Origin of the sequence: Rheinheimera soli, assembly GCF_021290985.1 — a bacterium.
Lineage (GTDB): Bacteria > Pseudomonadota > Gammaproteobacteria > Enterobacterales > Alteromonadaceae > Pararheinheimera > Pararheinheimera soli.
The window spans coordinates 1-50,212 of the sequence record NZ_JAJOYU010000033.1; the positions used below are offsets into that span (position 1 = coordinate 1).

Genomic DNA, 50,212 nt, shown 5'->3' on the forward strand with positions numbered 1-50,212 from the left:
GGGTTCGGTACAGCCAAGAATTGCAAGCTGGCCCGAAGGTAGCCTAAGCGGAACTTCGATGAAGTAATTATCTATTTGGGTAAGAGGCAGTTCTAATTCAAATATTTTTACGCTGACACTGACTTCTTGAGGTTTCTGGGTGTGAATGACAACAATACCGTCAGCAGCCCGATAACGATTTTCTATGTCTTCATCTGTGATAGTTTCAGGAATTGGCGGGCAAAGCTCTAGGTCAATGAAATAGAACTGACAGTAGTCGGCGAAGATTTTCATGGTCACCATAGTTCTTCCTTGAGTGTCTAACATTTATATATTGTGCCGGCACGCTTTCTATGGTTTTACCAGATAACCGACCTGCATTAATCCATTGATAAAAAACATGAATTCTAAATAACTACCGCGCAATCCGGCCAAAAGCGTACCGGCACAGTATTACTTTTTTCTTGCCTGTTATTTTTAAGATGGACCACTTTAAGTTTCTAAATTAGAGTCTTTTTCTTTCTTCAGCAACAAATAAATGTGCCTGTGTATTTTGTCAAAACGTGCCTGTTTTTTGATAAAGTAAATAACACTGTGTATTCGTCCATATGTGCAGCGAAAGTCGGCAGTTGACACGCCACCAACATTAAGATTCACGTTTTTTAAGATTGACATGCGGGTCGGGCAAGCTCGACCCCTACAGTGTTTTTTTATTTCAGTTGGCTTCATCTGCTCCTTGCACTATTTCGCAATCCAAGCCCCGGCCCAATCAGGCGAAGCCCTTTCACAATTTATTTATCCGCCTAACGTTTTTTCACACAAAAGCCTGTTGCGCCGAATTGCCTTGGTATCAACCACAAATTCATGTTTCTATAAAAGCATCGGCTAACAGACCAAAGCTTGGTGGTGCAAACCGCCGGCAATATTATCAGGAGTTTTTATGCGCAAGGGGCAAGTTGCTGTTTTTTATCTCGTCTTTTTTATCGCTTCACTTTTTAGCCAGCAGGTGTTGGCACTCAATGAGGTGAAATTACATAAAGATGTTGAGTGGGCTAAGGTGAAGGGTTTTTCGCTGACGACTGATGTCTACAGCCCGCAAAAAGCGGCTAAGCCTTTGCCTGTGCTGGTGATTTTTCATGGTGGCGGCTGGCTGGTGAATAACAAAAGCATAATGAACGATATGGCACTTTATATGGCAAGCAAGGCTGATCTTGTGGTGGTGAATATGAACTACCGGCTGCTTGGCGATAATAACAACAGCACCAGGGTCAACGAGATAGTCGAAGATGCACTGGGTGCGGTGCTTTGGGTTAAAGATCATATTAAAGAGTTCGGCGGCGACCCGGCTAAAATTGCTGTGACTGGCGACAGTGCTGGTGGGCATTTGGCGTCCATGGTGATGTTGGCAGGTCGCTCTTTGGATTCAAAAGGTTTTACACCACAAAAACAGAAGTTTACTCCAAGTTATCTGCCAAAAGGTAAAACGGCCGAGCAAGTCGCAGCTGCTGATGGTGCCAAAGTGCAGGCTGTGATCTTAAGTTACACCGCTTTTGATTTACTCGAAAGCGCAAAAGGCGGCTTTGAGACAGCGCAAAACCCGTTCTGGAAATGGAGTAACGCCAGTCCACGTGGCTTGTTTGGCGCAGGCATCAGCTATGATAGCCATGAACAGTATTACAAAGCTGTATCGCCGCTTTATCTGTTGCCACAAGATGGTTACAAACTGCCGCCTCAGTTTGTACTGCTCGGCAGTGAAGATGGCCTGACCACACCTGAAGTTGCAAGTGGTTATGTCAACTTACTCAAAACGGCAGGACAGCAGGTGGAATTTAAAATTTATCAAGGCAAAGGCCACGGCTTTCTTGATAGCGGTTGTAACGACTACACCAAGGGCTGCTTTAAAGATTTGGCCACACCTACTTTAGATGACATGATTAAGTTTTTGAATTCAGTGTTTAAATAGACCGGTATTCTACTAAGCAAAGGTGGCACCGCACTGTGCCACCTGCAACTTAATCCACCTTACTGCAGCTGCTTGACTATTTGCTGCGGGTTTGAAAAGTCACTGATTTCAGCTACTTTTTTGCCATCTTTTAGTTTCAGCAGCACAGGAATAGTTCGAACGTTAAAGTGCTGAAATAACACTCCGTAACTATCAATCTGAAAAGGGACTTTCATCTGATACAGAGCATTAAATTCAGCCAAGGCTTTGTCGTCTGTCCACAAATGATTCACCACCCCACTCCAGTTTTTTTGCGGTAACAAAGCGGCCAGTTGGTTTAAGCCAGCTTGGGCATCCTTACATTGTTTTGCCATTTCAGGTCTGGACTCAGCCAGATACCAGTCGCACCAGGTGGCGGTAAAAAACACCAGTTGCTCACCACTCTGATACTTAGCTAACAGCTTTTGTTGAGCTGCATCACTCAACTTTGAGGTTGCCGTTTCGGCAGGTAACTGCTGACCTTGCGCCAGCCGACTGATAAAACCATCCAATACAGAGTCCGACTCATGGGAGCTGTACAGCTTTTCGCCTTTAGGGTTTAACAGCACAGAATAAGGTGTGCCCACTAAACCCATAGCCAAAGCCAACTGCCCCTGCTGATCCAGATAAATTGGCATAGTGAGTCCAAAGCGCTGCTGTACCTTGCTGATCTCCTGACGTTTTTCGTTGATATTAATATTCACGGCTACAAAGTTCACTTTATCGCCATAGTCTTGATAGAGCTTTTCAAAATGCGGCATTTGCTCCATACAAGGCTGACACCAGCTGGCCCAAAACTTGATATATATGGGTTTGTTTTGGTCGAGACTGGCTAATGCAAAAGGCTGAAGGGTTTTAAATTGTTGCAACTGCACTGTTTTATAGTCAGGTGACATCTTAGAGTCAGGTGATTGCGCCCAACCGGAAAAGGCCAGGCACACCAACACAGGCAGCATAAAACGGACTAACTTAGGCATCAGAACTCTCCTTGAAAAAACTTTGCACAGTCTGACACTCGCTGCAGCTTTTGCCTTGTATATTTGCGACAACTTTTTCTGCTTGCTAAGGACAACTTCAACTCAGCGCATGCATTAGCAGTTGCAACTCAAAAAATAAAAACAGAGCTTGCTTTCTGTTGCCGATACTTGCTTTTATAGAGCAACAATGAAACCGATTACAGCAAACTGAATCAAAAAATAATGCCAGCAGAGCATTGAACAGACAGCAGGAGTAACAACTTGATTTTATCTATAAAAAATAACGCATTAGCAGCATTTACTCTTATTTTTGCTATGAGCCTGCCCGCCTTCGCCGCCGACAATCAACTTACGGCACAGGAAAAAGCAGACGGCTGGCAGTTGTTGTTTAATGGCAAAGACCTATCCCAGTGGCGTACTTTTAAACATCCCACAGTGAACGAGAAGTGGCAAATTGAAGATAGTGCTATAGCTCTGACTGCAGGTGGTGGCGGCGACTTAATCAGTAAAAAAAGTTACAAAAACTTTGAACTGACACTCGACTGGAAAATTTCGGAAGTGGGCAACAGCGGCATTCTTATTCTGGCTGATGAAAAAGGCAAATACATATACTCCCACGCGCCAGAAATTCAAATTCTGGATAACGAGCGCCACCCGGACAACAAGCTCGACACCCACCTCTCCGGATCTTTGTACGACATGATTGCCTCCCCTGTGGCTTCTCACAAAAAAGCAGGTGAATGGAACAGCGCTAAAATCCGTCTGGAGAATTCTGCTTTAACTGTCTGGCAAAATGATGTGCTAACGGTAAAAGTGACCATAGGCAGCGATGAATGGAACAGCCTGATTGCCAACAGCAAGTTTGCCAACTGGCCTGGTTTTGCCAAAGCCAAAGCAGGCCATATAGGTTTGCAGGATCATGGTGATAAGGTCTGGTTCAAAAATATCAAAATTAAAGAGCTGAACTGATGAAAGATTTTGACTTTGAAGTACTGGTGGTTGGGTCCGGCGCTGGTGGTTCCATGGCGGCTTATGAGCTGACAAAAGCAGGCCATAAAGTGCTGATGCTCGAAGCTGGGCGGGATTACAACCCAAAAACTGAGACCCCTATGTTTAAACGCAATGGTGAAGCCCCCTTGATGGGCGCGGGCAATAAAGATAAAGACTTTGGTTTTTACGACGCCACAGTAGACGGCGGCTGGCAAGTACCAGACGAGCCTTATACAGCAGCAGAAAACTCTGAATTTTTGTGGTGGCGCTCCCGTATGTTAGGTGGCCGCACCAATCACTGGGGCCGCTATTCTTTACGCTTTAGTGAACATGATTTTAAAGGAAAAAGCCGTGATGGTTTAGGGGCAGACTGGCCTTTTGACTACGACGACATTGCGCCCTGGTACGATAAAACCGAAGCTTTAGTCGGCGTCTGTGGCACCAATACCGGGCTGGATGATATGCCGCCTTCATCCGATGGCATATTACAACCGCCGCCTAAGCCACGTATTACTGAGCTTTTAATAGCTGCCGCTGCGAATAAGTTAGGCATTCCTTCAGCGCCTATGCACCGCGCCGTATTAACCCGGCCTTTAGATAGCAGAGCCGCTTGTTTTTATGCCACTCCTTGTGGTCATGGTTGCTCTATTGGTGCCGCTTTTCAAACCACTACTTCGCTTATTCCTATGGCCAGAGCTACAGGCAATTTGCAGGTGATCACTGATGCGATGGTGAAGTCAGTCGATACTGACGAAAATGGCAAAGTGACAGGTGTCAGTTATGTCGATAAAAAAACCGCTACTGTGCACCAACTCAAAGCCAAAGTAGTGATATTGGCCGCCAGTGCCTGCGAATCAGCCCGCTTGTTGTTAAATTCCAAATCAACACGTTTTCCAAATGGTCTGGCCAATTCCTCAGGACAGGTCGGTAAAAACCTGATGGATTCCACTGGTGCCAATATCGGCGCTATGGTGCCAGCCCTGCAAGGTCGCCCGGCGTATAACGAAGATGGTCATACCGCCAATCATTTATTTATTCCATGGTGGGGCCATAAAGCGCAGGAACGTAAAGAGCTGGATTTCCCCCGGGGTTATCACTTTGAAATTGGTGCCCGCTTCCGTGAACCAGGAGCTGGTATAGAAGGTAATGTGCAAGGCTATGGCCTTGAATTAAAACGTCAGGTGAAACACAACTACGGTGCTTATGTAGGTTTTGCCCTGCGTGGAGAAATGGTGCCTAACGAGTTTTGTTATATGGATATAGATCCTGAAGTGAAAGACAAATGGGGTATTCCTGTTGCACGTTTTCACTGGAAATGGTCAGAGCATGAACTGAAACAAGTAGAACATGGCCTGAAAACCGCTCAAGCTATTTTTGCCGAAATGGGTGTTACCTTGAGTGAATTGCCAACTCCAGAGCAGGCCATTTTAAAAGGTGGCGAAATTATTCATGAAGTGGGCACCACCCGCATGGGCGCATCACCAAAAGACTCAGTCACCAACCAATGGGGCCAAAGCTGGGACTGTCCTAACCTCTTTGTGATGGATGGTGGTGTCTTTGCGTCTAACCCCCACAAAAACTGCACCCTGACCATTATGACGCTGGCCATGCGCAACTCATCCTGGTTGTCAGCTCAGTTAAAACAAGGAGCGATCTGATGGCCAAAGATCAAAACAACACAGTGGATCAGCAAGAGATGCAGTACAAATCCGGCATAACAAGACGCGATTCGTTAAAACTGATGATGGCCTTAGCAGCCAGCGCTTTGTTACCTGCAGCTTTAACAGGCTGCGACAGTGCGCCAGTCAGTAAAACGGATGTGGGAGCAGGCGTAGCAAAAGCCAGTACTGAACATTGGCCTGATCTGAAATTATCTCCAATCACTGCAACAGGTTATGGCAAAGATCCAAACTTAATTCTGCCGCCAGAATCGCCCTGGCCTTTAACTTTAACTCAGGCGCAACTGAGCTTAGTGGCTGTACTGTCGGATATTCTGGTACCGCGGGAAGGCAGTGTGCCAAGTGCCTCTGAAGTGCATGTGCCAGCTGTGGTGGATGAATGGGTCAGCGCCCCTTACGAGCGTCAGCAAGAAGACAGAGTGACTATTTTGTCGGCTCTGGCCTGGATAGACGATGAAGCTCAGATGCGTTTTGACAATACCTTTGTTGCTCTGGATAAAACCCAGAGAAAAGCCATTATGGACGATATTGCTTATGACATAGCAGAAACTCCGGCCCAGTTTAAGCGCATAGCCACAGCCTTTGGCCGCTTTCGCGCTTTAGTTCTGGCTGCGTTTTTCTGCACGCCTGAGGGGACAAAAGATATAGGCTATCTCGGCAATGTGCCTATAGGCGGCGATTATCCTGGCCCCACAAAAGAAGCATACGAGCACTTAGATAAGGTACTGGCGGATTTAGGCTTAACTGAATACGCCTATCCAATTCAGGCATGATGGAGCAGCTTGTTGCCATAATTATCGTAGGGGCTGTTGCCCCTGCCCTTTTAAACGCACCGCGGTGCATTTCCAATCACGCCGCGGTATCATTCGACGGGCGGGTACAAGACCCGCCCCTACGGTTTTAACCGTTCTAACTGGCCTATAGGGCGGATCAGGTTCTTGTAATTCCACTGAGCATAAGATCTGCGCTAATTCACTTTCATTGGAGCTGGCAAAGCACCGATAGACTGCAGTACGTCCCGCACCATGGCTTCTCTTTTATAAAGATCAGCCATTCGATCCGGCGTGTCTATATTCAGCGCAAAAAACACCGGCCCTGTTGGCCATTCAACATAGCCCACCCACCAGCCAAAACGCCCTTCCCAGCCGGTTTTTGCCCTTAAGATCCAGTCTTTACCTGCTTCGTTCACCAGCATGTCTTTCACCAACAACTGATGTTCTTTAGCAAAAGGCAATTGATTCAGATACAGTTTTTGTAAAAACGCTATTTGTTCTTCTGCAGAAATAGCCAGCTTGCCATCTACCCAGTAGGAGCCTTTGTCTGTTGAAGGGTCGGCATTGCCATAACCTATTTTTTGCAGATACTCACCTGCGCGCTTTTCCCCAATTTGTTTGGCGAATATCTCATAGACCCAAAGCGCTGAAGTTCGCATCGCTGAGCGTAAGTTCTGATCCTGATTATGGCCTGAGAAACTACGTTCCACTCCATCCCAGCGAAAGATCTGGAATTCATCTTTTAAAACGCCGGCATCCAGCGCCATTAAGCTATGAGGAATTTTAAAAGTAGAAGCCGGAGACATGCGCTGTTTGGCGCGCTCTGGATTAAATACCAGCAGTTTGGCAGGTTTTGCCCGCTCATCCGAAATCACCAGCGTGCCTTTGGCGTTAAACTTAGTGAAGGTCGCTTGCCAGTCAGCAGTTTTTGTTGGCTCTGCTGCACCACAAAGTTGGGCGCAAGCCATTAAAACCAGAGTAGAAACAATTTTTAGAACAGACACTTTAATTCCTTAAGCACTTCATCATTGAACACAAAGTTAAAGCCGTAACGAGCCACGAAAACCTCTGACGCCATAATAGGACTGAGCGCCGTTGTGGTAGATAAATACGCGGCCATATCGGTAGTCGCCAAAGATAGCGCCATCCAAAGCGCGAATTTCCGTTGGTGTTGCTAACCAGCTGGAGGTTTTACTATCGAAAGGGCCAAACTGCTGCAGATAGCGGTAATCATCTTCGGTCAACAACTGAATCCCCATGGCAGCAGCCATATCGATAACGCTGCTGACAGGTTTATGTTCTTTTCTGGCATCCAGAGCTTCGCGATCAAAACACAAGCTTCTGCGCCCTTTTGGGCTTTCTGTTGCGCAATCAAAAAAAATAAACTCGCCGCTTTGTTCATCAAGCCCTACTACATCGGGCTCGCCGCCTGTCGCTTCCATTTGGGCAAGGGATTTGAGTTTGACCGGATCAGCTTCCAGCCTGGCCTGAACCTTGGCCCAATCAAGCCCGGCATGACGATTTTTGTGTTTTTCAAAGCGTGTTTTTAGCAGCTGGATCAGCGCAGAGTGATCAAAGCTATCCGAATCATCTGACTCTGTTGTCATTTTACAAACCCAGTACGGTTTCTAATTTTTTCGTATCAATATGTTTATGCAAACCAGTAAGCGCCTTTGCAACATTAGGGTCAGCAAATAATTCTTTACCTGCAACTTGGCCAAATGCATTAAAGCCCTGCTCTACCGCCGCAGCACCTTCGTACTGAATGGCTTTTTTTGCTGGTGTCACGCAGGTTTCTGTCATCAGACGTACAAACATTTCAGCTGCGGCTTTATTCACAGTATCACGCTGTGCTTCAGTGATATTCGACATGGACGCTACATCGGGATGCAACGCCATCGAAGTAAACATCCATCTCACCAGCAACGTTTTATCATTTTCTGTTGAGGATTCCACCAGACAACGAGATAAGTCGTCGGAATAAACTCCAGCCTGAGAACTGACTGAAAAGCCAAGCAAAACCACTGATATCCATTTTTTCAAATTAATCTGCATTTGATTCTCCATTTTAATGAGTTTTGTCTGCCACTATGGCTATGCACTTTTAATGTTTCAGACTTTCAGCACCAAGTGCCTCAACTAATTCCGCTTCCCTAAACTATTGCTTATGCAAAGTAAAAATCGTAATACCCTGAGTTGCTGCAGCTTTTGTGGATAAAATTTTATAGTAGCCAAGCGATATGCCGTCTTTTTCAAAGGCATAACTTAAGGTGTGTGGTTTTGTCACAAAAACACGGTCCGATACGGTTTGTGACAGCCCAATATCCATTAATTCTTCATACATACGAAAGTAATGTGGTTGAACGGCTATTGCGTCAATCAGTAAAAATTCCATCTTTTGCCCTGTATTCATCCTTTTTGTATGAACTCCAAACTAAGGGGAAAATCACTTCAGTTCAAGCCCTTTTCTAAACTCTACAGTTCAAAAAAGTAAAAAAGGCAGCGGTTAAAAAACAGCTGCCTTTGTTTCAGATCCGATTAAAAATGCGGATTTTTACTTTAAATCAAAGCGGTCAGCGTTCATTACTTTGTTCCATGCGGCAACAAAGTCACGGACAAACTTCTGCTTGTTATCATGTTGAGCATAGACTTCAGCCAAAGCACGCAACTGAGAGTTAGAGCCAAATACCAGATCAACCCTGGTTGCTGTCCATTTTGCAGCGCCAGTTTTGCGATCTTTGCCTTCAAACAACTCAGCTTCCGGTGACACCGGAGTCCAGACGGTATTCATATCCAGCAGATTGACAAAAAAGTCGGTGCTTAAGGTATCTGCCTGTTTGGTAAATACACCATGTTGAGTTTTATCCGCATTGATATTTAACACTCTAAGGCCACCGATCAGAGCTGTCATTTGCGGCGCAGTTAAAGTTAACAGCTGGGCTTTATCCAGCAATAACTCTTCAGCTTTTACAGAGAATCTGTTTTTTTGATAGTTGCGGAAACCATCAGCTGCAGGCTCCATCACAGCAAAAGACTCAGTATCTGTTTGCTCTTGTGTCGCATCAGTGCGGCCTGGAGCAAAAGGTACGTCGATAACTACACCGGCATTTTTAGCGGCTTGTTCTATAGCTGCAGCACCTGCAAGTACAATTAAATCCGCCAGTGACACCTTACGGCTTTCTGACTGGTTATTAAAAGAAGCCTGAACTTGCTCAAGCACAGCCAATACTTTGCTTAATTGAGCAGGCTGATTTACAGCCCAGTCCTTTTGTGGAGCTAAACGAATACGGGCACCATTTGCGCCACCTCGTTTATCTGAACCACGGAAAGTTGAAGCTGAAGCCCATGCGACTGACACCAGTTCTGAAATAGATAAACCAGAAGCCAGGATCTGGCCTTTTAACGCAGCTGTATCTTGTGCGTTAATCAGCTCGTTTGTCACTGCAGGTACAGGGTCTTGCCAAATCAACTGTTCAGACGGCACTTCAGGGCCTAAATAACGCGCCAAAGGCCCCATATCGCGGTGAGTCAGCTTAAACCAGGCCCGGGCGAACACATCAGCAAATTCTTGCGGACTCTGATGGAAACGACGTGAAATCGCTTCATATGCCGGGTCCATTTTCAACGCCAGATCGGCAGTCGTCATCATAGGAGCATGACGAATGGCTGGATCATGGGCATCAGGCACTGCAGTCGCTGCGGACTCGTCCGTTGGGATCCACTGATGAGCACCAGCCGGGCTTTTCACTAATTTCCAGTCATAACCAAATAAAGTGTCGAAATAGCTGTTATCCCATTGGGTTGGCGTTGGAGTCCAGGCACCTTCGATACCACTGGTAATGGTGTGTACACCTTTGCCTGTACCAAAAGCGTTTTTCCAGCCGAGACCCATTTCTTCCATAGCTGCAGCTTCAGGCTCAGCACCTACTAAAGAAGCATCACCAGCGCCATGGCATTTACCAAAAGTATGACCACCAGCCACTAACGCTACTGTTTCTTCATCATTCATGGCCATGCGGGCAAAAGTTTCACGAATATCACGGCCTGAAGCCACTGGATCCGGGTTGCCATTCGGGCCTTCAGGATTGACATAAATAAGCCCCATTTGCACCGCGGCTAAAGGGTTTTCCAATTCACGATCACCCTCATAACGTTTATCGCCCAGCCATTCGGTTTCCACACCCCAGTAAATATCTTCTTCCGGAGCCCAGATATCTTCACGGCCACCGGCAAAACCAAAGGTTTTAAAGCCCATAGATTCCAGTGCACAGTTACCAGCCAAGATCATCAAATCGGCCCATGACAACTGATTACCGTACTTTTGTTTGATTGGCCATAACAAGCGGCGGGCTTTATCCAGGTTACCGTTATCCGGCCAGCTGTTTAAAGGTGCAAAACGTTGTGAACCAGAAGATGCGCCGCCCCGGCCATCTGATGTGCGGTAAGTACCAGCGCTGTGCCAGGCCATACGAATAAACAACGGACCATAATGACCATAGTCGGCAGGCCACCAGTCCTGTGAGTCAGTCATCAGAGCATATAAATCTTGTTTTACTGCAGCCAGATCCAGTTTTTTAAAAGCCTGTGCGTAGTTAAACGGCTGATCCATAGGGTCAGATAAGGAAGAATGTTGATGTAAAATACTTAAATTCAGTTGGTTAGGCCACCAGTCGCGGTTAGAAGTACCGCCAGCTGCTGACTTGGTTAAAGCACCGTGCATCACAGGACATTTGCCTGCGCTGTTTTCGTTGTTTCCCATCTTTTTCTCCAATTGTTGCTGGTATACATGGAATAAATCCATCAAAAGGTGATAACACTGCAATTGGAACCTGCACATCCACGCGGGTTATCGATAACGACCAGATTGTTTTAATCCAAAACACCGGTCCAGACTAGTACTGAAAATGAGCGATATCAGACGAACTCTGTCACTATTTAGTTTTATGCTTCAACACCAGTCTACCTGTTCTAGACCAGAGGCCAAATGAAAAAATTCAATGTCTTCAATCACATTTTCAGATATGACGCTATATGAGCTCCAAACAGAGACCTCATAAAAATAGCCTAAGAGTTACAGATGACAACTAAATGAAGGCAGAAATGGCAGGCAGATCGTGCATAAAAAAAGCCAGCAGCGTGTTTTTGTGCAGGCAAAAAAACATCAGGAATGTTTTTCACTCACATCGTCCATGATGTTCGCCTTCGGCAGCTAAAGCTGTGCAAAACGGCTATCCTGCCGTTTTGTTAACATTGGAGCGACGATGGACCGCGAGCGCCATGGATGGCTGCGAATACAAAAATATCGGGAATATTTTTGAACGGCGTTGTTTGCCGGCCCTTTAGGGTGAGCGCCATGGATGGCTGCGAATAAAAAAAACGCGCTTAGCAGCAATCTAAGCGCGTTAAAGGGGTTACGTTTTTTACAACCACAAGCTCAGCAAAACCTGTGGCAAGTCTTCAGCACCATTATTTGGTGTATACAGCGCCACTCAAACTTAAAGCGCGGCCAATCTGAGTTAAAAACTGATTGATGCGACGCACCAGCAGCAGAGAAGATACGCTGCGCTCTGTCGTGCTAACGTTCGATTTTTCTACTGTGGTATTGATACTGTTCATAGCCAACCTCGTTAAGTTTGAGAAAGTGTTTTTCTGAAAACCTGGTTATTATGCTGTAAATTTAATCAAGCGACGAACGAGATAAATTAGGTTTTGACATTAGATTTTTTAATGAAAATTAATTTAAGTTCGTTACCTTTATTCAGCTACCTTTCATAGTTTCTATTCATAGCCACACATCAAACTTGTTAAAAATGCTGAAAAACCAGCTAATTATGCACATTCATTGATTTCACCCCAATAAAAAAGGCATAACCAGTTTATAGTTATGCCCTTTTTAAACAGCTTCATAAATTAGCTGTTCTAATAAAAAACAAAGGTACAGCTGAGTGAAGACTTCAAAGCTCTGCTGCTAAATTAAGCAGCCATATCAGCTGCAACTTCGGTCACCTCTTCAAGCACAACGGCGGCTTCGCTGTTTTGTGCAGCACCTTGCTCTTTTGTCTTGTCTTTTACTTGCTCTTTGTCAGCCGCCTGAGTTTTATTGTGTTTGGTTTTCTGATTTAAGGTTTGGATCACCAGCTCTTTTTGCTGAGCCAAATACAGCGCCAGATCTTCGCGTTGTTGTTCATCAGGGATCAATTCACTTTGACCCAGCATTAAAAACAGTTCGTCAGCAATATCCAGCATCCGGTCATAGGCGTCTGCTTCAGGCTTTGAACTAAAAGTCATTTTTTCTACTCCAGCGCGCTCAACAATGTATTTAATAATAACGGCCATAAATCCTCCTGCTTTTGATACTGAACATTTATACAGTAACCACTGTTTATTTGTCCAGTGGTATTTGTAAAAAATACGCATCGCCTCTTTTCTGCTTTTGCCGTAGCATAAAGTCATCATCTCAGAAGGATTTTGTATGCAGCATCTGTGGGCCGAACGCCGCCTTGCCGAACATAGTCAAAGACCAAACGATCACCGTACGCCATGGCAGAGAGATAGAGCCAGAATTCTGCACTCGGCTGCTTTTCGCCGCTTGCAGGCTAAAACTCAGATCATGGGCATAGGCCAGAATGACTTCTACCGAACACGCCTGACTCACTCTTTAGAGGCTGCACAAATAGGCACGGCCTTAGTCGCCCAACTCAATTACCAGCAAGACGATCCGGCACTACGGGCTTTGTTAGCGCAAGACAGCTTGATGGAAGCCTTGTGTCTGGCGCACGATTTAGGCCATCCGCCCTTTGGTCATGGTGGAGAAAAAGCTCTCAATGCCTGTATGCAACACTTTGGCGGTTTTGAGGGCAACGGTCAGACCTTGCGAATTGTCGGAAAACTGGAACCCTACACTGCCAGTGGTGGCATGAATTTAAGCCGTCGCACTTTATTGGGTTTACTCAAATATCCGATAGTACAGCCTGCGCTCGGTCAATTTGAACAGGGGCTCACCGTCAAACCCTGCAAAGCTATTTATGCCGCCGACAGTGACTTACTCGACTGGATCTTAAACCCGTTATCAGCAGCAGATCGCAGCGCTTTTCAAGCTACTGAAACTCTGACTAAAGCACCTTTTTTAAAGTCTGTGTATAAATCGCTGGACGCTTCGATTATGGAGCTGGCTGACGATATCGCCTACGGTGTGCACGACCTGGAAGATGCAATAGTCACAGGCACTGTCACTATTGAACACTGGCGTCTTTTAGCTGAACCGGAAATGGCGAAGTTGCCCACAGAGATCGCCAGCGCTTTAAAACATATCAGCCTGAAATTATTTATGCCCGAACATCATATTCGTAAAGACGCCATAGGTGCTTTAGTGAATTTATTGATCACCAGCATTGAGTTGTATCAGCCGCTGCCTGACAGCCAGGATCCGTTAATCCGCTACAATGCCAGGCTACCGGAGCCACAACAGCAATTGCTGCAACTGTTAAAAAGTTTTGTCTATGAAGCCGTGATTTTGTCGCCCGATGTGCAACGGGGTGAATACAAAGGTCAGCAAATTGTGCGTTCATTGTTTGAAGCTTTCAGTTCAGAAGCAGAACGTTTATTACCGGCTAATACAAAAAACCGCTGGCTTATGGCGGATAGCGAACAGAGCAAAATGCGGGTTATTTGCGATTATGTGTCAGGTATGACAGATGAATATGCACTGCGTATGCATCAGCAATTATTCGCCGCATCTTTATAAGTTTTAGTGCAAGGAACGATTTGAGTGACAGTGTCGACATTAAGAGTACTGGCGGGGGCCACGGCCTTTGAGCATTTGCAGCAACATGGCCTGCGCCAGCAGGATATAAATCTGGTGCTTGGAGCCAGCGGCGGCCCCAAATGGTTTTGTTTATTTGGTTTGGATCAGTATCTGTTTGGTGAGTTTTTTAAAGATAGAAGCACGCCTTTATCTTTAGTGGGCAGCTCAGCTGGTGCCTGGCGTTTTGCTTGTGTCACGCAGCAAAACCCTGCAGCGGCCTCTGAACGTTTTGCCAAAGCCTACAGCAGTTTGTGTTTTCCACCTAAAGCCAGCATTGACCAGATTACCTCAACTTCAGCAGCTGTGTTGGATCAGGTATTTCCTACCGATGACTGCATTCTGCAAGTGTTAAATAACCCTGTGCTGCAACTGAATTTTATAGCGGCCCGTGAAGTGAAAGTGAGAACGTCTGAACGCAAAGCGGCGCAACTTCGGCGTTTATTGTTAGCCGCCGGAGCGAATTTGCTTAAACCCGCATTGTTGCAACGCTTCTATCAAAGAGTGGTGATGCAAAACCACTCTGATACCCGCTTGCTGCAACAGGTACCTCACGAAGCTTATCCGCTGACGCCTGATAATTTTAAAGCCAGTTTATTGGCTTCAGGTTCTATTCCCATGGTGATGCACCCGGTGAAAGATCCGGCTGGTTTACCTGCAGGTTTGTATATGGACGGAGGCTTGTTGGATTACCATCTTTCCTTGCCTTATCAACAGGATGGATTAATTTTATATCCACACTTTTATCCGTACCTGATCCCCGGCTGGTTTGATAAATCCTTGCCGTGGCGCCGGGCTAAAGCGGCGCAGATGGATAAGATGATCCTGCTCTGTCCATCAGAGTCCTGGGTGAAATCTCTGCCTTACGGCAAAATTCCGGATCGCAAAGATTTTGATAAGTTAACAGATGCACAGCGGCTGGATTATTGGGCGACAGTGCTGGAACGTTCAAAAGAGCTCGCCGACGATTTACGCAGCGGCCACTACAAAGTAGAACAGCTTATTTAAGCTGTTCTACTGAAGCTGAGTGTTATAGCGAGTAGTCGTTGACCAGCTGCATAGCTTCTTTAGCTGGAGCAAAACCCTCGACGCTGATTTGTTGCGGCAATCCTTTGTAGTGTTCAAACCATAACTTCAGCAGCTGATCGGCGCCAGGATAAACAGCCCTCAGACTTTCAATGGAATTGATCTGCTGATAATCAGCGCCAAGCGGCACAGCCAGCAATTTATCATCGCCCTGGCCCTGGTCCTTCATCCGCATCAGGCCTATTAAACGCACCTGAACCACTGAGCCTTGGTTAATAGCAGGCCCAAGCACCGGCACATCCAAAGGATCACCATCGCCGCCTTTAGCTACAGGGTATAAAGTGGCGGGAATAATGCCGTAATTGGCAGGATATGGCAGGTAATTTACTTTGCGTGGTTTGCCGTCTTTCAGTTCCCACTCCAGCTTCAGTGGCTGGCTTTTGGATTGTTGCCACTTCGCCACCTGACCCGCTGGAATTTCAATCAAAGCCTGTACCTGACCTGCTGCATCTATTGCGTTAGGTAACTGCTGCAAACCCGTATCCAGCAGAAGTTCTGATTCAAACCTCTGCGAGCCACAGGATACAGCCATCCCTCTCATTTGCAGTGATAAGCCAAGACGACCTAGCTTATCCGCTGCACATAATAGCTGATCCAGCCGCTGATAATCCGCTTTGCCTGTCCAGCCCAGTTCTGCTGCGGTAAAGCCATTACTGATAGCGGTTGTGGCCTTTAAACCCAACATATGGGCATGAATACGTTCAAGCCACTGCACTAGTGCTGCTGCGGATCTGTACCCGGTAAAAGCCAGTTCTGGTTGCTGACGCAAATAGTCTGCCCAATAGAACTCGACAAAAGGCAAAGCTGGTTTTGGTTTTTTCCAGACACCAGCTTGCAGAAAATAAGCAGCACCACGATAAGGATCGTTGTGTAATGCCGCCCTACCCAGCTGCTGTGGCCATTGTTCTGCCGACAGCGCTTCGCCATTGGCATCTTTGGGCCAGGATAAACCTTGTGACACTAACACAGCTAAGAAGTCCTGCTTATTACCTGACTTCTGTTGCTGCGGTTGATTAAATACTTCGGTCACCAGCACTGAAACTTTCAGCTCTTTGCCCACATAATCGTACAAAGCAGAAAACCCATGATGACCATCGGTCAGATACAGCTGATTATCTGGCCCCAGCACGACCGTATTCATCTCTGATTTTTTCTGTTTTTTGCCTTTTTCTTTACCAAGGCACTGAAAAGAATCAGCTCGCAGTAAAGAGGACTCTGCGCTGAATTCTACTTTTTTACCCCAGCCACTCATTTCACAGAAATCTTCCAGCAACTTTTTGCTGTTAGTGCGGTAGCTGGCTAATTTGTAATTCACCTGATCATGAGAAATTACTGCTTGGGTAGGTCGTAAATCAGCCAACCTGACTTCCAGCACATCCCCGGCTTGAATGGGTGCAGCCTTTAATTGAAAAGCGCAACACAACACCAGCATAAATTTTACACAATGACGTAACACAGCCTGTCCTTTTAATAATCAACAACATCAGTTTGCGTTTTCAAAAGCCGACACTACAAGAGCAGTGCTGTTGCTGTCATCAAAAAAACACACTGTCACGAAAAGTTCATACTGAATTGATAGTCTCGCCGCGACTAAAAAAACTTAGGGAATCAGCATGTTAACAAAACGTTTCAAAAAGAATTCGATAAAAGTAGCGATGTTTGGACTGGGTTTACCTTTGGCTGCTTACGTGCAAGCTGCTCAGACAGTAGAAGGTGTAGTACAAAAATCCGACTCTGGTGTAGTACTGGCAGGCGCAGCAGTGAAAGTAAAAGAAACAGGCCAGCAGGTATTTACTGACGCATCGGGCCGCTTCGTATTACGTAACCTGACTGCAGATCAGGTGACACTGGAAATTAATTATATTGGCTTGCCTGTCGTCACTCAGACAGTACAGACGAGCAACAACCAAAACCTGACTATTCAACTGGATGATTTAGAACGACTGACTGTTGTGGGTCAGCGTCAGGCACAAAATAAAGCACTGAACCTGTATCGCGCTTCTGACAGTATCACTAATTTTATCGCGTCAGACGATATGGGCCAGTTTGTGGATCAGAACGTTGCTGAATCCTTACAACGTTTAGCCGGTACTTCGATCAGTCGCGATCAGGGCGAAGGCCGTTTTGTCAGTATCCGTGGTATTGCCGCTGGCTTAAGCAACGTGACAGTGAACGGTATGCGTATTGGTACTCCTGAAGGAAGTTCACGCGCCGTGCCATTGGACGTTATTCCTACAGGTTCAATTGAAGGTATTTCTGTTACCAAAGCTCCTACCCCTGATATGGCGGGTGATGCCATTGGTGGTGCTGTGGATGTGAAATCAGCGTCAGCCTTTGATCGGGATGGTGCCCAGCTGCGTTACCGGGCTGAAGGTTCTTACAATGAACTCAGTGGTGACACCAGTCCAAAATTCAGCGTGAATGCCAGCGATGTATTCAGCTTAAGTGGCGACAAAAAAGACTTTGGTGTGTCTTTTGGTCTGAACTACTTAGACCGCAAGCTGGAATCCGACAACCAGGAAGCAGCTTATGACATGGTTGATTTTGGTGACGATGAAGCTTTTGCTTTGCTGGAACTGCAGCATCGTAAGTATTTCGTCAACCGCGAACGTATCGGTAGCAATCTGAATCTGGAATACAGACCAGATAACAATAACAAATATTTCCTCAATACTGTGTTCAGTCGTTTCAGCGATGCCGAAACCCGTCAACGTAGTATTTATGTGTTTGAAGAAGGCACTTTAACGGACTTTGACGGCGAGCAGGCAACAGTGTCTGAACTGGCACCTGATGCAGTGCGCAAACGTATTCGCTTCCGTACCAAAGAGCAAGACACCCTTGCAGTAAGCTTAGGTGGCGACCATATTCAGGACAGCTTTAACCTGGATTATTACGCAGGTCTTTCCATTACGAAAGAACGTGTATTAGACGAAAACGAAGGCCGTTTTGAATTTGATGGGGATGAGCTGGAAGCCACCTATACTATAGGCCGTGGTGTACCTCGTTTTAATATTTTACGTAATGGCGTGGCAGATACGACCCATCTGGACAATGCCAACTATGTGCTGGACCGCGCTGTACTGGAACCTATTCAGGTAGACGACAACGAATACAATCTGGGTGCGAACCTGGAATTGCCTTATTTTGCCGGCAACAACAATTTCACCTTAAAAACTGGTGTGGATTTACGCTGGAAAGACAAAGACACCAATTCAGATATCACAGAACTCCGATCTGTACCTGACGCACTGCTGTCTGAATTTACCGGCCCTACCACGAAATTTGGCTTAGGTAATCTGGGTCAGGGTGTCAGTTCTTCACGTTATGTCCAGTTTTTTAATCAAAACAGAGCGGACTTCAATGCCCGTCCACAAGATCAGGTGGCCAATCAGTTGACAGAGCTGGGTGAAGACTTCGTGGCTGATGAAAATGTGCAAGCTGCTTATCTGATGGGTACTTACGACGGTGACAACTGGCGCTTGATTGCAGGTGCCAGGGTTGAACGCACAGATTATTCTGCCACAGGTAACCAGTTGGAACTGGATGAAGAAGGTGATCTGACTATTTCTCAGCGCACTGTTTCCTCTGATTACACCAATGTGTTGCCAGGCCTGCATTTCCATTATGAGCTGGCTGAGGATCTGATGTTACGCGCCGCCTGGACTAATACCATAGCCAGACCAAGCTTTAACGACATTTCACCACGCGCCTCTATTGATGTGGAAGAAAATGAAGTAAGTCTGGGTAATCCTGAGCTGGATCCATACGAAGCGATGAACTACGACCTGATGCTGGATTGGTATTATGGCGAAGGTAGCTTGTTATCTGCTGGTATCTTCTATAAAGACATCGACAATTTTATTGTTGAGCAAACCCGCAACGACATGCCTGAGTTTGCCGGTTTTGATGTCACCATGCCAATCAATGCGTTAGGTGCTTCGGTAAAAGGCCTGGAGTTTAATGTGCAGCATAGCTTCAGCAATGAAATGCTGCGTGGCTTTTTGGTTGGCGCAAACATGACGTTGTTAGACACGGAACTGGCAGTGCCAGACCGTGCGGGTGAGTCATTCAGCCTGCCTGAGTCGGCAGAAAAAGCCGGTAACCTGTTTCTGGGTTATGAAAACGATGTGTTCAGCGCCAGAGCCAGCTTGTCTTACCGTGATAAGTTCTTAAGTGAAGTGGGCGATAGTGCTATGTACGATATTTATGTCGCAGAGCATACCCAGGTCGATGTTACGGCATCTTACAAACTGAGCAAAAACCTTGAGCTGGTGACAGAGCTGGTGAATCTGACTGATGAACCACTGGAACTTTATCAGGGCAACAAAAACTACAACTTCCAGTATGAAGAATACGGCATGACTGTAGCTTTTGGTGTCAAAGGCAAGTTCTGATGCAAAGGTCAGAGTTTTGGCTCTGACCTGAGTACTTTCGTCATATAACAGGCTATTTCAGGTAAATAAGTATCTAGAATAGCCTGTTGTTCTTTGGTTATATCCATTACTTTGACAAAACCTTGTTTAGCCCAATAGCCTTCAGCTCCCTGCACTGCCACTAACGCCAAAGCTTCTAACACCATTTTTTCAGCTTCAGCTGTCGCATGTTTTAATAACTTAGGCGCTAACGACTGGCCACGAAAATCAGCAGAAATCGCCATATCATGCAGATAAAGGCAATTGGCATCTTGATACAAAGGAAAAGCTGCGGCTAAAGGCGTAATGCTGCCAAGCACAGAGGGATAAGCCAGCAGATACCCAGCCATTTGCCCGCCAATAAAATAACCCCAGCAGGTTTGAGAACAAGCCACGATACGGGCAGCCATTACAGCTGCAGATTCAACCAGCTCTTCGCTATAGCACTCTTGCTGTACCAGCATCAACTGAGGCACATCCACAGCAGATAAAGTAAAAACAGACATAATAAAGACTTCCAAAAACAAAGCCACCTGCTCAGTCAGAGACAAGTGGCTTAATGAAACCCAAACTAAAAAGCTTTTTTGGACTTTTTAGTTCAGGCTTTTTAACATCGCTTGATCCAAACCATCGGCAGTTAACAACTTCACAATGGCCTTGCAGTGATCCAAGGTAAAGTCACCTTCGCTGATTTGCAGATTTAATGCTTCACGACGTTTTTGCACTACGTCAGACAAAATTTTATTGTCGGCGTCAGCACCTTTTAACTTTTGTTCTAACTTAGTCAGCCATGGATACAGCTGTTTTTCAGCGTCATAAGCCTGCTGACGAACTTCAGGATGATAATCCTGACAGGCGTTAATGTTTAACAAATAAAAATTTAAGTAACCGGCAACGGTCAGATACTGGTAGTCCACTGTTTGAGCTTTTACTGCAGAACTTAAACATAAAGCGGCGAACAGGCTGTAACCTAACTTCTTCATCTAAGACTCCCCAAAAAAATCGTAAATTCGATAACCAATCTACAGAGAATAACCTGCCTTTTCAACATAGCAGGTTATTTATAGCGTAATAATCAGTTGCAAACTTAAGATCAAGATTTCAACCTATCATTTTTACCATTTAAGCCAGGTTAAAAAGTGTCTGCTGGCACCCGCACCCAGCCTTCCATTAATACTCGTGCACTTCGGCTCATGATAGCTTTGGTTACTTTCCACTCCCCTGCCACCAAAGCAGCCTCAGCACCCACTCTTAAAGTGCCGGACGGATGACCAAAACGTACTGCTTTACGTTTTACACCACCAGCCGCCTGATTGACTAAAGTGCCGGGAATAGCAGCAGCAGTACCAATGGCCACAGCAGCAGTGCCCATCATGGCATGATGCAATTTGCCCATAGACAAAGCGCGCACCACTAAATCCATATCTGCTGTAGTCACGGCTTTACCACTGGACGAAACATAATCGACAGCTGGCGCGACAAAAGCCACCTTAGGCGTATGCTGACGGGTTTTAGCTTCGTCTATATGCGATATTAAACCCATTTTGACTGCACCATAAGCCCGGATAGTCTCAAACATCGCCAAAGCTTTAGCATCGCCATTAATGACATCCTGCAGCTCTGTGCCTGTGTAACCAATCTCTTTGGCGTTGATAAAAATAGTCGGAATACCGGCATTAATCAGTGTGGCTTTTAAAGTACCTACTCCCGGCACCTCCAAATCATCCACTAAGTTACCCGTTGGGAACATAGAACCACCGCCCTCGCCGTCTTCATCAGCGGCAGGGTCGATAAATTCCAGTTGCACTTCAGCAGCAGGAAAAGTCACCCCATCCAGTTCAAAATCACCGCTTTCCTGCACTTCGCCGTTGATCATCGGCACATGGGCAATAATGGTTTTACCAATGTTAGCCTGCCAAATCCGTACTGTGGCTTTGCCGTTTGCTGGAATACGGCTTGCGTCAACTAAACCAGCGCTGATGGCAAAAGAACCTACAGCTGCAGATAAATTGCCGCAATTACCGCTCCAATCAACAAAAGCTTTATCTATTGATACCTGGCCAAACAAGTAGTCAACATCGTGATCGCTTTTGCTGCTTTTGGCTAAAATCACAGTTTTGCTGGTACTGGACGTAGTGCCACCCATGCCATCAATTTGCTTGCCGTACGGATCCGGGCTGCCAATAACACGAAGCAGCAACGCATCACGCGCTGCTCCTGCTGTTTGGGCTGCTTCTGGTAAATCCTGCAAACGGAAAAACACGCCTTTGCTGGTACCACCACGCATATAAGTGGCGGGAATTTTAATCTGAGGTAAATAGCTCATTTTGTTAATCCCTGCCCTTAGACTTTAGCTTCAAGGAAGTCTTTGGCAAAACGCTGTAACACGCCACCGGCTTCATAAATAGAGACTTCCTCGGCCGTGTCCAAACGACAAGTAACAGGCACGTGCAACACTTCACCGTTTCTACGGGTAATCACTAAAGTTAAGCTAGTGCGAGGTGTACGTTCACCTAATACGTCGTAACTCTCTGTGCCATCCAAAGCTAAAGTTTTACGGTTCACACCTGCTTTAAACTCCAGCGGTAATACGCCCATACCCACCAGGTTAGTACGGTGAATACGCTCAAAACCTTCAGCCACTATGGCTTCAACACCAGCTAAACGTACGCCTTTCGCAGCCCAGTCACGGGATGAACCCTGACCATAATCAGCACCAGCAATAATGATTAAAGGCTGCTTACGTTCCATATAAGTTTCAATGGCTTCCCACATGCGGGTCACCACACCTTCAGGCTCAATACGGGTCAAGGATCCTTGTTTGATTTTGCCATCCACCACAGCCATTTCGTTAATCAGCTTAGGGTTGGCAAAAGTAGCGCGCTGTGCTGTTAAATGGTCACCGCGGTGAGTAGCGTAGGAGTTAAAATCTTCTTCCGGCAGCCCCATCTTATGCAGGTATTCACCGGCAGCACTGTCCATCATAATGGCGTTGGATGGCGATAAATGGTCTGTGGTGATGTTATCCCCAAGCACAGCCAACGCCCTCATACCTTTCATTGTGCGCTCACCAGCCAGCGCGCCTTCCCAATAAGGTGGGCGACGGATATAAGTGGTTTGTGGACGCCAGTCATACAGCGGACTTATTTTTTCGCCGTAATCCACAGAGAGTGCAAACATAGGCTCGTAGACTTTGCGGAACTGCTCAGGTTTAACGCTGCTTGCAACCACTGCATCAATTTCAGCATCGCTTGGCCAGATGTCTTTTAAGCGGATTTCGTTGCCGTTTTGATCCAGTCCCAGCACGTCTTTTTCAATATCAAAACGGATAGTACCAGCTATGGCGTACGCCACCACCAACGCTGGAGAGGCTAAAAACGCCTGCTTGGCATAAGGGTGAATACGGCCATCAAAGTTGCGGTTACCGGACAATACAGCCGTAGCGTATAAATCACGTTCTATCAGCTCTTTTTGGATCACTGGATCTAAAGCGCCGCTCATACCGTTACAGGTAGTACAGGCAAAACCAACAATACCAAAACCTAAGCTTTCTAAATCGTCGAGTAAGTTGGCTTCTTTTAAATACAGCTCGACTGTTTTAGAACCAGGTGCTAAGGAGCTTTTTACCCATGGCTTACGGCTTAAACCTTTAGCTTTAGCGTTGCGAGCCAATAAACCTGCAGCTATCACGTTACGTGGGTTACTGGTGTTGGTGCAGCTGGTAATAGCGGCGATAATAACAGCACCATCCGGCATTAAACCCGGCTCGTTTTCTACCACACCACTAATGCCTTTGGCGGCTAAATCGCTGGTTGATACCCGGGCATGAGGATTGGAAGGTCCGGCAATAGTTCGTCCGACACTGGATAAATCAAACCGAAGTACTCGCTCGTACTCTGCAGTTTTTAAACTGTCAGACCATAAACCTGCAGTTTTAGCATAGGTTTCTACCAGCTTGACTTGCGCTGGCTCGCGGCCTGTCAGGGTTAAATAATCCAGAGTTTGCTGATCGATGGAGAACATAGCTGCAGTAGCACCATATTCTGGCGTCATATTGGAGATAGTAGCTCTATCGCCTAAACTCAGGCTGCTTGCGCCTTCACCAAAAAACTCCAGATACGCAGAGATGACTTTTTCTTTGCGTAAAAACTCAGTCAAGGCCAGGACGATGTCGGTTGCCATAATGCCTGGCTGAGCTTTGCCGGTCAGCTCCACGCCAATAATATCCGGCAGACGCATCCAGGAAGCTCGGCCTAACATCACGCTTTCCGCTTCTAAACCACCTACCCCAATAGCAATAACACCCAGCGCATCCACATGAGGCGTATGGCTGTCGGTACCCACTAAAGTATCAGGGAAAGCCACGCCATCTATAGCGTGAATAACAGGTGACATCCGCTCTAAATTGATCTGGTGCATAATGCCGTTGCCTGGTGGAATGACATCGACATTTTTAAAGGCTTTTTTGGTCCAGTTAATAAAGTGGAATCTGTCGTCGTTGCGCCTGTCTTCAATAGCGCGGTTTTTCTCAAACGCATCTTTTTCAAAACCACCATGCTCGACAGCCAAAGAGTGATCGACAATCAGCTGAGTTGGCACTACAGGGTTTACTTTGGCCGGATCGCCGCCTTGCAGCGCAATAGCATCACGCAGGCCCGCTAAATCCACTAAAGCGGTTTGACCTAAAATATCGTGACAGACTACACGAGCCGGAAACCATGGAAAGTCCAAATCTTGCTTGCGGTAAATCAGCTGTTTTAATGAGTCAGTTAAAGTCGCAGGATCGCAGCGGCGCACTAAGTTTTCAGCATGAACACGAGAGGTATAAGGCAATTTGGCATAAGAGCCCGGTTCAATCTCGTTGCATGCAGCTGCTGCATCAAAATAATCCAGGCTGGTGCCTGGTAAGTGTTTACGGTAATTAGAATTCATGGCCATTCGCCTGTAGGTAATAAGTCAGATCCAACAAAAGCCCACTAAGGGCTTTTGTTGTTTGGGTGTTTTTATAATCAGCGCTTCGTTATAGGCGTTACTGTACGAGGTTCCACACCTGTATATTCAGCACTTGGGCGAATAATACGGTTGTCCGCACGTTGTTCCATTACATGCGCGGCCCAACCTGTTAAACGTGAACAGACAAAAATAGGCGTAAACAGCTTGGTTGGAATACCCATGTAGTTGTAAGCCGAAGCGTGGAAAAAGTCTGCGTTACAGAACAGTTTTTTCTCGCGCCACATTACCGCTTCACAACGCACAGAAATGTCGTACAAGGACGTATTGCCATTGGCTTTACCCAGCTTTTCTGACCATTCTTTGATCACCGCATTACGTGGGTCAGACTCCGCATAAATGGCATGGCCAAAACCCATGATTTTTTCTTTACGTTCCAGCATGCCCATTAACTTGGTTTCGGCATCATCCGGATTGTTCATCTTTTCAATCAGTTCCATCGCCGCTTCATTCGCACCACCATGCAGAGGGCCACGTAATGAACCAATAGCGCCTGTGATACACGAGTGCATATCACTTAAAGTGGAAGCACAAACACGGGCTGTGAAGGTAGACGCATTAAACTCATGCTCTGCGTATAAAATCAGCGAGGAATTCATCACATCAGTGTGCAGTTGAGTTGGCTTTTCACCATGCAAAGTCCAGAGGAACTGCTCGGCAATAGAGTCTGCTGCAGTTTCCACCTCAATGCGCTGGCCTTTATGGCTGAAGTTATACCAGTAGTTAATTAAGCCAGGGAAAATCGCCAATAAACGGTCGGTCGCATCCTGTTGCTGAGCGAAGCTTTCTTCTGTTTCTAAGTTGCCCAACATAGAGCAACCCGTGCGCATTACATCCATAGGATGAGCCGAAGCAGGAATACGTTCCAGCACTTCTTTTAATGCCTGTGGCAAGTTACGCATAGCCTTTAAGCGTTTTTTGTACGCAGCCAGTTCAGCTTCGTTGGGTAACTCGCCTTTTAAAATCAGGTGCGCTACTTCTTCAAATTCACAGTGTGCGGCTAAGTCTTTGACGTCGTAACCACGGTAGGTCAGGCCTGAACCTGTTTTGCCTACTGTGGATAAAGCGGTTTTACCTGCGATTTGGCCACGTAAGCCTGCGCCTGATAATTCTTTTGCGTTCGCCATCTTGTCTCTCCGTTTTTAATTTGTTCTGTTGATTTATTGAATGCTGTAGTTATTGTTTTTATTTTTTAGCCGCAAACTTCTTATTTAGTGCTTTTGCCTGCGGCAAATAAGGAATCCAGTTTTTGCTCATAACTGTGATAGTTCAGGAAGTCGTAAAGTTCAGCGCGGGTTTGCATGCTGTCTACTACGGCTTTTTGATCGCCATTGGCCAGAATAGATTCATACACATTCAGTGCAGCTTTGTTCATAGCGCGAAAGGCACTCAACGGATACAACACCATATCGACACCTACACCAGCCAACTCGGCTTTGTTAAACAGCGGCGTTTGGCCAAACTCAGTGATATTGGCCAGGACTGGTACTTTCAGCACCTTAGTAAAGGCCTGATATTGCTCCAGCGTATACACAGCTTCAGCAAAAATGGCATCAGCACCTGCAGCTTCACACGCCAAAGCGCGCTCTATGGCAGCTTCTAAACCTTGTTGTTGCAACGCATCAGTGCGCGCCATAATAAAAAAGTTCTCGTCTGTTCTGGCATCGACTGACGCCTTGACGCGATCAACCATTTCTTCCAGCGATACGATTTCTTTGTTGGGTCTGTGACCACAACGTTTTTGCGCCACCTGATCTTCAATATGAAAACCTGCAGCACCGGCATTGGTCATTTCTTTCACAGTACGGGCAATATTAAAAGCACCACCCCAGCCTGTATCGGCATCGACCAGCAATGGCAGTTCAGTAGCACCAGTAATACGGCGGATATCTTCACAGACATCGTTTAACGAGGTCATGCCTAAATCCGGTAAACCAAAAGAGGCATTAGCCACACCAGCACCTGATAAATACAAGGCTTTATGACCCACACGTTCAGCCATCATGGCGGTGTAGGCGTTAATAGTGCCCACCAGCTGTAACGGATGATTGTCTTTAATTGCCTGACGAAGCAGAGCGCCAGCGCTTTTTACATTAGCCATGTGAAGTCCCCTGTTGAAGTAACTGTTGTTCAATATTACGTTTGGATGCGGCGATATGACGGCGCATCAGTAAGTCGGCAAGTTCGCCATCACGGTTGGCAATGGCATTAATAATAGCTTTGTGTTCGTCAAAAGCCCGTGATACCCGAGGGCCATTCATGCCAAGCTGCACCCGATACATCCGCACCAGAAAATACAGCTCGTCACTTAAGATATTAATCAGATAAGGATTTTTACTGCCTAAGATGACGCGGTAATGAAAATCGACATCGCCCGCTTCCTGGTAATAACTTTCACCTTCGCGCACACGTTGTGTCGACAAATGCTGATCAAGTAGCGCCCGCACTTCGGCAATTTCCTGCTCTGTCATATGCTCTGCCGCCAAACGACAAGCCAGGCCTTCCAGCTCTTCGCGCAGCTGATACAAAGAACGTAGGCCTTCAATCGACAACTTGACCACTCGGGCACCAGCGTTAGGTGTGCGTTCTATTAAATGGCAACGCTCTAAGCGCGCCAAAGCTTCGCGTAAAGGCGCACGGCTTAAATCATAACGCCGCGCCAGTTCAGGCTCACTGATTTTGGTACCAGCAGGAATTTCACCTTCCACTATGGCGGTGCGAATTTGCACCAGCACCCGGTCGGCCGCAGTAATAGCTTCTTTAAATTCGGTAGCAAGCATCAGATTGTCGACAATAATAAGAAAGTGGTAACGTTTTACCGCTTTAAACTGCTTTGGTCAAGGATGAAGGATTAGTTATGTCGACATAAAGACTAAAGTACTAGAGGAAGTTGTATTGAATTATGCACAGGGAAATAGCAGGGCCAGCTTAAAAGCCCGGCCTTTATCACAAACTCCAGAGTTGTTTGAAAGCAACAGCCTGACGACGCGAGATCTCCAGCTGTAAACCGCTTTTGAGTGTTAACTCAAAGCCACCGCTGATCGATGCTTCAATAGTCTGAATATACTGTGTATTTACAATCCAGCTGCGGCTTGCGCGGAAAAAGCTTTGTTTGGGCAACTTTTGCTCCAATGTCGCCAGATTACGATAAATCAGCGGCTGGCCAGCAGAGAAATACACTTTGGTGTAATTACCCTGAGCTTCAAAGGCATAAACATCGGATAAAGTAATGAAATAACAGCGTTCTCCATCTTTTAAAAACACCTGACTCTGTAAAGTCATTTCCGACTGATGCCCACCAACTGGCACTTTAGCCAAAGCCGATTGCAGCCGTGCTGCAGTCACAGGTTTGAGCAGATAATCTTTGGCATGATAATCAAAAGACTTCAGCGCATAACAATCAAATGCTGTGACAAAAATCACATGGGGTTTACGCGGTAACTCGTCCAACTGCTCCAACAAACTAAAGCCATCACCGCCGGGCATATCGATATCTAGTAACAGTAAGTCCGGATCGGTCTGCTCAATCAAGGCTTTGGCTTGTTCTACATTTTCAGCTTGCCCGGCCAACTCAATGCCCTGACACTGATTGAGCTGATTGATGAGTTCAAGCCTTGCCAGTCTGCTGTCATCTATCACCAGTACTTTCATTTTACAGTCTCCAACGGCAGACGAATTTCGGCGACCACTTTGTCTTGCTGTTGCTCCAGCCACAAGCTGGCTGCTCCCATATACAAGAGTTGCAAACGCTGTCGAATATTTTTTAGTCCAACTCCGGTGCTATTCTGTGTTGTGGATTGCAGCAAACCCGGATTGCTGATCTGTATGCTGATTTCGCCATGCTGAACCAGAGCACGGATCCGGATCTCGCCACCCTGAGTCAATCTGCTGATGCCATGCTTAATAGCGTTCTCGACACAAAGTTGTATCAACAGCTTAGGGATCAAAGCGTTGTTACAATCCTCATCAATCTGCTCAACATACTGCAACCTGTGTTCAAATTGAATAGAACATAAAGCAATATAAGCATGCACTATCTCCAGTTCCTGATGAAGGGCAACTTTGATGCCCTGTTCACTGTTCAGATTGTATCGCAGCATATCCGACAAAGTGGCCAGCATAGTTCTAGCGCGTTCAGGGTCCTCCAAAATTAAAGCTCGTATATTATTGATGGCATTAAACAAAAAATGAGGATTTAACTGATTGATCAAGGCATCCAACTGAGTCGCATGCAATAAAGCCGTTGTCTGCCGTAATTGCCGGACTTTAATCATCGAAAAATACAAAGCGGACCAAAGTAACATCACCATCAGCATGTTAAAAAAGTTACCCTGCCCTATAGACTTGATCACAAACCAGCGCTGGTCCGGCGGAATGGGATAACCATAGCCAAGCGCTGATAACAGAAACACCACAATGAGTAGCATTAGGGTTGCAAAAGCAGCAATGACAACAGCACCAGCAATCAAAGTCACAGTTTGCTTAGTTAAACTGCTCTGAGCCAGTTGGTTGCGAAAGAACAGCCTGAGTCCATGTGAACCTAAGCCCGTAGCACCTATCAGCACTGCAGCATAAAGCAGTTCTGTTTCTACAAAAACTGGCCTGTTGCTTATGATCAATGCCATCAGCACATACAACAAAGTCCAGCCTACCCATTGCCCCCAGCTATACAAGTTGATCATTTTGAAGTTTTTTCCTGCACTTTTTCGTTTTGGGAAAATTGTTGGGCCAGCTCAAAGCCCTGACGGTTCAAAGGCGCTGACAGATTGCTCAGGATCACTATTCCAGTTTTCGATTGGGGATCAAATACAACAACAGAACTAAAGCCTGCGGTTTGACCTGAGTGCCAAAGCCAGTTTTTATCTGACATCCATCCCGGTGTCATCTTTGGCTCGCCGTCAACATCAAGAGGAGTCAGCCATTGCCTGATCAGTGCATCTGTCTGTTGCAACCTGAAGATGGAGCTTAACATTTGCGCCATATCTTCTACCGAAGCCACCACAGCACCAGCCCCAGCTAAAGCATCAAAATGCCAGTGTGCCATTTTCTGTCCATTCAGTGCATAACCATTGGCACGATTTTTATTGGTATATCCAGGCACCTGAAGTTCGGCAGAGTTCATGGCTAGAGGCCGTAAAACCCTTTGTCGCATAATATCTGCCAAGGGTTGCTGTAAAGAAAGCTCCAGCAAGAATCCCAGCAGCCCATAGCCATAATTAGAATAACTAAAATCCGCATCACCCAGCGGGGTTTGTTGCAAAGACTGTAATAAATCATCTCTTTTATAAGTTGCATAAGGCGCTGTCAGATCATGCAACGGCATATTAGCTGGCAAACGCGGCAATCCACTCCTGTGAGTTAACAAGGCTGCCAGACTATACTTATGCGACGGTTTTAGTGCCACCAGAGCGGGAATGCTCTGATCTAAAGCCCATTGCCCATTCTGCAGCATGCTAAGACTGGCCAGTGCGATCAGCGGTTTCGTCACTGAACCTATCTCAAACAGAGTGTCTTTTCTGACTGCAACTTTATGATCGATATCAGCAAAACCGTGCAGACGATACTCAACCTGTTGATCCCTGACCAGAGCAATGGCCACAGCATTCTGACCAAATTCAGTTTCAAGCCAGGGCGATAACTGCTGCAGATTTATAACCTGATGGGGTCTAGCTAGTTTTTTTTAAAATCCAGTGGCATCGCCATGCCCTGAACAAAGGTACCCTGCCATCGATCTTTTGCCCACACAGCACTGTAAGCGGCATTGATCAAAGACGAGCTAAAACGCAGCTGTGTATCAGATAACGTGAATTCATTCACTGGTATACCAAAACTCTCCTGCTTTGGGCTATCCACTGTAACGTGGTAGCCACCCGCTACTACCGCCACATTGAGCACCAGTGGCAATACTGAATTTTTACTGATCTGTAAATCGCCAAACCATTGCTGCTCATGCTCAAGTCGCTGCATGTCCTGTTCAGACAAACGAGTAAGGATCACCTCATGCTGACGCTGCTGAGTAAAAGTCCCTGTAAGTTTTTCTCCATCAAAGGTTCCTGAAAACGACGCTTTTAATGCAGTGTCGCTAAAGCTCAGATGGTTACCATCAAGTTTAAACTGGCTGGGGATCATCTCTTTCGGATTTTGGTTTGGACTCAGCATAAACAGCTGATACCCCTGCTCGTCATTGGTAATACGTAAACCAAGTACTATCCGGTACTGAGGAGCAAGTTCCAAAACCCCTCGCCAATGGCCGGTAACATCCTGAGCTGACACTTTAAAACAGCACAAAAATGCGACGAAGATAAGAATATAGTTTTTCATAGTTTCCTCCTTTGATATGACAGTCAGCATCTTAAAACGCCGCAGTTATTCCGTATGTTTTTTATGATAAACGGTGCTTTGACAACTCAAACGGCTTTTTGCCAACATCAATTAATTTTTAATGCCGGATTGCCGTCACTTCGGCCTATTCACGTGGTCGATGGTCATCGACAAACTTAAGGTTAACTCGCCCATTATATCCGCAGTCAAATCTGAAACAGACTTTTGGAACCTTGGATAGCACCGGTAGATACAAATCAAGAAGCCACCAGCATACAAAGCTGCACTCGATAAAAGTTTATCGGACATTTTTGTCCTCGATTTTCTGACACAGCTGTGATTGAATATCTGCGTCGAAGCAAAATGGAGTGTTGTAATCAACCCGTATGAGTTTACTAATTGCGTTTGTGGTGTTATCAATTTCGGTATCTTTTATCTGTTCTATTCTTGAGGCAGCTCTGCTCTCGATCACCCCCAGTTATATTGCCCAGCAAAAACTGACTCAGCCCAAGCTTTATGAAAAACTGAAAGCTCTTAAAGAAAAGATTGACCAACCTCTTGCTGCGATCCTGACATTAAACACAGTAGCTCATACAGTGGGTGCCACAGGTGTTGGTGCTCAGGTGACTGTAGTTTTTGGCGACGGTTATTTAGGTATTGCCTCAGCTATCATGACCTTGCTTATATTAGTCTTGTCAGAAATATTACCTAAAACTATTGGTGCCCGCTATTGGCCAAGTTTGGCTCCGGTGTTACCTACCCTGCTCAACGGCATGATTTTTATTCTGAAACCTTTTATCTGGATGTCAGATCAGGTTATGAAGCTGTTTGGCGGTGGACACCATGATCACGATTTACGTCAGGAAATCAAAGCACTGACTATATTAGGCCGCGAGCTGAACAAACTCGATGAAGATGAACAACGGGTTATCGCTAATATTCTTGATTTACACGACATTAAAGTACGCGAGATTATGACACCACGCACTGTCTGTGAATCCGCCAAGCCTGATGAAGCTTTATCATCTTTACTCGATCGTGTGAAAAAACATCGTTTCTCGCGTTATCCTGTGCTGGATAATGATGAAGCCCCTCTGGGTATAGTGTTTCGTTACGACATGCTGGAATTCAACGAAGAACAAACCGCAGCAGACATTATGAAACCTGTGAAAGTGATTTCGGATATGCTGAATGTGGAACAGCTGATGTCACAGTTGATCCGGGAGCGTCAGCATATGGCATTAGTATATGACGAATATGGTAGTTGGATGGGCCTGGTGACCATGGAAGACGTGATTGAATCCATTATTGGTCAGCCTATTATGGATGAAACAGACGATATTCCAAACATGCGCCGTTTTGCCAAGCGCCGCTGGGAACATAAACAAAACAGTTAAGCGATGATAAAAGCCAGCAAGGATAAATCCTGCACTATTCAAACCGGCGCTCTTCATAAGTTAACAGCGCCGGGTTTTTAATTATCCTGACAGACACAAACTACAAATAAAACCTTGTTGTATTTCCAGCCTCGCCACTCTGACTACACAGCAACTATCCCCGAATCAACCTCGTGCCTTTGCAGTTTTTATTAGATTAAATTTTTCTAACATTAACAGTTTGTGAAAACTTTGGCATCTATAGCTATTTTGTGACAGCGGCCTTAATTCTTCAGCAAAAGCTTATGCTGCCTGAGCTGGAGTGGATAAGTTGGGGATAACCTAGGTATAAGATCAGGATAAGTTTTGACTTCTGTTTCCGATTGAATGACTTAAAAGCAAACAGACATGCAGGAAAATTTCAGAAGCCTTGTCTACACTGAAAACCTGTAAGTTAACCTGTTTTGTCCTCTTTGGTTCCGTATAGCGCACGGCTCATTTAGATGAGCCATTCCCCTAAGCCCAGAATGAATCCCTTGATTCTGGGCTACTTTTCCCTCTGAGTAAGCTGTGTTAGTTAATTAAAATGCTCTTTTAACCGATTGAAACAGCTGATAAAAATTTTCAGTTGTTTGTTCTGCCAGCTGTTCAATGCTGACATTACGCTGCTCTGCAATACAAGCTGCAACAGCGCTGACATAAGCAGGCTGATTGGTTTTTCCACGATAAGGCACTGGGGCTAAATAAGGCGAGTCGGTTTCGATCAGCAGTCGACCCGCTGGTATTTGTCGGGCCACAGCACGCAGCTCATCTGCGTTACGAAAGGTAACGATACCGGACAAAGAAATATAAAAACCTAAATCCAGCGCAGCTTTGGCTGTGTCCCAGTCTTCAGTAAAACAATGCAAAACACCGCCACAGTCGGCAGCTCCGCCGGAACGCAATAAATTCAAGGTATCAGCCCGGGCATCGCGGGTATGCACTATTAAAGGTTTTTTCAGTTCACGGCCTACCGCTATATGAGCGGCAAAAGCCTCTTGCTGAATCGCTTTGCTGTCCGGGCTGTAAAAGTAATCCAGGCCCGTCTCCCCCACAGCCACTACCGCAGGATCAGCGCAATAACGGCGCAGTAATTCGATATCGATTTGATCTTCCTGATGCAGTGGGTGTTCACCACAAGACACAGACACTTGTGGATAAGCGGCTACCAGCTGCTTCATCGCAGGAAACTCTTTCAGGCTGACCGAGACACAGAGCATATGTTCTACTTTGGCAGTGGCGGCTTGTTGTAAAACGTCCGGTAACGTCAGGGCTAATTTGTCCCATTCCAGACGATCGAGGTGACAATGTGAATCAACAAACAAAAGAGTTCTCCAAAAAAATAGTTAAAACAACCACTTAACTCTAAAGGCTGTAGGTAGGCTCAGTAGAATCGAGCATACCACCCAATAATTTTTCAATTTTATCCTGCAGCTGAAATTTATCGTCGATAAAAGCCACACCAATGCCAGCCGGAGTAGAGCTTTGCGCTCCTTGTGGTGTCAGCCATGCAACTTTGCCGGACACACGCACAGGCTCCAGCGCGTCGGGTAAGGTGACCACTAAAGACAAAGAATGCCCCATACGATAAGGCCGCGCAGTACGCACAAACAAACCACCGTTTTTCAGAAATGGCATATAGCAGCGATACAGCTCTTTAAGTTCAGTAAAATCCAGTTGGATTTCGTCCACAGTAAGCTCCTGTTACAACAAGGCCGAGCGGAGTTGCACTAACAAGGCCGACAAATTCAGCGCTGCATTTTGCCCTGTAATTAACTGACGATCACGGCCCCATTGTTGTAAAGACAACAATAGCTGGTGGTGTTTCAGCTGCATATCAGCGCCTTTAGTCCATAACTCCTGTCGTACAAACCAGAATAAGGTTGAAGGCAATTGTTCAGTGTCAGGTAAATGAGCCAGCAGCTCATACATATCTAACTGAGCGGACACGAACTTCTTCAGCATAACCAATTGTGCAGAAATTGCTGCTGCTTCGTCGTTTTCTAATAATTTCAACGCTAATAAAGGTGCGCCGCCGACGTATTGTAGTAAAAAGTCCGGTACAGGTCTGCTGCTATGTTCCTGTAACCAATGCTCTATCTGTTCACCATACACAGGCGCTAAAGCCCAGCTTTGGCAACGGCTTAAAATAGTAGGCAATAGCTGCGCCGGATGGGCACTTTGCAAAATCAGAAAGCTGTTTTGTGGCGGCTCTTCCAGAGTCTTTAATAAAGCATTGGCTGCGGCTTCAGTCATCAATTCAGCCTGTGGGATCAGTGCCAGCTTGACGCCGCCTTGCTGCGACGCTCCCTGCATAAACTGACCCAAAGCACGTATAGGGTCAACGCCAATACTGCTGCTGCCTTCAGTTGGTAACTGCCACAGATCCGGGTGATGACCAGAGGCCATTAGCTGACAGCTCTTGCATAAACCACAAGGCAGTTGCTGTTGCGGGCTTTTACATAACAAATAAGCAGCCAGACGTTTAGACAGCGCCAATTTGCCAATGCCAACAGGGCCTGTCAGTAATAACGCATGATGTAACTGCCCTGCTTCTGCCAATTCGGTCAGTTTGTATTGGTATGAGTCCAGCCACGGAAAATCAGACATCTGTGCCAAGATCCGCCTTTGCATCACGGCTTAAAGACCCGCTTTGATAGGCCTGTTGCAGTGCATTCAGGATTTGTTGCTGCACCTGTTCCATAGACTGACTGGCATCAATAGTCACTATATTGGCTTCAGTGGCTGCAATTTGTTGATATTTAGCACGAGTGCGCTGGAAAAATGCCAGTTGCTCCAGCTCAATCCGATCCAGTTCGCCCCGAGCCTGAGCACGTTGTAAGCCGATGGCAGGATCTATATCCAGATACAGCGTTAAATCCGGCGTTAAATTACCTAAGACCACCTGGCGAATACTGTTAATCAGATTTTCATCCAGTTGACGACCACCGCCCTGATAGGCACGCGAGGATAACAATCTCTCAAAATTCATTTTTGTAAGCTCTATCTATATAGATCTCAAACATATATAAAGTAAACCTTAGTTAACAAAGTAAGAAAGATGAATAAATGAATAGAAAACAACCTCTTCCAACTCATTCTTTAAAGTGTACCACTGATATCAGCCATGCGGAACTAAGCAATGGTTTAGGGAATGTATTATGAAGTTCGGCAGCTACCTCCAAGTCAAGTCTGTTTATTCCAACGAGGGATTTGAAGTCAAATGCCGGTATTTGGACATGGAGGAGTTTGATCCTACTAATTCGCTTTGTCAGACATTACATTATTGTTTTTGCAGTTACGGATCAAACCGAAGTTATTCTTCAACTTGCAATGCACGTGCGGCAATTGAAGAGTTTCTTAAGTTTAGAGAATGGTTTAACAATAGAAATCCTGAAGCACTTCAGCTTCATGCATTGTCAGATATCTTTGTTGAGCCATTGCGTACGTATTTAGATTACCGTCAAAAGCGCAAATTACCGCTTAAGCCAATACGTTCTCTTAAAAATATGTTGTCAGTGATGTCTGAGTTTGACGCGGCGTTTCCGAATATCCTGTTTCCAAAGCTACCTAAAGAGCAAACCTTCCCGAATCCGCCGCTGGAAGATCAGGCTATTGATAAATTGGATGCAGCACTTAAGTCGCACGTAGAAAAACTCTACCACAAGGTTGAATACCGTAAAGAGGTGCATGAAGCTCAGCCTTATAATTATGAGGAAATACTTGAGATTTGTTATCCATCGGGTACGAAGAAAAATGTGTACGAATGGTACAGGCATAGCCTCAATAACTATAGCACTCCAAAGGTTATTCAAGTTGGGGGCGTATTAAAAAAATTAAGGAACCTTGATCCTGATTTTCAACGCTGTCTTGAAGCGACAGAACCTAAGAAGGAGTTTATTAAGCTGTACGAGCAAGAGTCCCCTGCTTATCTAGCGGATAAAGAATACAACCCATATGAATTTGAAGGAATCCGCCGCTGGCTGCCAGACTATACGAGGTTATTGAAAACATTTCTCGTCCATGATTACCCATTCGCGGTGCCGTTTAAGGAAGCAATCGCAATTAATACAGCTACGACTTATTCGATGAAATATTGTAAAGACGTTATTTCAGTTATTTTTCATCGTTTTGTTCGTACACGTTATATACCCAAACGATTACAGAATACTGGTATTCCTATTATTAGCTTGGATGAGTTACTTAATCTCTATTATCCCAATCAAGAAGATATGGCAGTGTTAATGCTTATGATTCAGTTTCAGGCGGGATGGAATAAAGAGACAGTTATTGCTGTAGACAGAGATGACTTTGAGCACGGGTTAAGTGGCATTATCGATGATAGTCAACGCTTAATTACATCTGAGAAAAAACGTGGCCAGAATACTCATCTTCCTTATTATAAGTCCAAAACGATGCTGGCGGTGTCAAATACTAAGGATAAGCACTCTATTTATAACCTCATAAAGTTAGCAGATGATCTCTCATCTCCTTTATCGTCACTTGAACCAGATGAATTAACTGCATATCAGATTGGCCATAACAGATTATTTTCCTGCACTACTGACTTAGCTGACTGGAGTAAAAAATCACGTTTTAGCTCAATGTCTAATACAAAAACCTCAACACGAGGAGTCAGAGATTTTCTCAGGAATAATGAAATTAGCGACAAAGGTGAGCGTTTAACGCGATCAGGTGAAATCGTCAATAGGATGCGCCCGACTTGGATGTACATTAAACGCAAAACTGACCCACTTTCGTTAGTTCAATTGGCAGCTGGTCACTCATCAATTGAGACAACGGATATCCATTACGATAGTTCGGAGCAATCCACTCGGTCACGAAAGGAACGCTTAACCAAAGAGCTTCATGTGCTAATGGATAAACTCAGAAGTCGAAAATTTTCTGGGTTAATGCCTGCACAATACACGAAGGAAGAAGATAGTACGATTGCCGTATTTAGCATTCCTGGTCACAACCGAGAATTGTGGGCCTGCCGCAATCAACGTTTACCGACTTGGCGAAATTATGAGAACTTTATCCGTGCGGGTGAGAAATGTTTTTTTCTTAATAAGTGCCTTAATTGTAGCCAGATCCAATTATTCAATGACTCACTGCCCTACTTACTAGAGCGATTGGACTATCTGAACAAGTGTTCTCAGGATATGCCGCTGATTGAGTTTACGCAGTTGTTTTGCAGTGAATATGAAACGCTTAAGTGGATAATCGACAATTGGGAGGATGGGGATGAAGTTAAGGCAGCACGACGTTTTCAGCGTCGTAACAGCCCTCTGTTACCAAAAGATCTCGCATCACTGAATCCTTTGATGAAGCTTCTAAGCGAAGTAACACAGGATAATAGCTTCTTGGAGGCGTCAAATGACTAGTAAATTAGTAGATAGAAACACAAAAAACTCTGATGTCTATGAGGCACTAAAAGCTAATAAAGTTCAAGACACGGCGGATATCCTTCCACCCAATCACGATAGCAATCCTGCGGCGGATGCCGGTGGAGATCACTATTCTGCGGATTTTGAAGTTAGCGCTATCTTTTACTCTGAATATGCTGAAATTAGCCCTATATTTTATTCTGAATATCTTGAAGAATTCGAGTACGACTTATCTGAGGAGTTAGAGTCTTTATCTGAAGAGTTAGAAGATATCTCGTCAAGCAAGCTCGTTTTAAAAAGCTCACTGATGGATAAACTGTCATTATATCCCGATGGAGCCTTCCCTATCTCAGACTATTCAACATTTAAAGACGACCAATGGGTATTTTACGATAAAGCACAAGTTATTGATGCGAAAGGGTTCAACTTTAAAGACAGTGATTCGGATTTAATGTTGTTTAAAAAGGTTATCATGTATCACTACATCCCTACCTTTCATCCATTCGGAACAATTAAAAGTTTTGCAACGACGTTTAGCTACATCAACGGTTTAACAAACATAGAGCGTTTTATCTTTAAAGCCAATCACATGAGTGATTTGTTAAAAGGGATCCCGAATATCACAGCTCGGATGCTCAATGACAGCCTTGATGAGGCTAAGTCTGCTGAACATAGCAGTTCTTACAAAAGTCTGTATTCGGCATTGGCCTTTTGGAGTGTGTTATCTGAGAATGGATTAATTCCAGAGGCATTCCGCTTAAACGTGAAAATGTCGAAAGTGCTCACTAAAGAGCGCCGTCAAGACGTAGTAAGGCATGCCCTTAGAAATACCATACCATACACGCCATTTCTACAAAGTGAATTAGAGGGGTTAATCAACTACGCATTATTTTGGACCGATAGCGCCATTCCCGTTATAGAGAAGGCCATTATATTTTGTAGAGATAATGGTATTCATTCGGGCGCTAGAAAGGTGCATAGCCCAGGCAATAAAAATGAAGAATTAGAGCAAATATTTTCGACGAGAGTCGAAGGGAAAGAAATAATCGGCTACTCGGCGACGATAAAGACGGACCAAAAAGATAAGAAGAAAAGCAATAATTATTATACCTTCGATAAATTAGCAGTTGCTATTGATAATGTACGCAATGCGATCTTTATATTTGTAGCATTGATAACAGGTATGAGGCGTCGAGAATTGGCCCAGTTAGCCTTTGACGACTTTCATCGGTTAAAAAATGGGGAGTGTTACGTCGATGTAACCCGTTTTAAGGTTTCTGATGACCCAAATTATAGTGGCGAAGCTGCAACACTGCCAATCCCTGAATATCTTTATGAGCTTATATTCCAGTATCATTCGATGCGTGAATACATGGGGAAACTTGAAAACGAGCATTTGTTTATCTCATGTAAGAGTCGCGTGAAAAAAAAGAACCAAGACTCGTCAATCCTCCATATCATAGTCCGTGAGATTTCAGATGCAACCAAAATTGACGGACTTCATACCCATCGTTTTCGAAAATCAATAGCTGAGATCTTAATTGGCCAAGATGAGACAAATATTGACTTAATAAGGGAATTACTCGGCCACAAAAGTTTTGTGATGACGCTTCGATACATCGCTCGCAACCCATATTTAGTGCGGGCTGTGGCAAGGATAATGGAGCATCATCATGCGCATGAGTTTGAGCAGATAATTAACGCAATCAACTCAGGGCATTTCAGTGGTCACGCGTTTGAGCGAATTGCAGCACAGATTAAAAAGCGCCCGGCCGAGTTTAAAGGAGCAAGGCTGAAGCTAACGATCCGTGAATACGTGCTGGCATTGTTAGAAGCTGGCGAGCCGGTATTTTTGCATAGGACGCCAATGGGAACCTATTGCCTATCTATTCCTATGCTTGGTGGTGATGATTATACACCTTGTGTTCAAAATGCAGTTAATGTAACTGGTAGGGTTATACCTGAGCCATCGAACTGTCAGTATGACAAGTGCCATAAGGCCGGAATCACTTTGAAAGCGAAGCAGGCAATAGAGGAAAACATCATCTTCTTCAGTGGTTTAATTGAGCAAAAGGACGTTGCTCTTCCTACTCATTCGTTACGTGAGCTTAAGCGCCGTTTGAAGCGAGAGAGACAACATCTGCAAAATCTTGAAAAGTATCGAAGTCCCTTGGTCGAAAGCGGAATCGACAATGAAAGTAATATTAGAGGGACTGCGTCATGAACGAAACAGAAAAGAAACTCATTAAATTGATTGCTGAATTGACGTTGGAAAAGGACGGTGAAAAACTTCTTCAGCAAGAGGTTTTGGAGAGATTCGGCATGAGCCGAATGAACTTCAACAAACGCTATAGTCACCTGAATGGATATATTAAGGGCACACAGGATATTTTTGCGCTAGCTGGGGCTATATCAACCAAAGAGGATGCGTTTACCGAGGAGCTTGCCAAAAAGTATAAAGCCAAGTGTGAAGAGTTTGCAAAGTTAGCGGCTGAGTTTGATGCAAATCTAGAGGCAAAGATTAAGCTGCACATAACGTCGTTGATGATAAACGACAAGATCTTACATGATGCGAATGACATCAGAAGCGATCTTGAAAAGCAGGCCATAAGTCTGGATGAGTTAAAGCGTAAACTTGATGAAAAAGAGCTTGAGGTTACGAGGCTGAAATCTGCGGCATATAAAGTCAGAGATGAGGTGAAATCGGTGCCACATTCATATTCTGAAATTGAACCAAATATGACTCCTGTATTTGAGAATTTCAGGAGGACTGGTGACTTAGATGTACTTGATGATGAGAAAGAGTCTGCTATTGAGAAACTGGCAAATAAAGCTCGACAGTTTTTAAGTGCAAATGATGTGCGCGTTGTGCTTTATATAGACTGCTACTTGTGTCGCTTTAAGCGGTTCTTGTCCCATCATTTTCAGCCATTGGCTGACTCACTGGTTATTCGTCTACCGCTATATTCCAGAGAGGAAATTAATGCGTTTGTAGAGCAGCTGTGTACAAAACGCCCTATTGATGTATATGTGCCTATTTGTGAGTCGGAGGTTACTAAAAAAGCACTACGACAGTTTTTTATGAAACATGTTCCAGTGCCGGAATTAGAGATAGCAGATAGGAGTTTAGTGATCCCCTCTTATCGAGAGGGATTCGACACTATTACCGTGTTTCGAGTGGGAATTGAGTGATGACGTTTAGTATTAGAACAACAGTCGTTGATTATCGAGACCCAGACTCTGGACGAAAACGTGAGCATTATTTGCTTATTGCGGACACTGCAAAACAATCGGTACTTCTAAGTCATGCAAATCTTTATCTTGCTGAAACAACTAGTTCATCGTTGGAAACGTCTCGGCGTTACGCAAACGTTATTGCACAGTTTTACAACTTTATCGCGTTGCAACCGAAGTTCACAAAATATGGTGTACATCAGTTTCATGTTGTTGCAGACAATCGTGATATAAGACGTTGGCAGGTAGATAGACAGATCCGACGTGAAAGCGCACAAAAAGTTAGCCCGACCAGTGAAACCATCTACAACGATGCAAAACAGTTGTTGCTGTTTTTCGGCTGGATGAGAAACAACGGATATATCACGAATGTAAGAGTTGGATATAAAACATGGCAGGCTAATTTTAAAAATACACGCTTGTTGTCATATATCACTTTGAAGGCAAAGCGTGTTGTCGATGGCGCTAATGTTGAAGTACTCGATAAAAAACATCGTCAGAAAAAGCTTCGCTCATTAATTAACGACATTGAAATTAATTTACTGATCACTAGTTATCCTGATCCTGTGTACGGCGTAATGTTCAAGCTTTGCCTCGCAACCGCAATGCGCCCGATGGATTTGTGTAAGTTTCCATATGCGGGGGCTGGTCTCAACAAGCACATTATGCCGTACTCAGAAATGGGTAGTCCCAGCGGGGTTATAAATTACACCGTAATAGACAGCAAGGGCAATAAGGATAGAGAAATTCAAATTAGTGCAGCAGATTTAAGTGCACTTGAAATCGAATATACCACTTCGCTTTACCCACAACGGAAAAAGCTATACGAAAAGCGTTATAAGAAGAAGTGCCCCCCTAGTATTCTTTTTCTAAACAAAGTCGGCGAGCCTGTTACGCCGACAATGATTGCCAATAGGACCCTCTATGCAGCAATGAAAGCTCACGCCGTCGATCCATCATTTAGACAAGGTATAGATTTTTACCAAGCCAGACACTGGTGGCCGACGCAGTTTCTATTGAAACTTTATGGTGATGAAATCCTCACAAATAGAGTAGATGCGCTGCACGCCGCAGCGGGACAAGTATTAATCAATCAGATGGGTCACAGTAATATTAGTACGACCTTTAAGTATTACGTCGATACCGCTCGAATCATTGCTATGGCCTATAGTGGCCGGGTTACCGAAGTAATTACAGAAAGTGAATCAATTGTTGATTTCATCAAACGGGTGAAGAAGGACAAAGTCGACGTGTAGCAGCGCACTAAATTTGCGGGGGGATTAGCGTGCCACCAATGTTAAGGTGATATGTTCTAGGAAAAAATGAAGTTTTCAGCAATAGCACATATCTGACTGTTTGGCCTATAGGTTCCAATCTGACCTGACAGATACCAGTTTTGTGCTGGTATCTGTCAGATATTTCATCAGGATTGATGATCATCTTTTTTATCACTTGCCACTGAGCCTCGGCCTTTTAAGTTGATTGTCATATTCCCCTCAATGGAATCACCGACTAGATAATAGACACCTGACATATCTAGCCAACTCGTTGTCGTTGAAGAATCTAAAATTTGCTTTTCACCTAATACTGTCCAAATAATTTGCATTCCATTATTTTCGAGTAACTTTTGCAATGCCTTTTTATTTATTAATAATTCTGATTTATCTTCACCAAAAATATGAGGATCAAAACAAAATAATTGGCCATGTTCATCTAACCAACAACCTGGCATTTCAGTCGAACTGCATAACACACTGTTAAACATTTCTGCTCTCGGTGCTAAGAACGAGATCCCTACATTTTCATCTTCCCATCTATGCACTTCAACAGTTGGCAACACTTCTGCTATTATTTCTCTGTTATACCAATTGACTCGATCATTCTTGATAGGCTGCCAGCGTGAACTACCTGCCTCGGAAAGCTTACTTTTATACGCGGGAGACCAGTAATGCTCTTTGCAGAAAACTGAGTAACTGTCTTCACTTTCTGGCATCCATCGTCCCATAAAGTCCTGCTTTATAAGCCAATTTTTTAAAGTTTCATATTCTTCGACTTTAACTAAATAGCTGCGAATTTGATACCAGATGTTCTTTCTTTGATTATGATTCAATTCAATACCCAATTGGTCTTTCTGTTGCCATGAGTAGTCCGCCTCTAACGACAGAAAATCATGATTAACAATAATATCTTTTGGATCTGGTAGATTTTTTTCGGATGTAAGCCAGAAGCTGTCTTCTACATACCAATCATCATAGTTAATTTTATTAACAGGGAATGGTAGCTTCGTGATTTTTTTCATTAAGGGAATATATGTAGGGTCAATATTTCTTAAACCATTTTGCCAAGGCCCCTGATAGTAACCTAATTCATTCCCTTCTCTGTCTTGTATTGCGTAATTGTCCGCGAGTCGTGCTACAACCTCATATAATGCCAGCCACTGATATTTTTTTCCTATACGCTCGACATTATTTTTAAATCGATCCCCGCCAGTTGCATGACGATCAAAATGACCGTGGATATTTACATCATATCCAAACTTTTCAAAAATCAGCTTACACGCGTAATTGCTAAATGGGTTTGGGTCTAATTTCCATAAACTTAATGCTGATTGGAAGACATACCTACCGAAATCACCGTACTGAGAAATGCCTCTTCCATACTCTGTAACCATTGAGCTTAATATTCTATTTTGTGAGCCATATATCTCTTGAAAACTATCTTCATCCCAATCAAATTTATAGGCATCTGTTTCATCATTACTAGGGAATATATCGGGTATAGAACTGTTATAAGGTGGTGTGATCACTTTGGAGTTATCTAATGAAAATTCACCTTTAAATAGTGCAAATTCTATAATATTCCTAGCATAATCTCTAACTAAAACATTTACATATACCTCTTCATTAAGAAAAACCTCTTCTAACACGCAACTAGCTAGTCTATTTAACCCGAGAAGAGTCAAATCATTTAATGACGCGCCGTACAATGCAGCTAATATTCTTTCATAAACATAGGGATCATTTACAGCCCTAAAATTTTTCAACAAATTGACACCGACATCAAGTTTAGATGTCAAAATAATCGTAAGAGCTTGTGTTGCATTATTTCTAAGCTCAATATTAGTAGAAGTAAAAAGCCATGATGTAGCTATAGCGACTAACAATGTAGACTCTTCTGATAGACTCTTATGCATTTCTGATTGAAAAATCCACTCTAACGAACGCGAGATAGCTGAATCAGAATCACTTATATCATTTAAAAAGGTCGTCCAATTTGCATCCCTAACTGCTAAAGATAAAGGAGCTAAAAACCCGTGAAGAGCATCAGCGTTATAGGGATGTTCAACATCTCCTGCAACTATATAAATAAAATCAAGAAAAGCTTCAGAGGATTCGTCATGTCGCAATACAACACTGTTAATATAATCATCGGAAACACTATTGATAGTACTTACATTCCGCCAAATCAGACTATTTATAAAAGCAGATATTATTGAAAAATCTTCCCGCTTATTATTTTCTACAACTTGAAAAAACTCCTTATGTAATTTATCAGGCAATTGTATCGACAGGGCCTCGATCAACCCTTGATAACGGTAGCTTTCTTCTGTCAAATAAAACAACGCCCCATTAGCCTTGAATATATATTCAATATTTTCAGGAGTGATTATTTTTCTAACCAGTAAATCCGCTGAAAAAAGATCATCTATTCTTTCATATGCAAAGTAAACACCCTCTTCATCCTCGCCATTGTGAAGCCAATAAATATTCTTTGACAAAAGTCCTTCATGCACTAAATCTTCGATAATCCCTTTTTTATTTGTATACTTACCAGTTACAGCATTAGCTATATCACATGCATGATCATAAGGCACATAAGTTACTTCATTAGTTTGTTTATATTCAATCAGAGAGTAAACTATTTTTCGACATACTTTCCCTGAATCACCATAATCAAAAAACTGTGGCCCACCCAATTTCGTGTCGATATTATCTATATAATAGTTCATCACACTAGATAGCCCACCATATCCTTCAGGAACCGAAGATAGTCCTCTTTTATGCAGGCCTTCACAAAATAACTTTAAAAATAAAGGATTAGTAAACTCAGGGTTTATAATAGGCGTCTTGGGCCAATTAATATTATAGTAATTAAAAAAAACTTTTACAGCTTCGAATTCACCTCCTGCAAATCCAGCATGGGTTATTACTTTCATTTTAGTCTTAGCAGGTAAAGCCTCAGGGATTAACTTAGGAAAATAGCTATCGCGCACAGTAATTACTAAACTTATCCAACGGTAATGTTCAAAATCATTTATAAATGAAATAATATGATCATGCCAAAAGAACCTTCCTCTTCCTTCATTAATTGCATCAATAGCAAACAAAATTCTCTGATTCTTCTCTTCACCTATTTCATTAAGAGCTTCCAGGAGACAGTGCTCTGTGCATTTTAGCCTCAATAAGTCATCCAATATTTGAGACCAAGGGGACCTATCTGTAGAGAAATGCTGCCCTAGCAATAGAATAGAAGGGATATTATTGGAGTGCTGGCTAGCAATAGAATCGGCCAGTAAATGTGACTTCCCTGTTCCCGCCTTTCCTTTAAGTAATAAAAATGGCTCATTAGCTAATTGTGTATTTATGTCGGGCTGCTCTAAAAAAGATAAAAAATTGAGCGACACCTGACGAATATCAGACACATCATTGTCTTTGCAATCGTTCGCTTGATAAAGCTTTATTAGTTCCTCTATTATTTCATGAATAAACTCTGCCTTCTCCTTTATTACATCTAAATCTAGTATCAGGGATTTTTTATTGATGAAATCTTCGAACAATCGCTGTATTCCACTTTTATTTACAGATATAGAATCCATGAAATAATATTTAAATGAATGTTCATTTAATGCAGTTAAAAACACTGATTGACTCGATAGATGTTTAATAAGGGAATTAATATTTAACAGGTAAACATGGAATTTATTCTTAGCAAAGGCACAGAAATCATTATTTTTTAACGTCGCTTCAATTTTATTAGTTATATCTACCTTTACATTTACTTCTGGTGTATAGCGAACCCCCAAATCAAATATACTTTTCTCAGTATGTCTCTTAAACCAATCGTTCGTCAGTAACTTACGGATAGGGTTATATGCTGAGTTTTTTTTCTCCTTAACCTCGACGCCTTCTCCTAGTAATATGTCTTTAAAATACTTTAAAGATAAAGCAGTTAACTCTCTTGATTCACCATTTTCTAACAGCTCCATATTGATGATTCCAGCGATATAGCCATTTACAATCAAGGGAGAGCCAGAATAACCCGAATATGTTGATAATTTTTTTGAATGCTCTAATTCAATATCAACTTTGCCATTTTTCAAAGCTTTAAGTTGTTGGTTTACTATATTTTGCTCACTAACCAATAAATTATCGCCTGATATCTGTTTAGCCAGCGGATACCCTCTTGAACTCCAATTAGTTCCACTTGCTATAACGCTGTAATCGATGAAATTTGGTAATTCATCATACTGCATATCTGATTGCAATTCTAATAATGCAATATCAAGTCTTTTATATTTTTCATCTATCTTACTGCTAAGGTTAGCCTTGACAGCATTACCATAACAATCAGTGCAATTAATCTCACTCCTACTAAATTCAGTAACAACGTGAAATACGGTTAGTGCTCTATTCTTACTTATTAAGAATGCAGTGCCTTTTTTAGTCCCGCATTCAACTCTAATTACTATATTGCTCAAATCCATTTTTTTACTCAACCATTATCTCGTTAGCAGTAATAAAAGTAACTTTCCCATCACGTACAGATTTATAATTTTCAAAAAATTTCAACTTCTCATGTTGATAGTTTGTTATGATTGTTGACCATTGAGAATTTGAAATTATTTTAGCAATTGCACTTAAATCCGGATGAGAGTGGCTTCCATTAGTCGAAATCAAAAATCGTTTTGAAGAGATTAATTTAAGTAGTCTATTTGATATATTATTATTACTTCCATGATGCGAAACTTTGACTATTTCGAAGTCTAGATCATATCCATCATCCTTGAGAGAGCTTAGCTCATCATATATAACATCCTCATGAGCATCACCCAAAAATAGTAGTTTTCTATTTTCAAACTCTATAATAAATGCTATGGATGAGCCATTAGTTATGGATGTATCGCTTCCTTCTAAATTCAGCAATTCACTAAAACAATGCTCATTACTTTGAGCTACATCCTTTATCTCTGATTGAAACTCTGGCATTTTCATATATTGTTCAAAGGCATCATCAAATATTTTTTCTTCATTCAGGGTAAAGTCATATTTTTCTGATTCGAGTTTTTCTTTCCATTTCGTAGATAGCGCATTTAGCTTTTCTTTATTTGGTGATACTATTCTAAGGGTCAACCCTGCTGATATTTCAATTACTTTTCTTTTACTTATAACAGCATAACCATCAAATTTATCATTCCATGAGTAATTATAGCCATATAATAAACCGGCCAAGGTAACACCCTGTTCAATTTGTATATCTTCCAGACCTTTTTTTTCTTCTAAATATCGGTTCTGAGAACAGATCTGTTGTAATGCATCTCTTTCATCTTGATCTAGAGCCTTATCCTGCTTTAAAAATTGTAAATGCCTGTAACAGTTATACCACACCTCCTTTACCTCAATAACTTCGTCATTAGAGCCGTTATCTTTAATAAAGTTGACTGCGCCTACGATATGATCATTATCTACATGAGTTACGACCAAAAGGTCAATACACTGACCACTAACTTTTAGGTTTATTAGATCTGGTTTAATATGATTTAGGTATGTCCCCTTAAGCCCCATGTCAACTACAATATTTATTTTTCTGCTAGGGATACTAATTAAAAATGCATCTCCCTGGCTGGCTTGGTACATTTTAACCTTTATCATAGATAAAACTTTTCCAATTTTAATAATTAATTTTGTATTGTTATATATAAAAATCACATAGTGGGCGTTCAACCACATACTGAACAAACCCACATCTTGATTAAGCATTTATTAATACATGATAAGTTAACTCTATCGTTTATCTATATCAATGCTTTTTTCTAAAATCACTAAATATATCATCAGAAAATCTCTGCATTTATTGTCCATGGAATTTTCGCACAGTAATTTGATTTTTCGGAATTGAGCGTATTCAGCTAACCGTCCAACGTAAATCCTAATGGTAATTTACAATGTCAACGTGATTTAATCGCTATACTTTAGCTTAAGCCAAAAAATCAGATCATGTAAGATCTAGTAAATCTCATCGGATAGAGGCTTTCCTTTTGCTATTGAGCTAGTAGGATTGGATTCAAATCACGCTAAATTCAAAAGACTTAACTCATACCCTAGTTAATAATAGCTTATTGTCCTGAGTCGTATGGGATGACACGTGTCAAATTTCCAGATTCAGAAATTTCATCATCTGAAAGTGTCTGATCACAGTGTTTACTTATTGAAATTGCCGATGAATCCGCAATTGCTTCGCAGAACAAAATGTCACCAACATTGAAATCAAGTTCGTTGCAAATATCATCAGGAATTGGTATTTCACCATTTTTTCCGATCTTAAACTGATAGCTCATTTTATCACCCAAATTATTTTGTCCATACAAATCAATAATAGCTCAAAGTAAATGCTCAAAGCATCAGTCTTTATTTAATACTCCATGGGAAAAAGTCGAAGCGGATCCAAGCTTGAAATGTTTTTGAGCTATGTTAATCTAAGCTATATCTTTCCTTTCTGTTAAATCTGGCTTATGAACACCGTACTTGAATGCTGGCAAATTGTATCTGTCCTTGATAATGAAAAGTTGGTTGGTAAAGTATTGTGGGGAATTTGCGTTGATGACATGACTAGCCGCTTTAGGCCAGGTGACTATGTATGCACTTCAAAGATCACAGAAATTATTCCGAAATCTAAATTAATAAAAACTCATACTGGCAGCTCATATCAAGTGCAAGGAGACGGAATAGAAGCTGAAATTCAGGTTAAGGATTTTGACCTGCTGCGGCGCGGCTTCAGTCCTGAAGAAATAAATCAACTCAGATTGGCACAAAGCGATCTTTTACATTAAAACCAATCCATGTAAGCGCAGGTTTCAGCTCATTTAGAGATGTTATGACATGTTGCAAAACGTCACCACAATTTACCACAGTGATCTATTGCTCATCACCACTGGTGGCTACTTTAAATTAGTGGGTATCAAACGGACTGTTCCGCCACGCAACGGCTACCGCCATGCTCGACAACGGCGCTGATTTGCGTCATGTCCAGAAAATGTTGGGTCATGCTGACATTTCGACAACTCAAATCTATACCCATGTCTCGTGCTCAAAACTAGCTAAGGTCTATGGTAAGTTCCATACTTCAGTATTAAATGACCTTAGCATTTTCTAGTTCACCACCATAGGGTAATGCAAATGCATTACCCTATGGTGGTGAACTAGAATAGCTCTATTAACCAACATGAACATGTGGAGAGCATTATGCTTGCACAAATTGCTTTGGAAGCAGAATCAACACTGACTGACCGTTTTCAGACAACAGTACCGGGTCCTGTTCGTCAGGCGTTGCATTTGGGGAAAAAAGACAAGATTAAATATGTCATCCAATCTGATGGCAGTGTGCTTATGCAGCGTGCTGAAACGGTCGATACAGACCCTGTGCTTGACCAGTTTTTATTATTTCTGGCTGTTGATATGCAGAGACATCCTGAGAAGTTACAACCGCTGACCGCCAGTATGCGCCAAAGTGTGGCATCGTTGGTTGCAGATGTTGAGTTTGATTTGGATGCACCGCTATCCGATAAGGATGAATAAACTTGTCTGATAAGATCCCGATGGTAGTTAACGACTGGACGCTCTTTACCCATCCACTTTTTGCACAGCAGTACCAAGCACTGAAAGACAAAGTTGAGGCATTAAAAGTCAAAGATCTGCAAGGCTATGCTAAGAAAAATGATGCTAAGCGGTTAGCGGCTATTTATAAGCTGGCCTTTGAGGTTATCCCTCAAGACCCAACTCTAGCCGATTATCGCCAAGGGACGACATTAGGTGATCACCATAAACACTGGTTTCATGCCAAGTTTTATGAGCAGTTGACCGCCACAAGTCAACCTGGGCGCAGTAAAT

The 50,212-nt window shown here is 43.8% G+C and carries 44 protein-coding genes; 16 read left to right on the forward strand and 28 right to left on the reverse strand.

Annotated features, from left to right (window positions below; translation table 11 throughout):
• Nucleotides 1-282, reverse strand: a 282-nt coding sequence (locus LSG37_RS17710; protein ID WP_233081137.1) for a hypothetical protein, incomplete at its 3' end; no start/stop codon positions are given.
• Nucleotides 283-919: 637 nt separating this feature from the next.
• Between LSG37_RS17710 and LSG37_RS17715 the strand changes: the two genes are divergently transcribed.
• The gene (locus tag LSG37_RS17715; protein ID WP_233081138.1) at nt 920-1,942 is read left to right on the forward strand and encodes an alpha/beta hydrolase; all 1,023 of its coding nucleotides are present in this window, start codon (nt 920-922) and stop codon (nt 1,940-1,942) included.
• Nucleotides 1,943-2,001: 59 nt separating this feature from the next.
• Here the strand turns inward: LSG37_RS17715 and LSG37_RS17720 are convergent, their stop codons facing one another.
• Nucleotides 2,002-2,937: a redoxin family protein gene (locus LSG37_RS17720; RefSeq protein ID WP_233081139.1), complete on the reverse strand. Its 936-nt coding sequence runs from the start codon at nt 2,935-2,937 to the stop codon at nt 2,002-2,004.
• Nucleotides 2,938-3,198: 261 nt separating this feature from the next.
• Between LSG37_RS17720 and LSG37_RS17725 the strand changes: the two genes are divergently transcribed.
• Genes LSG37_RS17725 through LSG37_RS17735 form a run of 3 tightly spaced genes read left to right on the forward strand, consistent with a single transcriptional unit; the run spans nt 3,199 to nt 6,379 of the window.
• On the forward strand, nt 3,199-3,906 hold the full coding sequence (locus LSG37_RS17725) for a 3-keto-disaccharide hydrolase (protein WP_233081140.1): 708 nt from the start codon (nt 3,199-3,201) through the stop codon (nt 3,904-3,906).
• Nucleotides 3,906-5,585 (forward strand): GMC family oxidoreductase, encoded by a 1,680-nt coding sequence (locus LSG37_RS17730; RefSeq protein ID WP_233081141.1) that lies wholly within the window; start codon nt 3,906-3,908, stop codon nt 5,583-5,585. The genes LSG37_RS17725 and LSG37_RS17730 overlap by 1 nt, the downstream gene beginning before the upstream one ends.
• On the forward strand, nt 5,585-6,379 hold the full coding sequence (locus tag LSG37_RS17735; RefSeq protein WP_233081142.1) for a gluconate 2-dehydrogenase subunit 3 family protein: 795 nt from the start codon (nt 5,585-5,587) through the stop codon (nt 6,377-6,379). Before LSG37_RS17730 ends, LSG37_RS17735 begins: the two co-directional genes overlap by 1 nt.
• Before the next feature lie 194 nt (nt 6,380-6,573).
• Here the strand turns inward: LSG37_RS17735 and blaOXA are convergent, their stop codons facing one another.
• The 7 genes from blaOXA to LSG37_RS21460 all read right to left on the reverse strand — a co-directional run bounded on the left by blaOXA (nt 6,574) and on the right by LSG37_RS21460 (nt 12,715).
• Nucleotides 6,574-7,347: a class D beta-lactamase gene (gene blaOXA / locus LSG37_RS17740; RefSeq protein WP_233081174.1), complete on the reverse strand. Its 774-nt coding sequence runs from the start codon at nt 7,345-7,347 to the stop codon at nt 6,574-6,576.
• Between the two features lie 72 nt (nt 7,348-7,419).
• Nucleotides 7,420-7,986 (reverse strand): DUF4256 domain-containing protein, encoded by a 567-nt coding sequence (locus tag LSG37_RS17745; protein WP_233081143.1) that lies wholly within the window; start codon nt 7,984-7,986, stop codon nt 7,420-7,422.
• A 1-nt stretch (nt 7,987) separates the two neighbouring features.
• Nucleotides 7,988-8,446 carry a hypothetical protein gene (locus LSG37_RS17750; RefSeq protein WP_233081144.1) on the reverse strand — a complete coding sequence of 153 codons (459 nt, stop codon included), beginning with the start codon at nt 8,444-8,446 and terminating at the stop codon, nt 7,988-7,990.
• Between the two features lie 91 nt (nt 8,447-8,537).
• Nucleotides 8,538-8,774: a hypothetical protein gene (locus tag LSG37_RS17755; protein WP_233081145.1), complete on the reverse strand. Its 237-nt coding sequence runs from the start codon at nt 8,772-8,774 to the stop codon at nt 8,538-8,540.
• Nucleotides 8,775-8,933: 159 nt separating this feature from the next.
• A complete protein-coding gene (gene katG, locus LSG37_RS17760; protein WP_269836653.1) occupies nt 8,934-11,138 on the reverse strand; it encodes a catalase/peroxidase HPI in 2,205 nt (734 codons plus the stop codon).
• Between the two features lie 707 nt (nt 11,139-11,845).
• Entirely contained in the window at nt 11,846-11,995 is a 150-nt protein-coding gene (locus LSG37_RS17765; RefSeq protein ID WP_186435240.1) for a hypothetical protein, read from the reverse strand.
• Nucleotides 11,996-12,352: 357 nt separating this feature from the next.
• On the reverse strand, nt 12,353-12,715 hold the full coding sequence (locus LSG37_RS21460) for a YebG family protein (RefSeq protein ID WP_366515574.1): 363 nt from the start codon (nt 12,713-12,715) through the stop codon (nt 12,353-12,355).
• 136 nt (nt 12,716-12,851) lie between these two features.
• Here LSG37_RS21460 and LSG37_RS17775 point away from each other — a divergent pair, with 136 nt between their 5' ends.
• Both LSG37_RS17775 and LSG37_RS17780 read left to right on the forward strand, forming a co-directional pair.
• Nucleotides 12,852-14,123 (forward strand): anti-phage deoxyguanosine triphosphatase, encoded by a 1,272-nt coding sequence (locus LSG37_RS17775; protein ID WP_233081146.1) that lies wholly within the window; start codon nt 12,852-12,854, stop codon nt 14,121-14,123.
• A 24-nt stretch (nt 14,124-14,147) separates the two neighbouring features.
• Nucleotides 14,148-15,188, forward strand: coding sequence for a patatin-like phospholipase family protein (locus LSG37_RS17780; protein WP_233081147.1), 1,041 nt, complete (start codon nt 14,148-14,150; stop codon nt 15,186-15,188).
• A gap of 22 nt (nt 15,189-15,210) precedes the next feature.
• Here the strand turns inward: LSG37_RS17780 and LSG37_RS17785 are convergent, their stop codons facing one another.
• A complete protein-coding gene (locus tag LSG37_RS17785; RefSeq protein WP_233081148.1) occupies nt 15,211-16,722 on the reverse strand; it encodes a ParB-like protein in 1,512 nt (503 codons plus the stop codon).
• A gap of 157 nt (nt 16,723-16,879) precedes the next feature.
• On the opposite strand from LSG37_RS17785, the gene LSG37_RS17790 reads away from it, so the two are divergent.
• Nucleotides 16,880-19,660, forward strand: coding sequence for a TonB-dependent receptor (locus tag LSG37_RS17790; protein ID WP_233081149.1), 2,781 nt, complete (start codon nt 16,880-16,882; stop codon nt 19,658-19,660).
• A gap of 8 nt (nt 19,661-19,668) precedes the next feature.
• Here the strand turns inward: LSG37_RS17790 and LSG37_RS17795 are convergent, their stop codons facing one another.
• From LSG37_RS17795 to LSG37_RS17845, 11 genes are all read right to left on the reverse strand, one after another.
• The gene (locus LSG37_RS17795; RefSeq protein ID WP_233081150.1) at nt 19,669-20,184 is read right to left on the reverse strand and encodes a GNAT family N-acetyltransferase; all 516 of its coding nucleotides are present in this window, start codon (nt 20,182-20,184) and stop codon (nt 19,669-19,671) included.
• An 87-nt stretch (nt 20,185-20,271) separates the two neighbouring features.
• Complete coding sequence (locus LSG37_RS17800) at nt 20,272-20,661, reverse strand: hypothetical protein (protein WP_008898966.1); 390 nt, start codon at nt 20,659-20,661, stop codon at nt 20,272-20,274.
• 149 nt (nt 20,662-20,810) lie between these two features.
• Nucleotides 20,811-22,004, reverse strand: a complete 1,194-nt coding sequence (gene prpF, locus LSG37_RS17805; protein WP_233081151.1) for a 2-methylaconitate cis-trans isomerase PrpF — start codon at nt 22,002-22,004, stop codon at nt 20,811-20,813.
• Between the two features lie 17 nt (nt 22,005-22,021).
• Entirely contained in the window at nt 22,022-24,610 is a 2,589-nt protein-coding gene (gene acnD, locus LSG37_RS17810; protein WP_233081152.1) for a Fe/S-dependent 2-methylisocitrate dehydratase AcnD, read from the reverse strand.
• 77 nt (nt 24,611-24,687) lie between these two features.
• Nucleotides 24,688-25,815, reverse strand: coding sequence for a bifunctional 2-methylcitrate synthase/citrate synthase (gene prpC / locus LSG37_RS17815; protein WP_233081153.1), 1,128 nt, complete (start codon nt 25,813-25,815; stop codon nt 24,688-24,690).
• An 80-nt stretch (nt 25,816-25,895) separates the two neighbouring features.
• On the reverse strand, nt 25,896-26,789 hold the full coding sequence (gene prpB / locus LSG37_RS17820) for a methylisocitrate lyase (RefSeq protein WP_233081154.1): 894 nt from the start codon (nt 26,787-26,789) through the stop codon (nt 25,896-25,898).
• On the reverse strand, nt 26,782-27,468 hold the full coding sequence (locus tag LSG37_RS17825) for a GntR family transcriptional regulator (protein ID WP_127023398.1): 687 nt from the start codon (nt 27,466-27,468) through the stop codon (nt 26,782-26,784). Before LSG37_RS17825 ends, prpB begins: the two co-directional genes overlap by 8 nt.
• A 166-nt stretch (nt 27,469-27,634) precedes the next feature.
• Nucleotides 27,635-28,339, reverse strand: a complete 705-nt coding sequence (locus tag LSG37_RS17830) for a LytR/AlgR family response regulator transcription factor (protein ID WP_233081155.1) — start codon at nt 28,337-28,339, stop codon at nt 27,635-27,637.
• Entirely contained in the window at nt 28,336-29,370 is a 1,035-nt protein-coding gene (locus LSG37_RS17835; RefSeq protein WP_233081156.1) for a sensor histidine kinase, read from the reverse strand. The genes LSG37_RS17830 and LSG37_RS17835 overlap by 4 nt, the downstream gene beginning before the upstream one ends.
• The gene (locus LSG37_RS17840; RefSeq protein WP_233081157.1) at nt 29,367-30,287 is read right to left on the reverse strand and encodes a serine hydrolase domain-containing protein; all 921 of its coding nucleotides are present in this window, start codon (nt 30,285-30,287) and stop codon (nt 29,367-29,369) included. Before LSG37_RS17840 ends, LSG37_RS17835 begins: the two co-directional genes overlap by 4 nt.
• Before the next feature lie 71 nt (nt 30,288-30,358).
• Nucleotides 30,359-31,009 carry a hypothetical protein gene (locus LSG37_RS17845; RefSeq protein ID WP_233081158.1) on the reverse strand — a complete coding sequence of 217 codons (651 nt, stop codon included), beginning with the start codon at nt 31,007-31,009 and terminating at the stop codon, nt 30,359-30,361.
• 386 nt (nt 31,010-31,395) lie between these two features.
• Here LSG37_RS17845 and LSG37_RS17850 point away from each other — a divergent pair, with 386 nt between their 5' ends.
• Nucleotides 31,396-32,406 carry a CNNM domain-containing protein gene (locus tag LSG37_RS17850; RefSeq protein WP_233081159.1) on the forward strand — a complete coding sequence of 337 codons (1,011 nt, stop codon included), beginning with the start codon at nt 31,396-31,398 and terminating at the stop codon, nt 32,404-32,406.
• 560 nt (nt 32,407-32,966) lie between these two features.
• Here LSG37_RS17850 and LSG37_RS17855 read toward each other — a convergent pair.
• Genes LSG37_RS17855 through tmk form a run of 4 tightly spaced genes read right to left on the reverse strand, consistent with a single transcriptional unit; the run spans nt 32,967 to nt 35,416 of the window.
• Nucleotides 32,967-33,749: a TatD family hydrolase gene (locus LSG37_RS17855; protein ID WP_233081160.1), complete on the reverse strand. Its 783-nt coding sequence runs from the start codon at nt 33,747-33,749 to the stop codon at nt 32,967-32,969.
• Nucleotides 33,750-33,789: 40 nt separating this feature from the next.
• Nucleotides 33,790-34,116 (reverse strand): PilZ domain-containing protein, encoded by a 327-nt coding sequence (locus LSG37_RS17860; protein WP_233081161.1) that lies wholly within the window; start codon nt 34,114-34,116, stop codon nt 33,790-33,792.
• Nucleotides 34,117-34,128: 12 nt separating this feature from the next.
• A complete protein-coding gene (gene holB / locus LSG37_RS17865) occupies nt 34,129-35,034 on the reverse strand; it encodes a DNA polymerase III subunit delta' (RefSeq protein WP_233081162.1) in 906 nt (301 codons plus the stop codon).
• Entirely contained in the window at nt 35,027-35,416 is a 390-nt protein-coding gene (tmk, locus tag LSG37_RS17870) for a dTMP kinase (protein WP_233081163.1), read from the reverse strand. Before tmk ends, holB begins: the two co-directional genes overlap by 8 nt.
• Nucleotides 35,417-35,585: 169 nt before the next feature.
• On the opposite strand from tmk, the gene LSG37_RS17875 reads away from it, so the two are divergent.
• The 4 genes from LSG37_RS17875 to LSG37_RS17890 are packed head-to-tail and all read left to right on the forward strand — an operon-like array spanning nt 35,586 to nt 42,304.
• Nucleotides 35,586-37,811 (forward strand): hypothetical protein, encoded by a 2,226-nt coding sequence (locus LSG37_RS17875; RefSeq protein ID WP_233081164.1) that lies wholly within the window; start codon nt 35,586-35,588, stop codon nt 37,809-37,811.
• Nucleotides 37,804-40,038, forward strand: coding sequence for a tyrosine-type recombinase/integrase (locus tag LSG37_RS17880; protein ID WP_233081165.1), 2,235 nt, complete (start codon nt 37,804-37,806; stop codon nt 40,036-40,038). The genes LSG37_RS17875 and LSG37_RS17880 overlap by 8 nt, the downstream gene beginning before the upstream one ends.
• The gene (locus tag LSG37_RS17885; protein ID WP_233081166.1) at nt 40,035-41,006 is read left to right on the forward strand and encodes a hypothetical protein; all 972 of its coding nucleotides are present in this window, start codon (nt 40,035-40,037) and stop codon (nt 41,004-41,006) included. The genes LSG37_RS17880 and LSG37_RS17885 overlap by 4 nt, the downstream gene beginning before the upstream one ends.
• Nucleotides 41,006-42,304, forward strand: coding sequence for a site-specific integrase (locus tag LSG37_RS17890; RefSeq protein WP_233081167.1), 1,299 nt, complete (start codon nt 41,006-41,008; stop codon nt 42,302-42,304). Before LSG37_RS17885 ends, LSG37_RS17890 begins: the two co-directional genes overlap by 1 nt.
• A 167-nt stretch (nt 42,305-42,471) precedes the next feature.
• Here the strand turns inward: LSG37_RS17890 and LSG37_RS17895 are convergent, their stop codons facing one another.
• From LSG37_RS17895 to LSG37_RS17905, 3 genes are all read right to left on the reverse strand, one after another.
• Complete coding sequence (locus tag LSG37_RS17895) at nt 42,472-46,824, reverse strand: serine protease (RefSeq protein WP_233081168.1); 4,353 nt, start codon at nt 46,822-46,824, stop codon at nt 42,472-42,474.
• Entirely contained in the window at nt 46,817-48,085 is a 1,269-nt protein-coding gene (locus LSG37_RS17900) for a ComEC/Rec2 family competence protein (RefSeq protein WP_233081169.1), read from the reverse strand. Before LSG37_RS17900 ends, LSG37_RS17895 begins: the two co-directional genes overlap by 8 nt.
• A gap of 356 nt (nt 48,086-48,441) precedes the next feature.
• Nucleotides 48,442-48,663: a hypothetical protein gene (locus tag LSG37_RS17905; RefSeq protein WP_233081170.1), complete on the reverse strand. Its 222-nt coding sequence runs from the start codon at nt 48,661-48,663 to the stop codon at nt 48,442-48,444.
• Between the two features lie 174 nt (nt 48,664-48,837).
• Between LSG37_RS17905 and LSG37_RS17910 the strand changes: the two genes are divergently transcribed.
• From LSG37_RS17910 to LSG37_RS17925, 4 genes are all read left to right on the forward strand, one after another.
• Nucleotides 48,838-49,155 carry a hypothetical protein gene (locus LSG37_RS17910; RefSeq protein WP_233081171.1) on the forward strand — a complete coding sequence of 106 codons (318 nt, stop codon included), beginning with the start codon at nt 48,838-48,840 and terminating at the stop codon, nt 49,153-49,155.
• A 137-nt stretch (nt 49,156-49,292) separates the two neighbouring features.
• Entirely contained in the window at nt 49,293-49,478 is a 186-nt protein-coding gene (locus tag LSG37_RS17915) for a tyrosine-type recombinase/integrase (RefSeq protein WP_301331833.1), read from the forward strand.
• 89 nt (nt 49,479-49,567) lie between these two features.
• Nucleotides 49,568-49,900, forward strand: coding sequence for a type II toxin-antitoxin system PrlF family antitoxin (locus tag LSG37_RS17920; RefSeq protein ID WP_233081172.1), 333 nt, complete (start codon nt 49,568-49,570; stop codon nt 49,898-49,900).
• Nucleotides 49,901-49,902: 2 nt separating this feature from the next.
• The coding region (locus LSG37_RS17925; protein ID WP_233081173.1) for a type II toxin-antitoxin system YhaV family toxin at nt 49,903-50,212 on the forward strand (310 nt) is incomplete at its 3' end.

Bases quoted from the DNA above. Each gene is read 5' to 3' on its own strand.
- holB (WP_233081162.1), bottom strand. From the start codon at position 35,034: ATGTCTGATTTTCCGTGGCTGGACTCATACCAATACAAACTGACCGAA.
- acnD (WP_233081152.1), bottom strand. From the start codon at position 24,610: ATGAATTCTAATTACCGTAAACACTTACCAGGCACCAGCCTGGATTAT.
- LSG37_RS17765 (WP_186435240.1), bottom strand. From the start codon at position 11,995: ATGAACAGTATCAATACCACAGTAGAAAAATCGAACGTTAGCACGACA.
- LSG37_RS17920 (WP_233081172.1), top strand. From the start codon at position 49,568: ATGCTTGCACAAATTGCTTTGGAAGCAGAATCAACACTGACTGACCGT.
- LSG37_RS17730 (WP_233081141.1), top strand. From the start codon at position 3,906: ATGAAAGATTTTGACTTTGAAGTACTGGTGGTTGGGTCCGGCGCTGGT.
- LSG37_RS17850 (WP_233081159.1), top strand. From the start codon at position 31,396: ATGAGTTTACTAATTGCGTTTGTGGTGTTATCAATTTCGGTATCTTTT.
- LSG37_RS17880 (WP_233081165.1), top strand. From the start codon at position 37,804: ATGACTAGTAAATTAGTAGATAGAAACACAAAAAACTCTGATGTCTAT.
- LSG37_RS21460 (WP_366515574.1), bottom strand. From the start codon at position 12,715: ATGGCCGTTATTATTAAATACATTGTTGAGCGCGCTGGAGTAGAAAAA.
- LSG37_RS17735 (WP_233081142.1), top strand. From the start codon at position 5,585: ATGGCCAAAGATCAAAACAACACAGTGGATCAGCAAGAGATGCAGTAC.
- prpB (WP_233081154.1), bottom strand. From the start codon at position 26,789: ATGGCTAATGTAAAAAGCGCTGGCGCTCTGCTTCGTCAGGCAATTAAA.
- prpF (WP_233081151.1), bottom strand. From the start codon at position 22,004: ATGAGCTATTTACCTCAGATTAAAATTCCCGCCACTTATATGCGTGGT.
- LSG37_RS17845 (WP_233081158.1), bottom strand. From the start codon at position 31,009: ATGAAAAACTATATTCTTATCTTCGTCGCATTTTTGTGCTGTTTTAAA.
- katG (WP_269836653.1), bottom strand. From the start codon at position 11,138: ATGGGAAACAACGAAAACAGCGCAGGCAAATGTCCTGTGATGCACGGT.
- LSG37_RS17775 (WP_233081146.1), top strand. From the start codon at position 12,852: ATGCAGCATCTGTGGGCCGAACGCCGCCTTGCCGAACATAGTCAAAGA.
- LSG37_RS17825 (WP_127023398.1), bottom strand. From the start codon at position 27,468: ATGCTTGCTACCGAATTTAAAGAAGCTATTACTGCGGCCGACCGGGTG.
- LSG37_RS17745 (WP_233081143.1), bottom strand. From the start codon at position 7,986: ATGACAACAGAGTCAGATGATTCGGATAGCTTTGATCACTCTGCGCTG.
- LSG37_RS17800 (WP_008898966.1), bottom strand. From the start codon at position 20,661: ATGAAGAAGTTAGGTTACAGCCTGTTCGCCGCTTTATGTTTAAGTTCT.
- LSG37_RS17890 (WP_233081167.1), top strand. From the start codon at position 41,006: ATGACGTTTAGTATTAGAACAACAGTCGTTGATTATCGAGACCCAGAC.
- blaOXA (WP_233081174.1), bottom strand. From the start codon at position 7,347: ATGGCTTGCGCCCAACTTTGTGGTGCAGCAGAGCCAACAAAAACTGCT.
- LSG37_RS17830 (WP_233081155.1), bottom strand. From the start codon at position 28,339: ATGAAAGTACTGGTGATAGATGACAGCAGACTGGCAAGGCTTGAACTC.
- LSG37_RS17835 (WP_233081156.1), bottom strand. From the start codon at position 29,370: ATGATCAACTTGTATAGCTGGGGGCAATGGGTAGGCTGGACTTTGTTG.
- LSG37_RS17790 (WP_233081149.1), top strand. From the start codon at position 16,880: ATGTTAACAAAACGTTTCAAAAAGAATTCGATAAAAGTAGCGATGTTT.
- LSG37_RS17755 (WP_233081145.1), bottom strand. From the start codon at position 8,774: ATGGAATTTTTACTGATTGACGCAATAGCCGTTCAACCACATTACTTT.
- tmk (WP_233081163.1), bottom strand. From the start codon at position 35,416: ATGAATTTTGAGAGATTGTTATCCTCGCGTGCCTATCAGGGCGGTGGT.
- LSG37_RS17750 (WP_233081144.1), bottom strand. From the start codon at position 8,446: ATGGAGAATCAAATGCAGATTAATTTGAAAAAATGGATATCAGTGGTT.
- LSG37_RS17795 (WP_233081150.1), bottom strand. From the start codon at position 20,184: ATGTCTGTTTTTACTTTATCTGCTGTGGATGTGCCTCAGTTGATGCTG.
- prpC (WP_233081153.1), bottom strand. From the start codon at position 25,815: ATGGCGAACGCAAAAGAATTATCAGGCGCAGGCTTACGTGGCCAAATC.
- LSG37_RS17875 (WP_233081164.1), top strand. From the start codon at position 35,586: ATGAAGTTCGGCAGCTACCTCCAAGTCAAGTCTGTTTATTCCAACGAG.
- LSG37_RS17885 (WP_233081166.1), top strand. From the start codon at position 40,035: ATGAACGAAACAGAAAAGAAACTCATTAAATTGATTGCTGAATTGACG.
- LSG37_RS17910 (WP_233081171.1), top strand. From the start codon at position 48,838: ATGAACACCGTACTTGAATGCTGGCAAATTGTATCTGTCCTTGATAAT.
- LSG37_RS17900 (WP_233081169.1), bottom strand. From the start codon at position 48,085: ATGCTTAATCAAGATGTGGGTTTGTTCAGTATGTGGTTGAACGCCCAC.
- LSG37_RS17905 (WP_233081170.1), bottom strand. From the start codon at position 48,663: ATGAGCTATCAGTTTAAGATCGGAAAAAATGGTGAAATACCAATTCCT.
- LSG37_RS17720 (WP_233081139.1), bottom strand. From the start codon at position 2,937: ATGCCTAAGTTAGTCCGTTTTATGCTGCCTGTGTTGGTGTGCCTGGCC.
- LSG37_RS17715 (WP_233081138.1), top strand. From the start codon at position 920: ATGCGCAAGGGGCAAGTTGCTGTTTTTTATCTCGTCTTTTTTATCGCT.